49 protein-coding genes and 1 tRNA gene (2 of these 50 running past the window's edge) are annotated in these 56979 nt (G+C 65.5%); 30 read left to right on the top strand and 20 right to left on the bottom strand.

The window, feature by feature from the left end; translation table 11 throughout:
• Together ACI0FO_RS15500 and ACI0FO_RS15505 are read right to left on the bottom strand one after the other, a co-directional pair.
• Positions 1-509, bottom strand: the beginning of a protein-coding gene (locus ACI0FO_RS15500) for a CoA-acylating methylmalonate-semialdehyde dehydrogenase (protein WP_416027941.1). 985 nt of this gene lie to the left of the window's left edge; the window shows 509 of its 1494 coding nt (coding positions 1-509); it begins with the start codon at positions 507-509; its stop codon lies off the left edge, out of view.
• Between the two features lie 114 nt (positions 510-623).
• Entirely contained in the window at positions 624-1949 is a 1326-nt protein-coding gene (locus ACI0FO_RS15505; RefSeq protein WP_416027943.1) for an aspartate aminotransferase family protein, read from the bottom strand.
• Between the two features lie 161 nt (positions 1950-2110).
• On the opposite strand from ACI0FO_RS15505, the gene ACI0FO_RS15510 reads away from it, so the two are divergent.
• Positions 2111-3529, top strand: a complete 1419-nt coding sequence (locus tag ACI0FO_RS15510; RefSeq protein ID WP_416027945.1) for a PLP-dependent aminotransferase family protein — start codon at positions 2111-2113, stop codon at positions 3527-3529.
• An 11-nt stretch (positions 3530-3540) separates the two neighbouring features.
• Here the strand turns inward: ACI0FO_RS15510 and ACI0FO_RS15515 are convergent, their stop codons facing one another.
• The 4 genes from ACI0FO_RS15515 to ACI0FO_RS15530 all read right to left on the bottom strand — a co-directional run bounded on the left by ACI0FO_RS15515 (position 3541) and on the right by ACI0FO_RS15530 (position 8164).
• Positions 3541-4023, bottom strand: a complete 483-nt coding sequence (locus tag ACI0FO_RS15515) for a dihydrofolate reductase (protein ID WP_416027947.1) — start codon at positions 4021-4023, stop codon at positions 3541-3543.
• Between the two features lie 122 nt (positions 4024-4145).
• Complete coding sequence (locus ACI0FO_RS15520; protein ID WP_416027949.1) at positions 4146-6209, bottom strand: putative bifunctional diguanylate cyclase/phosphodiesterase; 2064 nt, start codon at positions 6207-6209, stop codon at positions 4146-4148.
• Between the two features lie 420 nt (positions 6210-6629).
• Positions 6630-7601, bottom strand: coding sequence for a thymidylate synthase (locus ACI0FO_RS15525; protein WP_416027951.1), 972 nt, complete (start codon positions 7599-7601; stop codon positions 6630-6632).
• A 119-nt stretch (positions 7602-7720) separates the two neighbouring features.
• Positions 7721-8164 carry an OsmC family protein gene (locus ACI0FO_RS15530; protein WP_416027953.1) on the bottom strand — a complete coding sequence of 148 codons (444 nt, stop codon included), beginning with the start codon at positions 8162-8164 and terminating at the stop codon, positions 7721-7723.
• 124 nt (positions 8165-8288) lie between these two features.
• On the opposite strand from ACI0FO_RS15530, the gene coq7 reads away from it, so the two are divergent.
• From coq7 to ACI0FO_RS15580, 10 genes are all read left to right on the top strand, one after another.
• The gene (coq7, locus tag ACI0FO_RS15535; RefSeq protein ID WP_416027955.1) at positions 8289-8966 is read left to right on the top strand and encodes a 2-polyprenyl-3-methyl-6-methoxy-1,4-benzoquinone monooxygenase; all 678 of its coding nucleotides are present in this window, start codon (positions 8289-8291) and stop codon (positions 8964-8966) included.
• Between the two features lie 778 nt (positions 8967-9744).
• Positions 9745-10851 (top strand): MraY family glycosyltransferase, encoded by a 1107-nt coding sequence (locus tag ACI0FO_RS15540; RefSeq protein WP_105556955.1) that lies wholly within the window; start codon positions 9745-9747, stop codon positions 10849-10851.
• A gap of 95 nt (positions 10852-10946) precedes the next feature.
• A complete protein-coding gene (tviB, locus tag ACI0FO_RS15545) occupies positions 10947-12224 on the top strand; it encodes a Vi polysaccharide biosynthesis UDP-N-acetylglucosamine C-6 dehydrogenase TviB (protein ID WP_416027957.1) in 1278 nt (425 codons plus the stop codon).
• Positions 12225-12234: 10 nt separating this feature from the next.
• Positions 12235-13260, top strand: a complete 1026-nt coding sequence (locus tag ACI0FO_RS15550) for an SDR family oxidoreductase (protein ID WP_416027959.1) — start codon at positions 12235-12237, stop codon at positions 13258-13260.
• Position 13261: 1 nt separating this feature from the next.
• Positions 13262-14611, top strand: coding sequence for a murein biosynthesis integral membrane protein MurJ (gene murJ, locus ACI0FO_RS15555; protein ID WP_416027961.1), 1350 nt, complete (start codon positions 13262-13264; stop codon positions 14609-14611).
• Positions 14612-15754: a glycosyltransferase family 4 protein gene (locus ACI0FO_RS15560; protein ID WP_416027963.1), complete on the top strand. Its 1143-nt coding sequence runs from the start codon at positions 14612-14614 to the stop codon at positions 15752-15754.
• A 45-nt stretch (positions 15755-15799) separates the two neighbouring features.
• Positions 15800-17731 carry an asparagine synthase (glutamine-hydrolyzing) gene (asnB, locus tag ACI0FO_RS15565; RefSeq protein ID WP_416027965.1) on the top strand — a complete coding sequence of 644 codons (1932 nt, stop codon included), beginning with the start codon at positions 15800-15802 and terminating at the stop codon, positions 17729-17731.
• Positions 17732-17734: 3 nt separating this feature from the next.
• On the top strand, positions 17735-18850 hold the full coding sequence (locus ACI0FO_RS15570; protein ID WP_416027967.1) for a glycosyltransferase family 4 protein: 1116 nt from the start codon (positions 17735-17737) through the stop codon (positions 18848-18850).
• On the top strand, positions 18847-20004 hold the full coding sequence (locus ACI0FO_RS15575; protein WP_416027969.1) for a glycosyltransferase family 4 protein: 1158 nt from the start codon (positions 18847-18849) through the stop codon (positions 20002-20004). Before ACI0FO_RS15570 ends, ACI0FO_RS15575 begins: the two co-directional genes overlap by 4 nt.
• Entirely contained in the window at positions 20001-21134 is a 1134-nt protein-coding gene (locus ACI0FO_RS15580; RefSeq protein WP_416027971.1) for a glycosyltransferase family 4 protein, read from the top strand. The genes ACI0FO_RS15575 and ACI0FO_RS15580 overlap by 4 nt, the downstream gene beginning before the upstream one ends.
• Before the next feature lie 21 nt (positions 21135-21155).
• Here ACI0FO_RS15580 and pgi read toward each other — a convergent pair whose 3' ends face one another.
• Positions 21156-22709 carry a glucose-6-phosphate isomerase gene (pgi, locus tag ACI0FO_RS15585; protein ID WP_416027973.1) on the bottom strand — a complete coding sequence of 518 codons (1554 nt, stop codon included), beginning with the start codon at positions 22707-22709 and terminating at the stop codon, positions 21156-21158.
• Between the two features lie 7 nt (positions 22710-22716).
• Positions 22717-24111 (bottom strand): phosphomannomutase/phosphoglucomutase, encoded by a 1395-nt coding sequence (locus tag ACI0FO_RS15590; RefSeq protein ID WP_416027975.1) that lies wholly within the window; start codon positions 24109-24111, stop codon positions 22717-22719.
• A gap of 325 nt (positions 24112-24436) precedes the next feature.
• Here ACI0FO_RS15590 and ACI0FO_RS15595 point away from each other — a divergent pair, with 325 nt between their 5' ends.
• The 5 genes from ACI0FO_RS15595 to ACI0FO_RS15615 all read left to right on the top strand — a co-directional run bounded on the left by ACI0FO_RS15595 (position 24437) and on the right by ACI0FO_RS15615 (position 29542).
• Positions 24437-25069: a BPTD_3102 family carboxylase-like protein gene (locus tag ACI0FO_RS15595; RefSeq protein ID WP_416027977.1), complete on the top strand. Its 633-nt coding sequence runs from the start codon at positions 24437-24439 to the stop codon at positions 25067-25069.
• A gap of 110 nt (positions 25070-25179) precedes the next feature.
• Positions 25180-26595 carry an FAD-binding oxidoreductase gene (locus tag ACI0FO_RS15600; protein ID WP_416027979.1) on the top strand — a complete coding sequence of 472 codons (1416 nt, stop codon included), beginning with the start codon at positions 25180-25182 and terminating at the stop codon, positions 26593-26595.
• Positions 26596-26643: 48 nt separating this feature from the next.
• Positions 26644-27357: a response regulator transcription factor gene (locus tag ACI0FO_RS15605; protein ID WP_416027981.1), complete on the top strand. Its 714-nt coding sequence runs from the start codon at positions 26644-26646 to the stop codon at positions 27355-27357.
• Positions 27354-28727, top strand: coding sequence for a sensor histidine kinase (locus tag ACI0FO_RS15610; protein ID WP_416027983.1), 1374 nt, complete (start codon positions 27354-27356; stop codon positions 28725-28727). The genes ACI0FO_RS15605 and ACI0FO_RS15610 overlap by 4 nt, the downstream gene beginning before the upstream one ends.
• Positions 28728-28792: 65 nt before the next feature.
• Positions 28793-29542, top strand: coding sequence for a phosphatase PAP2 family protein (locus ACI0FO_RS15615; RefSeq protein WP_416027984.1), 750 nt, complete (start codon positions 28793-28795; stop codon positions 29540-29542).
• Here ACI0FO_RS15615 and ACI0FO_RS15620 read toward each other — a convergent pair.
• From ACI0FO_RS15620 to ACI0FO_RS15640, 5 genes are all read right to left on the bottom strand, one after another.
• A complete protein-coding gene (locus ACI0FO_RS15620) occupies positions 29535-30818 on the bottom strand; it encodes a TRAP transporter large permease (RefSeq protein WP_105556940.1) in 1284 nt (427 codons plus the stop codon). The genes ACI0FO_RS15615 and ACI0FO_RS15620 overlap by 8 nt on opposite strands.
• Positions 30809-31372, bottom strand: a complete 564-nt coding sequence (locus tag ACI0FO_RS15625) for a TRAP transporter small permease (RefSeq protein WP_105556939.1) — start codon at positions 31370-31372, stop codon at positions 30809-30811. The genes ACI0FO_RS15620 and ACI0FO_RS15625 overlap by 10 nt, the downstream gene beginning before the upstream one ends.
• Positions 31373-31379: 7 nt before the next feature.
• Positions 31380-32357, bottom strand: a complete 978-nt coding sequence (locus tag ACI0FO_RS15630) for a TRAP transporter substrate-binding protein (RefSeq protein ID WP_313464643.1) — start codon at positions 32355-32357, stop codon at positions 31380-31382.
• 119 nt (positions 32358-32476) lie between these two features.
• Positions 32477-33355, bottom strand: a complete 879-nt coding sequence (locus ACI0FO_RS15635) for an SMP-30/gluconolactonase/LRE family protein (RefSeq protein ID WP_416027987.1) — start codon at positions 33353-33355, stop codon at positions 32477-32479.
• Positions 33356-33363: 8 nt separating this feature from the next.
• The gene (locus ACI0FO_RS15640) at positions 33364-34215 is read right to left on the bottom strand and encodes an NAD-dependent epimerase/dehydratase family protein (protein WP_416027989.1); all 852 of its coding nucleotides are present in this window, start codon (positions 34213-34215) and stop codon (positions 33364-33366) included.
• Between the two features lie 129 nt (positions 34216-34344).
• Between ACI0FO_RS15640 and ACI0FO_RS15645 the strand changes: the two genes are divergently transcribed.
• The 3 genes from ACI0FO_RS15645 (at position 34345) to ACI0FO_RS15655 (ending at position 38298) form a co-directional block, all read left to right on the top strand.
• A complete protein-coding gene (locus tag ACI0FO_RS15645) occupies positions 34345-35073 on the top strand; it encodes a FadR/GntR family transcriptional regulator (protein ID WP_416027991.1) in 729 nt (242 codons plus the stop codon).
• Positions 35074-35310: 237 nt separating this feature from the next.
• The gene (locus ACI0FO_RS15650; RefSeq protein ID WP_416027993.1) at positions 35311-37206 is read left to right on the top strand and encodes an LTA synthase family protein; all 1896 of its coding nucleotides are present in this window, start codon (positions 35311-35313) and stop codon (positions 37204-37206) included.
• A gap of 189 nt (positions 37207-37395) precedes the next feature.
• Entirely contained in the window at positions 37396-38298 is a 903-nt protein-coding gene (locus tag ACI0FO_RS15655; RefSeq protein WP_416028111.1) for an acyltransferase, read from the top strand.
• 55 nt (positions 38299-38353) lie between these two features.
• Here ACI0FO_RS15655 and fahA read toward each other — a convergent pair whose 3' ends face one another.
• The gene (fahA, locus tag ACI0FO_RS15660; RefSeq protein ID WP_416027995.1) at positions 38354-39673 is read right to left on the bottom strand and encodes a fumarylacetoacetase; all 1320 of its coding nucleotides are present in this window, start codon (positions 39671-39673) and stop codon (positions 38354-38356) included.
• A gap of 133 nt (positions 39674-39806) precedes the next feature.
• The gene (hmgA, locus tag ACI0FO_RS15665; protein ID WP_416027997.1) at positions 39807-41105 is read right to left on the bottom strand and encodes a homogentisate 1,2-dioxygenase; all 1299 of its coding nucleotides are present in this window, start codon (positions 41103-41105) and stop codon (positions 39807-39809) included.
• Positions 41106-41268: 163 nt separating this feature from the next.
• Between hmgA and ACI0FO_RS15670 the strand changes: the two genes are divergently transcribed.
• On the top strand, positions 41269-42177 hold the full coding sequence (locus ACI0FO_RS15670; protein WP_416027999.1) for a LysR family transcriptional regulator: 909 nt from the start codon (positions 41269-41271) through the stop codon (positions 42175-42177).
• 30 nt (positions 42178-42207) lie between these two features.
• On the opposite strand, the gene ACI0FO_RS15675 is transcribed toward ACI0FO_RS15670, so the two are convergent.
• From ACI0FO_RS15675 to mutM, 4 genes are all read right to left on the bottom strand, one after another.
• Positions 42208-42405: a DUF2783 domain-containing protein gene (locus ACI0FO_RS15675; protein WP_006227578.1), complete on the bottom strand. Its 198-nt coding sequence runs from the start codon at positions 42403-42405 to the stop codon at positions 42208-42210.
• A gap of 20 nt (positions 42406-42425) precedes the next feature.
• A complete protein-coding gene (locus ACI0FO_RS15680) occupies positions 42426-44105 on the bottom strand; it encodes an FAD-dependent oxidoreductase (protein ID WP_416028001.1) in 1680 nt (559 codons plus the stop codon).
• 132 nt (positions 44106-44237) lie between these two features.
• On the bottom strand, positions 44238-45191 hold the full coding sequence (locus ACI0FO_RS15685) for an MBL fold metallo-hydrolase (protein WP_105556928.1): 954 nt from the start codon (positions 45189-45191) through the stop codon (positions 44238-44240).
• Positions 45192-45328: 137 nt separating this feature from the next.
• A complete protein-coding gene (gene mutM / locus ACI0FO_RS15690; RefSeq protein ID WP_416028005.1) occupies positions 45329-46156 on the bottom strand; it encodes a bifunctional DNA-formamidopyrimidine glycosylase/DNA-(apurinic or apyrimidinic site) lyase in 828 nt (275 codons plus the stop codon).
• Here mutM and ACI0FO_RS15695 point away from each other — a divergent pair.
• The 10 genes from ACI0FO_RS15695 (at position 46155) to ychF (ending at position 56042) form a co-directional block, all read left to right on the top strand.
• On the top strand, positions 46155-48041 hold the full coding sequence (locus ACI0FO_RS15695) for a tetratricopeptide repeat protein (protein ID WP_416028007.1): 1887 nt from the start codon (positions 46155-46157) through the stop codon (positions 48039-48041). The two genes, mutM and ACI0FO_RS15695, sit on opposite strands and share 2 nt — an antisense overlap.
• Positions 48042-48100: 59 nt before the next feature.
• Complete coding sequence (gene lolB / locus ACI0FO_RS15700) at positions 48101-48640, top strand: lipoprotein insertase outer membrane protein LolB (protein WP_416028113.1); 540 nt, start codon at positions 48101-48103, stop codon at positions 48638-48640.
• A gap of 246 nt (positions 48641-48886) precedes the next feature.
• The gene (locus ACI0FO_RS15705; protein WP_416028009.1) at positions 48887-50485 is read left to right on the top strand and encodes a methyl-accepting chemotaxis protein; all 1599 of its coding nucleotides are present in this window, start codon (positions 48887-48889) and stop codon (positions 50483-50485) included.
• Between the two features lie 62 nt (positions 50486-50547).
• Positions 50548-51447, top strand: coding sequence for a 4-(cytidine 5'-diphospho)-2-C-methyl-D-erythritol kinase (gene ispE / locus ACI0FO_RS15710; RefSeq protein ID WP_416028011.1), 900 nt, complete (start codon positions 50548-50550; stop codon positions 51445-51447).
• Position 51448: 1 nt separating this feature from the next.
• Positions 51449-51525: transfer RNA gene (locus tag ACI0FO_RS15715), tRNA-Gln, on the top strand.
• 145 nt (positions 51526-51670) lie between these two features.
• Entirely contained in the window at positions 51671-52621 is a 951-nt protein-coding gene (locus tag ACI0FO_RS15720) for a ribose-phosphate pyrophosphokinase (protein ID WP_006227587.1), read from the top strand.
• Positions 52622-52767: 146 nt separating this feature from the next.
• Positions 52768-53379, top strand: coding sequence for a 50S ribosomal protein L25/general stress protein Ctc (locus ACI0FO_RS15725; protein ID WP_105556922.1), 612 nt, complete (start codon positions 52768-52770; stop codon positions 53377-53379).
• A 100-nt stretch (positions 53380-53479) separates the two neighbouring features.
• Positions 53480-54076: an aminoacyl-tRNA hydrolase gene (gene pth, locus ACI0FO_RS15730; protein WP_006227589.1), complete on the top strand. Its 597-nt coding sequence runs from the start codon at positions 53480-53482 to the stop codon at positions 54074-54076.
• Positions 54076-54855, top strand: coding sequence for a type II CAAX prenyl endopeptidase Rce1 family protein (locus ACI0FO_RS15735; protein ID WP_416028014.1), 780 nt, complete (start codon positions 54076-54078; stop codon positions 54853-54855). The genes pth and ACI0FO_RS15735 overlap by 1 nt, the downstream gene beginning before the upstream one ends.
• Positions 54856-54950: 95 nt before the next feature.
• Complete coding sequence (gene ychF, locus ACI0FO_RS15740; protein ID WP_105556919.1) at positions 54951-56042, top strand: redox-regulated ATPase YchF; 1092 nt, start codon at positions 54951-54953, stop codon at positions 56040-56042.
• Positions 56043-56114: 72 nt separating this feature from the next.
• Here ychF and ACI0FO_RS15745 read toward each other — a convergent pair whose 3' ends face one another.
• Positions 56115-56979, bottom strand: the 3' portion of a protein-coding gene (locus tag ACI0FO_RS15745; protein WP_233213992.1) for a Bug family tripartite tricarboxylate transporter substrate binding protein. It continues 59 nt past the right edge of the window; only the last 865 of its 924 coding nucleotides appear in the window; its start codon lies off the right edge, out of view — the gene reads right to left on this strand; it ends in the stop codon at positions 56115-56117.

Consider the following 56979-nt stretch of genomic DNA (forward strand, 5'->3'; position numbering starts at 1 on the left):
AAGGTGTTGCCGCAGGCGATGGCCACCGGGAACATCCAGCACGGCACCATCATCGGGAAGTTGAACGGCGTTACGCCGGCCACCACGCCCAAGGGCTGGCGCATGCTCCAGTTGTCGATGCCGCCGCCGATCTGGTCTGAATACTGGCCCTTGAGCAGTTGCGGAATGCCGCAAGCAAATTCGACGATTTCGATGCCGCGCATGACCTCGCCCTTGGCATCGGAGAAGACCTTGCCGTGTTCGCGGGTGATCAGTTCAGCCAGTTCGTCCTGGTGCTGGTCCAGCAGCGCCTTGAAGTTGAACAGGATGCGGGCGCGCTTGAGCGCGGGGGTTTCGGACCAGGCCGGGAAGGCGGCCTTGGCGGCCGCGACCGCCATCGCCACGTCTTCCGTGGAGGCTAGCGGCACCGAGGCGCAGATTTCGCCGGTAGCGGGATTGAAGCCATCGGCGTAGCGGCTGCTGCGGCCTTCGTAGTGCTGGCCATTGATGAAATGGGAGATCTTCTTCATGGTGTGGAAGCTCGAAAAGCGGGATTCTTCAAAAACGTCCGAGGGCGGCCATCGGCCGCCCGCGAAGCTGGGTCAATGCGCGGCGACGCCGCGGCAAGGGGCTTGCGATGCCGCTCAAGCGACCTCTTTCAGGACCTTGCCGATCTGTTCGAAGAGCTGGCCGATCTGGGCCTCTTCGATGATCAGCGGCGGCGAGACGGCGATGATGTCGCCGGTATAGCGCACCATCAGGCCGCTGTCGAAGCACTTCTGGAACACTTCGCTGGCGCGCGCGCCCGGTGCGCCTGCACGCGGCGACAGTTCAATGCCGGCCACCAGGCCCAGGTTGCGCACGTCGATCACGTGCGGCGCGCCCTTCAGGCCGTGCACGGCTTCCTGGAAGGCGCCGGAGAGCTTGCGGGCGCGGGCGAACAGGTCTTCGCGGCGGTAGATGTCCAGCGTTGCCAGGATGGCGGCGGCAGCCAGCGGGTGCGCCGAATAGGTGTAGCCGTGGAAGAACTCGATGCCGCCCGCCGGGCCGTTGACGATGGCGTCGTGGACCTCGCGCTTGACGGCGACCGCGCCCGCCGGCACCGCGGCGTTGCTGACGCCCTTGGCCATGGCGATGATGTCCGGCGTCACGCCGAAGAACTCGGAAGCGGTGGCGGCGCCCAGGCGGCCATAGGCGGTGATGACTTCGTCGAAAATCAGCAGGATGCCGTGCTTGGACGTGATCTCGCGCAGCTTTTCCAGATAGCCCTTGGGCGGGATCAGGACGCCCGTGGAGCCGGCCATGGGTTCCACGATGACGGCGGCGATGGTCGAGGCGTCGTGCAGCGCGACGATGCGCTCCAGTTCGTCGGCCAGGTGGGCGCCCCAGGCGGGCTGGCCCTTGGAGTAGGCGTTCTGCTCCAGGTTATGGGTGTGCGGCAGGTGGTCCACGGCGGGCAGCAGCGCGCCGGAGAAGGTCTTGCGGTTGGTCGAGATGCCGCCGACCGAGATGCCGCCGAAGCCCACGCCGTGATAGCCGCGTTCCCGGCCGATCAGGCGCGTGCGCTGGCCTTCGCCACGAGCGCGGTGATAGGCCAGGGCGATTTTCAGGGACGTATCGACGGATTCAGAGCCGGAGTTCGTGAAAAAGACGCGGTCCAGGCCTTGCGGCATGAAGCTGGCGACGGCCGTGGCGGCTTCGAATGCCAGCGGGTGGCCCAGTTGGAAGCCGGGCGCGTAATCCATGATGCCGGCCTGGCGGGAAATGGCATCGACGATTTCCTGGCGGCCGTGGCCGGCGTTGACGCACCACAGGCCGGCCGTGCCGTCCAGGATCTGGCGGCCATCAGCCGAGGTGTAGTGCATGCCTTTGGCCGTTGCCAACATGCGCGGGTGTGCCTTGAACTGCTTGTTGGCAGTGAAGGGCATCCAGAGATGGGACAAATCGGGCAAGTTGGCGGGGGCGTTCATGGCGGCTCCAGAGAATGGACAACCGGCGGGTCTGCATGGAAAGGGCGCAACCACCGGGATTCGAATGATTCTGGTACGTCCCGCAGGGAATGAAAATATACGATCTGCGCAAATGCCGCTAACTGTATAGTTGCAGGTGGTCTAACTGTACAGTTTTCTTCGTGATCGATTTCCAGCCCAACCGCGCCCGTGGACTCGCCCCGACCTTGGTCGAGCAGTTGGTCACGGCCATCTTGCACGCCATCGAAGCGCAGACGCTGCGTCCGGGTATGTCCCTACCCTCGGTCCGTGAATTCGCGCGCCAGTACGGTGTCAGCACATTCACCGTGGCCAGCGCCTATAGCCGCCTGGTGTCGCTAGGCTGGCTGGCGGCACGGCCGGGCGCCGGCTACCGGGTGGCGTCGCCGGACGCGCCCGCGCGGCAAGGCGAGCCCTTGTCCTGGGAGCCGCCGCGCCTGAACGCCGGCTGGCTGCTGTCGGACATCTTCGCGGATCATTCCATCCCCATCAAATCGGGGTGCGGCTGGCTGCCTGGGGAATGGCTGAATGAAGAGGGCATGCACCTGGCGTTGCGCCACATGGGGCGCGTGCCGGCGATGCGCATCGCCAATTACGGTCACCCCTATGGCTACGCGCCGTTGCGCGAGACGATCGCGGCCAGCCTGAGCGCGCAGGGCATGGAGGTGGAAGTTTCACAGGTGCTGCTGACCCAGGGCGTGTCGCATGGGCTGGACATGGTTAGCCGCACGCTGCTGCGCCCGGGCGACACCGTGGTGGTGGAGCAGCCCGCCTACGCGAACCTGCTGCAGCTGCTGCGCCTGCTGGGCTTGCGCGTGGTGGCCGTGCCGCGCACGGCGGACGGGCTGGACTGCGAGGCCCTGGAACGCGCCGTGGCCCAGCATCAGCCGCGGGCGCTGTACATCAATACGGCATTGCAAAACCCATCCGGCGCCAGCATCGGCATGGCCAATGCATTCCGCATCCTGCAAGTGGCCGAGCGGCATGGGCTGTGGGTGATCGAGGACGACATTTCCCGCGACCTGGCGCCGGGCGTGACGCCGATGTTGGCTGCGTTGGACGGGGCGCGGCGGGTGATTTACCTGGGCGGCTATTCCAAGGTCATCAGCCCGTCGGTACGCGTGGGCTACGTGGTGGCGCACCGCGACCTGACCCGCGATTTCGCGCGGACCAAGATGGCGGTAGGCCTGACGTCGCCCGAGATCATGGAGCGCATCGTGCACCAGGTCATCCGAGAGGGGCGCTACCGCGCGCACATCGCGCGGACCCGTGAGCGGCTGGCCGAGGCGCATGCCGTCGTCGCCGGGCGGATGCAGCAGCATGGTTTCGAAATTTACGGCCGGCCCCAAGGCGGGTTGTTCCTGTGGGCCAAGGTGGCCGGGCAGTGGCGTGAACGCGGCGCCAACGGCTTGGCCGAGTTGGCGTTAAAGGACGGAATCTGGCTGGCGCCGGGTTCGTACTTCGAGGTGGACGAGGCCGATACGCCCTGGGTGCGATTCAACGTGGCGTATTCCGAAGCGCCCGCGTTGTGGCGGTTCATGAGGAATGCGGGGGCTGCCTGACGGGTGGCGCTTCAGCGTTCGTAAGTGACGAAGTCGTAGTCGTAGCCGTTCTCGGCGGGCTGGGTTTCGCGCGCCGTTTCCTTCCATTCGAAGGCGGGCAGCAGCGGGAAAAAGGCGTCTCCGTCCACCTGGGCGTGGACTTCGGTGGCCAGCACGCGCCGCGCCCGTGGCAGGGCCTGCGCGTAGATCTGCGCGCCGCCGATCACGAAGGCCTGGTCCACGTCGCCGCAAGCGGCAATGGCGGCGTCCAGCGTGGGGACGACGGTCGCGCCGGGGGCGGCGAAATCCGGATTGCGGCTGATCACGATGTTGGTGCGGCCGGGCAGCGGGCGGCCCAGCGAATCCCAGGTCTTGCGGCCCATGACGATGGGATGGCCCAGCGTGCTGCGCTTGAAGTGCGCCAGGTCGCCCGGCAGTTTCCAGGGCAAGGCGTTGTCGCGTCCGATGACGCGGTTGTCGGAATAGGCAACGATCAGGGTAAGGCTGGCGGGCATGCGGGCGGGCAACGGTGGGGACGGCCGGGAGTCGGCCGATCAGACGGCGTAAGCGTAGCAAATTCCGCCGCAGCCAGCCGGCTGCCTGCGGCTGGTCCCGCGTAGCGGCCTCATGGCCGTCGCTATCCCGCCGCGTGCTCCAGGAATTCCGTCGCGGGCATCGGGCGGCCCAGCAGGAAGCCTTGCAAGGAATCGCAGCCCAGGCCGGTCAGGAATTTCTGCTGCGCCGCCGTCTCGACGCCTTCGGCGACGATTCGCAGGTTCAACTGCTGCGCCAGCGCAACGATGGCCGACACGATGGCGGCATCTTCGTTGTCATGTTCCAGCTGGTTCACAAAACCCCGGTCGATCTTCAATTCGGTCGCGGGCAGGCGCTTCAGGTAGAGCAGGCTGGAATACCCGGTGCCAAAGTCGTCAATGGAGATGGTCACGCCCAGGCCGGACAGGCGCTTAAGCACGGCCAGGCTGGCCTCGGCGTCGCGCATGGCCGTGGACTCGGTCACTTCCAGCGTCAGGCACGCGGGCGGCACGTCGTGTCGTGCCAGGGCGGCGCGCACCGTTTCAACCAGGCCGGCGTGGGCGAACTGCAGCGCCGAAATGTTGACGGCGATGGTCCAGTGGCCCTGGCCGGCGTTGATCCATTCCCGCATCTGCCGGCAAGCGTCGTTGATGACCCATTCGCCGATGGACAGGATCAGGCCCGTCTTTTCGGCGATGGGGATGAACTGGTCCGGGCCGACCAGGCCGCGGGTCGGGTGGTTCCAGCGCAGCAGCGCTTCGGCGCCCATGATGGGGCCGGCGGGCGCTTCGTACTTGGGCTGGTAGTGCAGCACGAACTGGTCGCGCTCCTGCGCCAGGCGCAGGTCGTGCAGCAGTTCGATCTGTTCATGCGCGTCCGCGTTCATGGACGGCTCGAAGAAGCTGTAGCCGGTGCCGCCCAGACGCTTGGCGTGATACATCGCGGCGTCCGCGTTGGTCAGCAGGCTGTGGGTGTCTTCGCCATCGTTGGGGTAGATCGCAATCCCCACGCTGGACGTCACCAGCACTTCGTGTCCGTAGACCATGACCGGGCGGGCGATGGCTTCGATCAGCCGGTCGGCCACGTTCGCGCCGTCGGTGGGTTCGATGACTTCGCTCAGCACGATGAACTCGTCGCCGCCCAGGCGCGCCACCGTATCCTGCGTGCGCAGGGTTTGCCGGATGCGCTGCGCCAGGTCGATCAGCAGGGCGTCGCCGGTGTGGTGGCCGTAAGCGTCATTAACCGCCTTGAAGCCGTCCAGGTCGAAGAACAGCACGGCGAAATAGCCCTTGCGGCGGCTGGCGCTTTCGATCGCCTGCTCCATCCGGTCTTCAAGCAGGATGCGGTTGGGCAATTTGGTCAGCGTGTCGTGCAGCGCTAGTTGCACCAGTTCTTCGTTGGCCTCGGCCAGCGAAGACGCCAATGCCGACGTGCGCGCCTCCAGCCGGTTGTCCAGCACGGCGACGACCAGGGCGATAGCCAGCACGCTGAGCGTCACGGCGGTGACCGCGATGGCCAGCCAGCCGGCCGAGATTCCGCCGTCGGCGGCCATGCAGATGCTGCCGGCCGGGAAGCCCGCGGCCTCCATCCCCGAATAGTGCATGCCGACGATGGCAATGCCCATGACGACCGACGCCAAGGGCCGGGACCAGGCCATGCGCGGCCCATCCTGGCGCAGCCGGTATGTGATCCACAGCGCGGCGCCGGAGGCGGCCACGGCGATCAGGATGGACAGCGAAAACCACGTGGTGTCGTAGACGATGCCCGGCGCCATGCGCATCGCGGCCATGCCCAGGTAGTGCATCGCGGCGATCCCGGCGCCCATCAGCAACGCGCCGGCGGCAAGCCTGCGCCAGGGCAGCTCATCCTTGCACACGATCCAGAGCGCGAAGGCCGAGCAGCCGATGGCGATCCCCAACGACAGGACGGTCAGGGGCAGGTCGTAACCCATGGGAATGGGCAGGCTGAAGGCCAGCATGCCGACGAAGTGCATGGACCAGATGCCGATGCCCATGGCGAGGGCGCCGCCCGCCAGCCAGTAGCGCGCGGCCGGCAACCCGTTCGATGCCCGCACGCGATTGGCCATGCCCAACGCCGTATATGACGCCAGGATGGCGACCCCTAGGGATACGAGGACGAGCGAAGGGTTATAAGTTCCAACGAGCATTTGTGGGTCCTGTCCTGAGCGCTTACTGCGATCGCGCCGGCCTCAAATCAAATCAATTAGTAGTCAACAGTTGCAATTCGGTCGCAAGACAAATCCTGCTGTCGACGCTGGCGATTTACATACTCTCTTGTCGGGAAGGGGGATGCGGCGGGCGATGCCTGCGGTCGGCGCTGCCGGATGGGCTGCGCGGTTTCGCGGCTAGCGATACGCGCGGCTCGGCATGGGCCGGTCGGGAGCCGCGGCGCGCAGCGCATTATGGATGCGCGTCCGAGGCTAAGGGATGGGTTATACCGAAATCGCGCTTCCAGATGCTCACCAATCTTCACTTATGCCCGTAGGCGCGGCATGTCCGCCTGCGCCAAAGGCCGCGCCAACGTCCGCGCGCCCGGAGCCGCCGGAGGTGGCGCGCCGGCCGCGATCTTACACGGCCATGGGCGCGGTGAGCGGGGCGTGATGCGTGTAGCCGGACAGCGAGAAATCGCCCGGCTCCACTTTTTCCAGCCATTCGGGTTCGTAGCGGCCCGTCACGGCGAAATCGGGAATGCGGTCGGACAGCACCAGCTTGGGCGATTCGTAGGGCTCGCGGGTGAGCTGTTCGCGCAGCATCGGCAAGTGGTTCTCGTAGATGTGGGCATCGCCGATGAAATACGTGAACCAGCGCGGGGTGTAGCCGGTCAGGCGGCCCACCAGATGCAGCAGCGCGGCGCCTTCGGTCAGGTTGAAGGGCGTGCCCAGGCCGACATCGTTGGAACGGATGTACAGGCAGAGCGAGATTTCGTGGGTGGTCGCGTTGGGCAGGAATTGGTAGAGCAAATGGCAGGGCGGCAGGGCCATTTCTTCGATCTGGGCCCAGTTCCAGCCGTGGAACAAGATGCGGCGGTCGCCCGGACGCTCGTGGATGGTGTCCAGGCATTGGCGCAACTGGTCCACCGCCTTGTACAGCAGCACCTTCGGGACGCCGCCTTCTTCCAGGTCGGCCACTTTGGCATAGCCGCGCGCCAGCGCGTCTTCGATTTGCGCCGGCCGGCTGGCGTCCAGCACCTTGTAGGCCGGCCACTGGCGCCATTGCACGCCATAGACCGGGCCCAAATCATCCGGCCCTTCGCGATACGGGTTGGCCAGCCATTGGCTGTTTTCGTTGGCGTTTTGGTCCCAGACCTTGCAGCCCAGCTCGCGGAATTCGGCGGCGCTGCGCGAGGCGCGCATGAAACCCACCATTTCGCCGATCGCGGATTTGAACGCCAATTTTTTGGTCGTGACGGCGGGGAAGCCCTTTTGCAGGTCGAACCGCAATGAGGCGCCCGGCATGCTAAGGGTGCGTATGCCCGTCCGGTTTTCTTGCCACGCGCCGGTGTCCAGAATGGATTGAACGAGGTCCAGGTATTGTTTCATGGCGGTCCTTGTGTTCGCCCACCCCGCGGGTGACGCAAATTGGCCGCCGCGTGCAACGCGGCGGCGCTTATCAAGATAGGAAAGAAGGGATAGGGCGAATTACACCACGCGGGCGCGCCTCAGGCGGCGGCCGGCGCTTCCTGCGTATCGACGATTTCGACCGAAAACGTCAGCGCCGCCGTTTTCTCCAGCATGGCCGAGGCCGAGCAGTACTTTTCGTGGGACAACTGCACGGCGCGCTCGACCGCGGCTTGCGGCAGGTTGCGGCCCGTGACCGTGAAGGCGAAGTGGATGCGAGTGAAGACCTTGGGGTCGGCATCCGCGCGATCGGCCTGGAGCTTGACGCTGCAGCCGGTGACCGCATGGCGGCCGCGCTTGAGGATCAGGACGACGTCATACGCTGTGCAGCCGCCGGTGCCGGCCAGCAGCATCTCCATCGGGCGCGGCGCCAGATTGTGTCCGCCGCCGTCCACGGCGCCGTCCATCACGGCCACGTGGCCGCTGCCCGTGCTGGCGGTAAAGAGCATGCCGTTCGGGCCGCCCCAGTCGATCGTGCATTCCATGTTGTGTGTCCTTGAGCGTTGAGCGCAATCAATGGTTGATGATACCTGTTGCGTACAATTCCAGGCATGAGAGCCCCGCCCCGCATCAGGGGTGTGTGCCGCCTGTTTTGCCAAGGAGTCGTCCATGTCCACCGCCCTGTCACAATCCGGCCCCGTTTCTTTCTTGCGCCGCGCCAGTCCCCTGGACGCCTTGCTGGCCGAAGCGGACCGCGCGCTACGAGTCCTGTCCAACAGCGCGACCGCCGGTCGGCCGTACCCCGCCAAAGCCGAAGAGCCGCTCACGGCCCTGTCCGCGCAGGAAAAGCGCCACGCGGCCGGCCTGATGCGCGTGAACCATGTGGGCGAGATCTGCGCGCAGGCGCTATACCGCGGGCAGGCGTCGGTCTGCCGCGAGGCCGCGCCGCGCGCGCTCTTGCTGAACGCGGCCTCCGAGGAAGTCGATCACCTGGTGTGGTGCAACCAGCGCCTGACCGAACTCGGTAGCCGGCCCAGCCTGCTTAATCCCGTCTGGTACGCCGGTTCGTTTGCGCTGGGCGTGCTGGCCAGTTACGCGGGGGTTCCCCGCAACCTTGGTTTCATGGCCGAGACCGAGCGCCAGGTCGAGGCGCATCTGGAAGAACACCTACGCACCTTGCCGGTGCAGGACGAGCGGTCGCGCGAGGTCGTCCGCAAGATGAAGGACGACGAAGGCGAGCACCGCGCCAGCGCCGAGCGGGCAGGGGGCGTGCCCCTGCCAGGCCCGGTAAAGGCCGCGATGCGGGCGATGTCCAAGGTGATGACCACCACGGCCTACTGGATCTGACAAGGCCGTGGCCGAAATGTTGCAGTGCGCAAATTCGGTCGCATGCTGGTGCAGAGCGCACCATTACGGTGCAAATAACAGGGTGGGATTACCCGATAGCGTCTAGGGTTAGTCCGCAATGGGTTTACCCGTTCGGCAAAAACCCTTTTTTTGGCAAGGTCGTTGATGGCTGCGGGTCTCCAGGGTGCGACGCTGGAATTTGCGGCAAAAATGCAACGCGAAAACGCGTCTTCCAAAGAGATTAAAAAAATTCTTGCATCGCACAAAAAACCTCGGTACTATTCACTCATCGGATGTTGAAACGCAGTCGGCGCGGTGCCAAACCCCGAACGCGTAGTGAGCAGAAGCCCAGCTCCCAGCATGCCACGGTTGTCTCCTCCACCCTCCTCCTTTGGTGGATTTAGCCCGAGATCTCACGATCTCGGGCTTTTTTTTGTCCCGAATTAACCCGTCCCTATTTTGTTGCAAGATATGCCGGAAGCCGTCGGCTTACCGCATTTCCTCCCTATGGCGGTCTCCGCGTTTTCCCTGGGATATTTCGGGTGTTGCCTGGCGGAAAGCTCTACAATCAACGCATGAAATCCGACCTTCCGCGCACCCGCGGTTTCGATGCTCCAGCCCCCTTCAACCAGCGGTTTGACTGCGGACGAACGGCCCGGCGGCGGGCGTTACGTTTCGTGCCCGTGAATTGCACTTCCTTATCCCTCCCATATATGGGCGTTACACCTGCCTCCGATAATGGCGGGCCTGTCTCGATAGACCAACCAGAGGTGATTCTGTGACCTGGCTGTATATCTGCGTGGTCGCGTTCATGGTGGGCGGACTCATCGTGTGGTCGGAGCGCTGGCACGGCCGGTTTACCGGCGACAGCGATCTGAACAAGCCGCAAGCGAACCATTCCCGCGCCACGCCGCGCGTCGGCGGCCTGGCCGTGCTTGCCGGCACTTTGCTGGGCCTGCTGGTGCTGGGCCCCGCCAACATGACATTGACGTGGCTGTGGCCCGCGCTGTTCGTAGCCGCGCTGCCGGTGTTCGTGGCCGGCTTGTTGGAAGACATCACTAAAGATATCGGCGCCAGCAAGCGTTTGCTGGCGGCATTCCTGTCGGCGGCGATCGCTTGGTGGTTGCTGGGCGGCGTCAGTCGCGTCGGCATGGCGCCGGTGGACTACGTACTGTCGTTCTGGCCGGTATCGCTGCTGTTCACCATGTTCGCGGTGGGTGGCTGTACGCATGCACTGAACATCGTGGATGGCATGAACGGCCTGGCCGGCATGGTCGCCACCTTGATGGCGGTGTCGATCAGCCTGGTGGCGATGCAAGTGGGCGACGTGCCGATCTTCCTGATCTCCGCCGCATTGGCGTCGGCGACACTGGGCTTCCTGGTCTGGAACTTCCCGTTCGGACGCGTGTTCCTGGGTGACGGCGGCGCGTACTTCCTGGGTTTCATGCTGGCCGAACTGGCCGTGTTGCTGGTGGTCCGCAATCCGTCGGTGTCGCCGTTCTACGCACTGGCCGTGCTGTTCTATCCCGTATTCGAAACCGGCTTTTCGATCTGGCGCCGGCGCTTCAAGCGCGGCGTCCCGGTCGACCAGCCGGATGCCTTGCACCTGCATCAGTTGGTGTTCCGCCGGCTGGTCCGCGTGACGTTCAGTCGTGGTCGCCGCCATGCGGTGCCCGCGCTGTGCAATGCGATGGCGTCGCCCTACATGTGGGTGCTGGCGCTGATCGGCCTGGTGCCGGCCACGATCTGGTGGGACAACGCGTGGGCGCTCGGCGCCAGCCTCGTGGTGTTCGCCAGCGTCTATATCTGGCTGTATGCGCGGCTGGTCTCCTGGCGCCGGCCGGGATGGCTGCTGCTGCCGTCCGTTTTGAAAACCACGGATTAGGTTTGAGTGCCCCGGCGAATGCCGCCGGGGGCTCGGTTATCTATCACCCGACCATATTTAAAATGCCGTAATCGTTCTACGGTGAAGGGAGAGTTATGTTGCGAATTCAGGATGTGAAACTTGCTGTCGTGGGCTTGGGCTACGTCGGTCTGCCGCTTGCGGTGGAGTTCGGCAAGAAGCGCTCGGTCATCGGTTTCGATATCAACACGCGCCGCATCGACGCCTTGAAGGCCGGGCACGACCACACGCTGGAAGTCAGCGACGCAGAGCTGGCCGAAGCCGCGCAGTTGCGCTATACCGCCGACCGCGCCGAGCTGGGCCAGGCCAACGTGTTCATCGTGACCGTGCCGACCCCCATCGACGAGTACAAGCAGCCTGATCTGACCCCGCTGGTCAAAGCCAGCGAGACCATCGGCGCCGTGCTCAAGCGCGGTGACATCGTCATCTATGAATCGACCGTTTACCCGGGCGCCACGGAAGAAGACTGCGTGCCCGTGCTGGAACGCGTGTCTGGCCTGAAGTTCAACGTGGACTTCTACGCCGGCTACAGCCCCGAGCGCATCAACCCGGGCGACAAGGATCACCGCGTCAGCACGATCAAGAAGGTTACCTCGGGCTCGACGCCCGAAGTCGCCGAGCTGGTCGACCAACTGTACAAAGAGATCATCACCGCCGGCACGCACAAGGCGTCCAGCATCCGTGTGGCCGAAGCCGCCAAGGTGATCGAGAACACGCAGCGCGACGTCAACATCGCGCTGATCAACGAATTGGCCCTGATCTTCAACAAGATGGGCATCGACACCGAAGCCGTGCTGCAAGCCGCCGGCACCAAGTGGAACTTCCTGCCCTTCCGTCCGGGTCTGGTCGGCGGCCACTGCATTGGCGTGGACCCGTACTACCTGACGCATAAAGCGCAATCGATCGGCTATCACCCCGAGATCATCCTGGCGGGCCGCCGCCTGAACGACTCCATGGGCGGTTATGTGGTCTCGCAACTGGTCAAGGCGATGACCAAGCAGCGCATCCATGTGCAAGGCGCGCGCGTGCTGGTCATGGGCCTGGCCTTCAAGGAAAACTGCCCCGACCTGCGCAACACGCGCATCGTGGACATCGTGGGTGAACTGCGCGACTACAACGTCGAGGTCGACGTCTACGACCCGTGGGTCGACCCGGAAGAGGCGGTGCACGAGTACGGCCTGACCCCGGTGGCCAAGCTGGAAGAGGGCAAGTACGACGCCGTGATCCTGGCGGTGGCGCACAACCAGTTCAAGGCCCTGGGCGCCGAGGGCATCCGTAAGTTGGGCAAGGCCCAACATATTCTTTATGACCTGAAATACGTGCTGTCGGCTGATGAATCCGACTTGCGCCTGTAAGGATTCAGATATGACGACGCGTTTTGACACCATCAAGCAGGAACTGACCGCCGCGCCGCGCAAGTGGCTCGTGACCGGATGTGCCGGCTTCATCGGCTCGAACCTGCTGGAGACCCTGCTGAAGCTGAACCAGACCGTCACCGGCCTGGACAACTTTGCCACCGGCCACCAGCGCAACCTTGACGAAGTGCGTGGGTCGGTCTCGGCCGAGCAATGGGCGCGCTTCACCTTCGTGGAAGGCGATATCCGCGACCTGGACGCCTGCCACCGTGCTGTTCAGGGCGTGGACTTCGTGCTGCACCAGGCCGCGCTGGGTTCCGTGCCGCGTTCGTTGAAGGATCCGATCACCACCAACGAGGTGAACATCGGCGGCTTCCTGAACATGCTGGTTGCCGCGCGCGACGCGGAAGTGAAGTCGTTCGTCTATGCGGCGTCCAGCTCCACCTACGGTGACCATCCGGCATTGCCCAAGGTCGAAGAAAACATCGGCAAGCCGTTGTCGCCCTACGCCGTGACCAAGTACGTGAACGAACTGTACGCCGACGTGTTCGCGCGTTCGTATGGGTTCGAAACCGTGGGCCTGCGCTACTTCAATGTGTTTGGCAAGCGTCAGGATCCGGACGGCGCTTACGCCGCCGTGATCCCGAAGTGGACCGCCGCGATGATCAAGGGCGACGACGTCACCATCAACGGCGACGGCGAGACCAGCCGCGACTTCTGCTTCGTGGACAACGCGGTGCAAGCCAACCTGCTGGCCGCGATGGCCCCGGCGGAAGGCCGCAACCAGGTCTACAACGTTGCCGTCAGCGGCCGCAGCACGCTGAACGACCTGTTCGGCTTCCTGGTCAAGGCCTTGGGCAACGAGAACGTGAACTACGGCAAGAAGCCGGTCTACGCCGACTTCCGCCCGGGCGACGTGCGCCATTCGCAGGCCGACGTCAGCAAGGCGGGCCGTCTGCTGGGCTATGCGCCGTCGCATACGGTGCTGCAAGGCCTGGAAGTGGCCATGCCCTGGTACACGCAATTCCTGCGTTGATTTGAAAGCACTCGTCCGCAAACTCGGCAACATCCACCCGGACCACCAGCGCATCTTCAAAGGCGCTTTCCGGGTGGCCGTGTTCCTGCTGCTGGGCAAGGCCGCCGGCGCCATCAAAGAGATGGCGGTGGCGTACCGGTACGGCGTCAGCGACGCCGTGGACGCCTACCAGTTCACGATGACCATGGCCACCTGGCTGCCGGTCACGATCGTGGGCGTGCTGTCGGTGGTCTTGATCCCGGTGCTTGTGCGGCTGCGCCGCGCGGAAGACGCCGAACGCGACCAATTCATCAAAGAACTCCAGGGCTGGGTGGCTGCGGCCGGCATCGCGCTGGCCATCGCCACCTGGTTCGCCTGGCCGTATGTGGTGGACCTGCTGGGCGAAGGCCTGCCCGATCGCGTGCGCGGCATGACGGGCGATCTGCTCGTCGCCTTCGCCCCTGTGTCGGCGCTGCTGCTGATCGCCGGCATCAGCGCGGCGCGCTTGCGTGCCCATGAACGCCACGTCAATACGCTGCTGGACAGCGTGCCCGCCGTGGCGACGCTGGCCTGGGTGATGCTGGCCGTCAGCGCCGATGGCGTCGGGCCCCTGCTATGGGGCACGCTGGTGGGCTATGCCGTCCAGACCGTCTGGCTGGCCTGGTTGGCGGCCCGGGCGGACAACGGTTTCTGGGGCGCGCCGCGCCTGACGCTGCGTTCCCCGCATTGGCCCGAACTGATGGGCGCCGCCGGTGTGATGCTGATCGGCCAGGTGGCGATGAGCTTCGTCGGCCCGCTGGACCAGTATGCCGCGGCCAACCTGGGCGCCAACGCGAACGCGACGCTGGGTTACGCCAGCCGGCTGCTTTCCCTGCTGCTGGGCATCGGCGCCGTGTCGGTGGGCCGCGCCGCGCTGCCGGTGCTGGCCGACGTGCAAGCGCGGGGCGACACTGGCCGCGCGCGCGGCATGGCGCTGAAGTGGTCGGTGCTGATGGTGGGGGCGGGCGCCGTCGCCGTCGCGGTCGGCTGGGTGCTGGCCCCGTGGGGGGTGTCGGTGCTGTTCCAGCGCGGCGCCTTCACGGCCGAAAACACCGAGGCCGTCGCGCATGTGCTGCGCTGGGGCCTGCTGCAATTGCCTTTCTATTTTGGCGTGCTGATCCTGGTGCAGTTGCTGGCCAGCCAGAACCGCTATCGCATCATGGCCGCCATTGCCGTCGCCAATTTTGCGCTGAAGGCGGTATTGAACACCGTGCTGGCGCCCAAGATGGGCGCGGCCGGCATCATGCTGGCGACCAGCCTCATGTATGTGCTGTCCTTCGCTTGCTACCTGGTGGTGGCAATGCGCAAGGCCGAACCCAAGAAGGCCGATTGAATGTCCCAAAGCGATTCCGGCCGTGCCTTGCGCGTCCTGCTTTTCATCCATTCGCTGCATGGCGGCGGCGCTGAGCGCGTTGCCGCCGACCTGAGCGCCCATTGGGCCGAGATGGGGCGCGAAGTGATGGTGGTGACGCAGGCCGGCGCCGAAGGCGACGTCTATGCGCTGCACCCCAAGGTCCGACGCGAAGTCCTGCATACGGCAAGCGAGGGCGGGGGGCTGCGTGGCATCTGGAGCAACGTGCAGCGCGTGCGCGCGCTGCGCCGGGTGATCAAGGCGTTCCGGCCTGACATCGTGCTGGGCATGATGACCACGGCGTCCGTGCTGTCCGTGCTGGCCAGCACCGGCCTGGGCTGCCGCGTGATCGCCACGGAACACACGCATCCGCCGTCACAGACCTTGTCGGGCCTGTGGCAGCGCTTGCGTCGGCTGACCTATCCGCGCGCCGCTCGCGTCGTCGCGCTGACGCGCGGTACGGCCGACTGGATCGAGCAGCACGTGCCCGGTTCCCGGCTGGCGGTCATCCCCAATCCGGTGCATTGGCCTTTGCCGCGCGCCGAACCCCTGCTGATTCCGGTGTCGGGCGACGGACGCAAGCGGCTGCTGGCGGTTGGCCGGCTGCATGCGGACAAGGGCTTCGACCTGCTGGTCCAGGCGTTCGCCGCGCTGGCGCCGTCGCATCCGGACTGGGATCTGGTTATCCTTGGCGAAGGCGGGGAACGCGCCGCCCTGGAAGCGCAGGTGGACAAGGCCGGGCTGGCGTCGCGCGTGTCAATGCCCGGGCGCGCCGGCAACGTGGGCGATTGGTACAAAAGCGCTGACCTTTACGTGCTGACTTCCCGCTTTGAGGGGCTGTCCAACACCTTGCTTGAATCGATGGCCAGCGGCTTGGCGGCCGTGTCTTTCGATTGCGATACCGGCCCGCGCGAAATCGTGCGGGAAGGAATCGACGGCGTGCTGGTCCGGCCCAACGGCGATGTGCCTGCGCTGTGCAAGGCGCTGGCGCACGTCATGAGCGATGACGCCGCGCGCCAACGCATGGGGCAGGCGGCGACCGACGTGCGCGACCGTTTTTCGGCCACGCGCGTGCTGCAACAATGGCAAGAACTTTTTGACGGCGTGCGCGCATCGGGCCGGTAGGCCCGCGCGGCGCGTCGTTGCTACGGTGACCACGAGAACTACATCATGTGTGGAATAGTCGGAATTTGGGGCCCCCTGGGAAACAAGGAACGCGTGCTGGCGGAAAGCTGCCGCCGCATCCGCCACCGCGGGCCGGACAGCAACGGTTTCTGGGAAGACGCCGGTGCCGAACTGGCCCTGGCGCACGTCCGCCTGGCGATCCTGGACCTGACCGAAGCGGGCCACCAGCCCATGGCGTCCGCGTGTGGCCGCTATGTGATGGTCTTCAACGGCGAGATCTACAACCATCTGGACATTCGCAAGCAGCTGGAGCAATCCGCGCTGGCGCCGTCCTGGCGCGGGCATTCCGATACCGAAACCCTGTTGGCGGGCTTCACCGCGCTGGGTATCGAGGCGACCTTGCAGGCCGCCGTCGGCATGTTCGCGATCGCGCTGTGGGACCGCGCGTCGCGCAAGCTGGTGCTGGCGCGCGACCGCATGGGCGAAAAGCCGCTGTACTACGGCTATTCGGGCGCCGAGCTGGTGTTCGCATCCGAATTGAAGGGGTTGATGCCCATTCCCGGATTCGGCCGCGACCTGAACCGCAACGCGTTGGCGTCGTTCATGCGGCACAACTACATTCCGGCGCCCCAATCCATCTATGAAGGCATCGCCAAGCTGCCGCCGGGCACCTGGGTCGAATTCACGGCCGACGACACGCGCAGCCGCCGCATGCCGGAACCGCGCGTGTACTGGTCGGCGCGCGACGCGGCCGACACCGCCGCCAAATCGTTATTGAAATTCGATTCGGACGCGCAAGCCACCGAAGCGCTGGAAGGCGTGCTGTCCAAGGCGGTTGGCGGCCAGATGCTGGCCGACGTCAGCCTGGGCGCTTTCCTGTCGGGCGGTATCGATTCGTCCACCATCGTGGCCCTGATGCAGGCGCAAAGCGCCAAGCCCGTGCGCACCTTCGCCATCGGTTTCCACGAAAAGGGCTACGACGAGGCACAGCACGCGAAGGCCGTGGCCACGCACCTGGGCACCGACCATACCGAACTCTATGTGACCGCGGCGGACGCGTTGGCCGTGGTGCCTTCCTTGGCGGACATGTACGACGAGCCGTTCGCCGATTCGTCGCAAATCCCGACGTCGCTCGTCACGAAAATGGCGCGCCAGCACGTCACCGTGGCGCTGTCGGGTGACGGCGGCGATGAACTCTTCGGCGGCTATTCGCGCTATTTCCGCGTGAACAACTGGTGGCAGCAGTGCGAGCGCGTGCCTGCGCTGTTGCGCAAGCCTGCGGGCGCGCTGCTCTCCGCATCCACGCATCTGCCGGGGCGCGGCGCCTGGCGCGGCAAGGTCGGCAAGCTGGGCGAACTGCTGCGCACGGACTCGCGCGGCGATTTCTATCGCCACTTCGTGTCGTACTGGGCGGATCCGTCCCAGGTGGTCAAGGGCGGCGTGGAACCGGTCTCGGAATTCGCGCGGGCCATGCAGGGGTCCACGTTCGAGTCCATGATGAAGCTGGACACGGTGACCTATCTGCCTGACGACATCCTGGTCAAGGTGGACCGCGCCGCCATGGCGGTCAGCCTGGAAACGCGCGTGCCGCTGATCGACCACCGCGTCTATGAATTCGCGTGGGGTTTGCCGCACCAGTACAAGGTGCGCGGCAACACGGGCAAGTGGTTGCTGCGCCAGGTGTTGCATCGCCACGTGCCGCAAGCGTTGGTGGACCGCCCCAAGCGCGGCTTCGCCGTGCCGCTGGCGGCTTGGCTGCGCGGGCCCTTGCGGGAATGGGCGGATGCACTGCTGGACCCCACGCGACTGCGCCAGGAAGGCTGGTTCGAACCCGAACCCATCCTGCGCAAGTGGCGTGAACACACGTCGGGCCATCGCAACTGGGATAGCCATTTGTGGGGCGTCCTGATGATGCAGGCCTGGTTGGACCGTTATCGGACAGGATCGGATCAAGGGGGATCTATTGGGAGTCTCTGACGAATGAGAATACTGATGCTGGTCAGTTCCATGCATGCGGGCGGCGCCGAAAGGGTTGCGGCCACGCTGGTCAATGCATGGGCCGAACGCGGCGATTCCGTCACGTTGACGCCCACTTACTCGTCCAAGGGCACCTGCTTTTATCCATTGTCGGACAAGGTCGAATTGGCCTGGCTGGCGGACCTTGCGGGCACACGCGTCTCGGGTCCGATGGCCGCGTTCAAGCGACTGCTGGCGCTGCGCAAACACATCCGCGACGCCAAGCCCGATGTGGTGGTGTCGTTCCTGACCAACGTCAATGTGGCCGCCATTCTTGCGACGCGCGGCCTGGGCGTGCCGCTTATCGTCTGCGAGCGCACCAACCCGGTCGCCGAGACCACGACGGGAACGGTGTGGCGCAGGCTGCGCCGCCTGCTGTATCCGCGCGCCGACATGGTGACGGTGCAGGCGGAAGACACTGCTGGCCCGTTTTCGCGCCAAGTGCCCGGCATCAAGCGTCTGGCGGTCATTCCCAATCCTTTGCCCGCCCCATTGCTGAACGCCCCGCGCGTGATGCAGCGCGACGGCGACGGCCCGCGCGACCTGCTGGCGATGGGCCGCCTCGTGACGGACAAGCAATTCGACCTGCTGATCGATGTGTTCGCGCAATTGGCGCCGTTGAATCCCGACTGGAACCTGCGCATCTGGGGCGAAGGCCCCGAGCGCGCCGCGCTTGAAGCGCAGATTGCGCGACTGGGCCTGCAATCTCGCGTCAGTCTTCCCGGCCGCACGGAGGCGCCCTGGGACGAACTGGCCCGGGGCCAGGCCTTCGTGCTGAGTTCGCTGGTCGAGGGCTTTCCCAATGTGCTTCTTGAGGCCATGTCGCTGGGCCTGCCGTGCGTGGCGTTCGACTGCCCCAGCGGCCCGCGCGAGATGACGCGCGATGGGCAAGACGCCTTGCTGGTGCCGGCGGGCGACCGCGGCGCCTTGCGCGACGCCTTGCAGCGCATGATGGGCGACCTGAATTTACGCCGGCAACTGGGCGAACGCGGCGCAACGGCGGTGCGCCACCGTTATGCGCTGGCCAGCGTGCTGTCCGAATGGGACGAACTATTCGAAGCGGTGCAGGAGGGGCGATGAGCACCCGGGCGATGCGCGTCCTGCACGTCATTACCGGGCTGGGGCAGGGCGGCGCGGAATCCGTGCTGCTGCGCCTGGCGACATACCCCGAATCCGGCGTCGAGCACATCGTCGTGTCGTTGACCGACGAAGGCATCTACGGAGCCCGCCTGCGCGCAGCTGGCGTGGCCGTGCATGCGCTGGGCATGAAGCGCGGCCGCGTGAGCCTTGGCGGCTTTCTTGCCTTGCGCCGTTTGATCGCTAACAGCCGCCCCGATGCCGTTCAGACGTGGATGTACCACGCCGATTTGATTGGCGGCCTGGCTGCCCGCCTGGCCGGCGTGCGTGCCGTCGCCTGGGGCATCCGTAATTCGGGCGCGCACCTGGAACGCAGCAGCCGCTCGGCACGCCTGGTGCTGCGCGCGTGCGCGCTGCTGTCGGGCAGCGTGCCCCGCGCGATTATCTGCGCCGCCCAGAACGCCGCCGAGCGCCACGCCGAAAAGGGCTATCGGCGCGACCGCATGGTGGTGATCTCGAACGGCTATGACTTGTCGCGCTATGCGCCCGACGCCCAGGCCCGCGCTCACGTGCGGGCGCAATGGGGGCTATCCGAAGATGCGCCGGTGATCGGCTGCGTGGCCCGTTGGGACCCCCTCAAGGACCACGCCAATCTGCTGCGCGCAGTGGCGGCGCTGGTGCGCGACGGCCGCGACGGGGGCTTGCGCTGCGTGCTGGTCGGGCGAGGGATGACGGCGGACAACACCGAACTGGCGGCGCTGATCGACAAGCTGGCGCTGCGCGAACGGCTGATCCTGGCTGGCCCCAGCGACGACGTGCCCGCCGTGATGAACGGTCTGGACCTGCATGTGTTGTCCAGCTGCGCGGAAGGCTTTCCCAATGTGGTCGCCGAGGCGATGGCCTGCGGCGTCTACTGCGTGGTGACCGACGTGGGCGACGCCGCCTTTATCGTCGGCGACACCGGCGTCGTGGTGCCGCCCGAACAGGCCGAGGCGCTGGCGCGCGGCATCGAGACCGCGCTGTGCGACGTGGCCGCGCGGGGCAGCGGACGGGCTGGCGAGGCAGGACGCGCTCGCGTGCTTGAAAATTTCGACCTTGCCCGGATGGTGCAACGTTACCTCGCCGTATGGCGCCGTATTTCTGGAGTCCAGGCATGACCGCAGGCCGCCGCCTGATGTTCGTCGTCAATAACCCGGCATTCTTCATGTCGCATCGCGTGCCGGTGGCGCAAGCCGCGCAGCGCGCGGGCTACGACGTGCATGTGGCCACGATGGATGGGCCCGCCGTGGCCGACATCGAGGCGCTGGGCATGACGCACCACGCCATCCCGATGACGCGTAGCGGCAAGCACCCCTTGCAGGAGTTGGGCACGCTGCTGGCCTTGCTCCGCTTGTTCCGGCGCGTGCGTCCGGCCGTGGTGCACCTGGTCACCATCAAGCCCGTGCTCTACGGCGGCATTGCCGCGCGGCTGGCCCGCGTGCCGGGCATGGTGGCCGCGATTTCCGGACTGGGCTTCGTGTTCTTGTCAGATTCGCTGAAGATGCGGCTGGTGCGCTCGGTCGTGGCCAGGCTGTACCGAATCGCGCTGGGCCATCCCAACAGCCGCGTGATCTTCCAGAACGTCAATGACCGGGATTTGCTCAAGTCACTGGGCGCGGTGCGAGACGGGCAGGTGGTCATGATCCGCGGCGCTGGCGTCGACCTGGACGCCTATCGCGCATTGCCCGAGCCGGCTGCGCCGCCGGTCGTGGTCACGATGGTGGCCCGCTTGTTGCGTGACAAGGGCGTGCAGGAGTTCGTGCAGGCCGCAGGCATTCTGCGCCAGCGGGGCGTGCCGGTGACGATGCAATTGGTCGGCGGCGTGGACGCGGGCAACCCGGCATCGGCGACGCAGGATGAGGTCGATGCCTGGCAACGCGACGGCGCGGTTCAGGCGCTGGGTGAGCGCTCGGATGTGCCCGAACTGTATGCGGCCTCCCATATCGCCGTGCTGCCGTCGTATCGCGAGGGCCTGCCCAAGTCGTTGATCGAAGCCGCCGCGTGCGCGCGCGCCGTCGTCACGACCGACGTGCCCGGCTGCCGGGATGCGATCGAACCCGGTGAAACGGGTTTGCTGGTGCCGGTGCGGGACGCGCAGGCCTTGGCCGACGCCATCGCCCGCCTGGCCGAAGACGCCGCGTTGCGGCAAGCGATGGGCAAGGCTGGCCGGGCGCTGGCCGAACGCGAATTCAATATCGAGCAGGTTGCCCGTATTCATGTGGCGCTTTACGACGCGCTAAGCGCCTGACGGCTTGCGGCCGCCGGCCGGCTAGTGGCGGCGCGAGATCGCGTCGATCCAGAAGCGGGTGGATGGGTCTTGCTGGCTGGTCTGCGGCGAGTCCAGCTCGCGCATGATGTTCTTGGCCAGCACCTTGCCGAACTCCACGCCCCACTGGTCGAACGGGTTGATGCCCCAGATCACGCCCTGCACGAACACCTTGTGTTCGTACAGCGCCAGCAGCGCGCCCAGCGTATAGGCTTCCAGCCTGGGCAGCACGATCAGCGACGAGGGCCGTCCGCCCGGGTGGACACGATGTTGCGCCAGCAGGCGCGCGCGGGCCGGATCCGGTTCGGTCGCGGAGGCTTCCGCCAGCGCCTCGTCGAAAGATTTGCCACGCAGCAACGCGGAGCGCTGCGCCAGGCAATTGGCGATCAGCAGTTCATGGTGGCGTGCATAGTCGTGGTTGGGTTGTTCGCACAAGATGAAATCCACCGGCGCGCCCATGGTGTCCTGGTGCAGCCATTGGAAGAACGTGTGCTGACAGTCGGTGCCCGACATGCCCCAGATCGCAGCCCCGGTCGGCACGCCTGCGGGGCTGCCGTCGGCGGTGGCCACTTTGCCCAGAGACTCCATTTCCAGCTGCTGCGCCCACGGCACGATGTGGTACAGCCGCGAGTCGTAGGGCGCGATCACCAGTGAGTCATAGCCGAACACGCTGCGGTTGACCACGCCGGCCAGCGCTAACTGCACCGGGGCGTTTTCCGCGATTGGGGCGGTGCGGAAGTGCTCGTCCATGGCCGCGGCGCCGGCCAGCAGCTGGTCGAACGCGTCGTTGCCCAATGCCAGCGCGATCGGCAGGCCGATCGCCGACCACAGCGAATAGCGGCCGCCAACCCAGTCCCAGATCTGGAAAATGTGGTCGGGCAAAATCCCCAGGTTCAACGCGGCTTCCACATTGGATGTGATTGCCACGACCTGTTTGATGGGATCGGCCACGCCGGCTTCTCGCAGCCAGTTCATCGCCACTTCGGCGTTGGCCAGCGGTTCGGTGGTCGTGAAGGATTTTGACGCGACGATGACCAGCGTGTCGTGCGGGTCCAGCCGGCTCATGGCGTCGGCGACCGAGTGCGAGTCCACGTTGGAAGCAAAGCGTACTTCCCGTTTGGCGCCGCCATGGCGCAGGGCGCGCGTGACCAGGCGCGGTCCCCAGTCGCTGCCGCCGATGCCCAGATGCAGCACGTAGCCATAGCGGTCCGCCGCGTCGGCCTCGCGCACGAATTCGCGCAGGCGTTCGCGTTCAGCCAGCACGACGCCGGCCACCGCGGCGGGCGGTTGCGGCGCACGCAAGGCGGTGTGCCAGGCGGCGCGGCCTTCGGTCCAGTTGGCGTTGCCGCCGTCGAACAGCGTGGCGCGGGCGGCGTCAAAGTCTTGTTGCGCCAGTAACGCCGCCGAGGCTTCCTGCAGGGCGGGGGAATGGGCTTGCGCGCTCAGGTCCAGGCGCAGCCCCGGAGCGTTGATCAACCGCAGTTGCTCGCCGCGTCGCGAGGCGGCTTTGGCCGCCGCGGTGAATTGTTGCCAGGCTGGGCTGTTGGGAAGGGACATGGGCGATTCAGAAAGGCAGTTTGGCTTCCGGCGCAAGCTTGCCCAGTTCGCGGCGGAAGTCGGCTTGGATGCGTTGCAGCGCCTCGGCGGTTTCGGCTTCGAAACGCAGCACGACGACAGGCGTGGTGTTGGACGGCCGCGCCAAACCGAAGCCGTCCGCGTATTCCGCGCGGACGCCGTCGATGGTGATCACGCGGCGGGCGTCGGGGAATTGGCCTCGGTCCTGCAAGGCCTGGACCAGGGCGAAGGGCTGGCCTTCTTCCATTTCCAGCTTCAGTTCGGGCGTGGATACGTCTTGCGGCAAGGCTTCCAGCGGCGCGCACGCATCGGCGAAGCGCGACACGATTTCCAGCAGGCGGGCGCCGGTGTACAGGCCGTCGTCGAAGCCATACCAGCGTTCCTTGAAGAAAATGTGGCCGCTCATTTCGCCCGCCAATGGCGCGCCGGTTTCGGCCAGCTTTGCCTTGACCAGTGAATGGCCGGTCTTCCACATCAGCGGCGCGCCGCCCGCGGCGTCGACCGACAGGCCCACATGGCGGCTGCACTTCACGTCATAGATGATGGTGGCGCCGGGGTTGCGTTCCAGCACGTCGCGCGCAAAAAGCACCAATTGGCGGTCGGGCCAGATGATCTGGCCCGATTTCGTGACCACGCCCAGGCGGTCGCCGTCACCGTCGAAGGCCAGGCCCAGTTCGCAGTCGGTTTCGGCCACGCACTTGATCAGGTCTTGCAGGTTCTTGGGTTCGGCGGGGTCGGGATGGTGGTTGGGGAACGTGCCGTCGACTTCGCAGAACAGCTCGGTGACCTCGCAGCCCAGCGCGCGGAACAACTGGGGCGCGACCGCGCCCGCGACACCGTTGCCGCAGTCGATCGCGATCTTCATGGGGCGCGCCAGCTTGACGCCGGACGCCACGCGCGCGATGTAGGCCGCGACCAGGTCCAGTTGGCGGCGGATGCCGACCTGGGCGGCGGGGGCGGCAGCGCCGCCGTTCATCGCCGCGCTCAGGGCCTGCACGTCGTCGCCATACAATGCGCGTCCGCCCATCATCATCTTGAAACCGTTGTACTTGGGCGGGTTGTGGCTGCCCGTGATGGCCACGCCCGAGCCGCACTGCATGATGTGCGTGGCGAAATAGACCAGGGGGGTGGGCACCATTCCGATGTCGACCGTGTCCACGCCGCCTTCCAGCATGCCCTCTTGCAGCGCCGTCGACAGCATTTCGCTGCTGAGGCGGCCATCGCGGCCCACCACCAGCGTTTGCACGCCTTCAGCGCGTGCGCGGGCGGCCAGCGCCCCGCCCAACGCGCGGGCGAAGGTGGCGTCGATCAGGTCCGGGACGGTGCCGCGGATGTCATAGGCCTTGAAGACCGAGGCAGGAAATTGCGACTTGTTATTACCCACGACGATTCCTTGATAACGGTGTTACAGCGGGGAATCCGACGGGGCGATATGGTGAAAACCCGCGCATCGAAACCCGGCTGGCAAGAGGGTCAAGGTGGAATTATCCCCCATTGGCGGGTAGCGCCTCATCCCGCGGGCGGAGTAGGGCATCTTAAGGGTTGGCGCACGCCCTGGTTTGGTGCATGCGGGGGCGGATCGCATTGATCCGGTGCGGACCTCGAAGCGGCCGAAAGGGCGTTTGCCAGAGGGCGGCGCATGGCATGGAAATTGCTCGTCATCCGAAGGTGATACGCTTGCTATGCAAGCAGAAAGACCGGGAGGGGCCATGGGTGCCAAAGTTTCTACTGTCATGTCGTCAAGGGGAGCCACCAGCAGGCGCGGCCCCCCCACGGACTATGCCGGGCCGGCCGCAGGTCGCGAACGCCGGCTTGATATCCATGTATTTGTATCGGAAAGCGGCGAACTGGCTACCGGCCGCGCCTGGGAGCGCTGCGTCTGGCGCGAGGCCCGGGTGCTGATCGCCGAATGCCCGGCGCCGCACCTGCCGGCTTCCGTCGAGGCCGCGTTGCGGGTCATCGCCGCCGATGTCGCCCGCGACCGTGGATGGCAGGGGATGGGCACGGTGGCCTTTTCGCTGGATGACCGCAGCGGGGTCTTCCGGGTATCGGGCGCCCAGGCGCAACCGAACGCCGCGGGCTCGCCCGTTGCCGGCCATGACCCGGATGCCGCCCATGCGCTGGAAATGCGTATCGACGGCTGCGTCGACCGCCGCCTGCCATGCACGCGCCTGCTGGTATGCGGCGCCACGCGCGGCGAGGCCTTGCGCCGCGCCTATCGCGCGCTGTCGGAAATGCCCGGACCCGCAGGCGTCGACCGGGCTTTCCTCATGAACCGCATCGCGTCCCGGGCCTACTGCTCCGGGCTGACCGGCACGCGGCTGGACCAGGCCGTCGGTTAGACGCCGGGCTTTCGACCCGCCCTGCGGGGAGGGCGATTCCGCCCCTACAATAGTCCGCATATCCCTTGACCTGCGCCTGGGCGACCCCAGGCCTTTCTTGTGCGGCGCCTATGACTTTGCTGAGCGATCTACAGTCCCTGCTTGGGGTCCCCCATGTGTTGACCGGCGCGGACGCCGAACCCTACGTGCAGGATTGGCGCAGGCGCTACCGTGGCACCGCCTTGGCGGTTATTCGCCCGGGTTCGACGCAAGAGGTCGCCAGCGCCGTGAAGCTGTGCCTGCACCATGGCGTGCCAGTGGTGCCGCAAGGCGGTAATACCGGTTTGTGCGGCGGCGCCACGCCGGACGAATCCGGCCGCGCGGTGGTCCTGTCCACGGCCCGCCTGACGGCCGTGCGCAACCTGGATACCGCGAACGACACCATCACGGTAGAGGCGGGCTGCATCCTGCAAGCCGTTCAAGACGCCGCGGCGGCGGCCGACCGCCTGTTCCCGCTCAGCCTTGCCGCCGAGGGCAGTTGCACGATCGGCGGCAACCTGGCCACCAACGCCGGCGGCACGCAGGTGCTGCGCTACGGCAATACGCGCGACCTGACGCTGGGCCTGGAAGTGGTGACCGCGGAAGGCGAAGTCTGGGACGGCCTGCGCGGCTTGCGCAAGGACAATACCGGCTATGACCTGCGCGATCTGTACATCGGCAGCGAAGGCACGCTGGGTATCATCACCGCCGCCACGCTGAAGCTGTTTCCCCGGCCCGTGGCGTCTTGCACGGCGCTATTGACGGTAGACACGATCGACCATGCGGTGGACCTGCTGTCGCGCGCGCGTTCGGGCTTTGGGGCGGCGCTGACGGGTTTTGAACTCATGAGCGGCGCCTGCCTCCAGGCCGTGGTGCGCCTGTTTCCGCAGCAGCGCCTGCCCTTCGAAGGGGATTCGGCCGAATCGCCCTGGTTCGCGCTGCTGGAACTGTCCGACAGCGAAAGCGAGGCGCATGCGCGCGAACGCTTCGAGGCCGTGCTGGGCGACGCCATCGATGCAGGCCTGATCGGCGATGCCGCCATTGCCGCCAATGTGGCGCAGAGCAAGGCGTTGTGGCACTTGCGCGAGAGCATTCCGCTGGCCGAGGCCGAACTGGGCAAATCGGTCAAGCACGACGTTTCCATCCCCATTTCGTCCATCGCCGGGTTCGTGCACAAGACCAATGCGCTGCTGCAAGCGCGTTTTCCGGGCGTGCGGCACGTGATCTTCGGTCATCTGGGCGACGGCAACCTGCACTACAACGTGGCTAACGCGCCCGGCCAGACCGAAAGCGAACTGCTGGTGCTGCAAAGCGAAATCTATGGCGTGGTGCATGACAGCGTGCACGCGCACAGCGGTTCCATCAGCGCCGAGCACGGCGTGGGGCAGCTCAAGCGCGATGAACTGCCGCGCTACAAGAACCCGGTCGAACTTGCGCTGATGCGGCGGATCAAGCGCGCGCTGGACCCGCAGGGGCTGATGAACCCGGGCAAGGTACTGCAAGCCTGAGCCGCCGGAACGCACACCGATCCTGATTTCCAACAAGGAATTTCAACTATGGCTGCCAGCCCCGCGGCAGGTGCGAACAACCGGATCCTGATCGTCGAAGACGACCCCATCATCGCCGGCAATCTTTACACCTTCCTGGAAGCGCGCGGCTTTCTGCCAGACGTGGCCTATACCGGACATGCCGCGCTGGAGCGCGCGAAAGCGCAGCGTTTCGACGCCGTCATCCTGGACATTGGCCTGCCCGGCATGGACGGCAACGCGGTGCTGCATATCCTGCGCAACGATATGCGGATGTCGGCGCCGGTGCTGATGCTGACCGCGCGCGACAGCCTTGAGGACAAGCTGGCCGGGTTTTCGCACGGCGCCGACGATTACCTTACCAAACCCTTTGCCCTGCTGGAAGTCGAGGCCCGTTTGCTGGCCCTGATCCAGCGCGCGAAAGGGGACACGGTGGATTCGGTGCGCCAATTCGGGCCGTTGCAGTACGACACGCGCAGCCGCGGCGTATCGGTTAATGGCACGCCCGTGCACCTGACGCGAAAGGCCGGTTTGATCATGGAGGCGTTGATGCGCGATCCGGGCCGGGTGGTGGCGCGCGAAGAACTGGAATCCGTGCTGTGGGGCAACGAGCCTCCGTCTTCCGATGCGCTGCGCAGCCAGGTCCACCTGCTGCGGCGCGCGTTGGCCGATGCCGGCTTCGACGGCATCGAGACCATGCACGGCACCGGCTGGAGGCTGGTGTTGCCCGGGGGCGCGCCATGACACGCGCGGCCGGCGGCACATTGACCCAGCGGGTGGTGTGGGCGCTGACGGGCACGGTCGCGCTGTTCGTGACGGCACTGGCCTTGCTGGCCTATCTGACCTTCGACCAGATGGAAGACGATCTGGTCAACGACATCCTGAATACGGAAATGGACCGATTGGTCCAGCACGCGCGCGCCAGCGACGAGTTCATGCCGCGCCAGGGTGCGCGCGAGCTGGGCGGTTCCATGCGGGCATGGATGAGCGTCGACGGCCAACGCCCGGCCGGCATTCCCGATGAAGTCCTGGGGCTTGAGAGTGGGCTACATCTGATCGAACCCGGCGCCTATACCTGGCACGTCATGGTGGCCGAGATCGGCCGGGGCAAGGTTTACCTGTTGTACGACGCCACCGACAACGAAGAACGGGTGCATGACTTCGGCTTGATCGTGCTGGGCGTCGGCGCCATCTGCGTGATCGGCGCCTATGCGTTGTCGCGTCGGGTGGCGGCGGTGGCGGTGGGGCCGTTGCTGGATTTGACCGACCGCCTGTCGACCTGGGCGCCGGGATCGCCCGACATGGCGGTGACACGCGACGACGAGGCGGGCCGGCTGATCGAGGCCTTCAACCGCGTGCAAAACCAGGTCGACCGATCCATCGCCCGCGAACGCGAGTTTGCGGGCAACCTGAGCCACGAGGTGCGCACGCCGCTGGCAGCTATTCGTTCAGACAGCGAACTGATGCTGCTGACCCAGGCGCTGACGCCAGACCAGCGCCAACGCCTGACGCGGGTAGTGGATAACGTGGATGATGTGATCGTATGCCTAGAGAGCGCGCGGGCGATGGCGCGTGACCAGTTGCTGCCGCCGGCGCCGGTGGACGTCGCCGAGTGCATGGAAGACGCCTGGCGCGGCTACGAGGCGCAGGCCGGACAGGCCGAATTGCGCTGGGATAACCAGATCGCGCCCGGCCATGTCCTGACGCTGGACCGTTATGCGCTGCTGACCGTGCTGCGCAACTTGGTGCGCAATGCGGTAGAGCACGCCGCTCCGGCCACGCTGACGACCCGTTTCAGCGCGCCGAACACGCTGGAACTGAGCGACGACGGCAAGGGCATCGCCGCCGACGATTTGCCGTTCCTGTTCCGCCGCTACTACAGCGGACGGATGCGGGACTCTCACGCCGGCGACCGCGACGAGACGGCCCGCGGGCTGGGGCTGGCGATCGCCAAGCGCGTCTGCGACATGCAAGGGTGGTCGCTGACCGTTGAATCATCGCGCGAACCGGGGGCGCGGGGAACGCGCTTTTCCCTGCGGTTCGACGCCGGCGTCGCGGACGCATCCGGTGCGGCGGCTGGCGGTGTTGCGCCAGCGAAACAGGGCCGGATTTGACGAAATTTCGACTCTCGGCGAACTAAGCTCTTCGCTTGTCCGATGCGTCCCTGGTCTATCGACCCATGTCGTCCCCTTTGCTGCCTGCGGCGCGCGCGCCGTCGCCTGTCTGGTACCTTTGCAGTCAGCTCATCGGCGTGACGCTGGCACTGGCCTGCCTGGCCTGGTGGGCCAATGCCTCGGGCCTGGATCTGCGCATCGCCCGGGCGCTGTTCGATCCCGTCCTGGACGACTTTCCGCTGCATGTGAACCGTTGGCTGGATCTGCTGGGGCATCGCATGGTGCTGGCGTTGCCGATCGGCGTGGCGCTGGGCGCCGTGGGTGTGGCGGCGGCCAGTTTTCGCATCCCCGCCTGGCGCGCGTGGCGCGGCCCGGCCCTGGCCCTGGCGGCGACGTGCCTCATGGGCCAATTGGTCGTCAATCAGCTTAAGCATCACACGACGCTTCCGCGGCCCTACGACCTGCAGACGTTGGGCGGCTACACACCGTATCCGCTGCATTGGTGGACCTGGGCTCGTGCGCGCGCCGGGGGCGCTTTGCCCAGCGGCCACGCGGGCGCGGGCTATTCGATGCTGACCCTGTACTTCCTGGGCTGGGCCCTCGGTCGCCCGGCCTGGCGCTGGTGGGGCCTGGCCGTGGGCGTGGCCGCGGGCGCCGGCTTTTCGGGGGTGCGCATTTTGCAGGGCGCCCATTTCCTGAGCCAGACGCTTTGGTCCGCCGCGCTGTTGTGGTTCCTGGCTGCGCTGTTCTTCTATCCGGTGATCGCGGGACGGGCCGCGCGCGCCGCCCGTTCCGCGATCCCGCCGGTCAGTTGAGCAGCACGCCGGGCAGCCACAGCGAAAAGGCCGGCACGTAGGTCACCAGCGCCAGCGCCGCCAGCAGGGCGCCGTAGAACGGCCAGATCGTGCGCATCACCGTGCCGACCGATACGCCGCCGATGGCGCAGCCAACAAACTGCGTCGTCCCCACTGGTGGTGTATTCAGCCCCAACGCGCAGTTCAGCAGTATCACGATCCCGAATTGCACCGGCCCCATGCCGTACTGCATGCAGATCGGCAGGAAGATCGGCGTGCAGATCAGGATGGTGGCGGCCATGTCCAGAAAGGTGCCAAGCACGAACAGGATGATGTTGACCATCAGGAAGATGGCCCACGGGCTGGTCGACACCGATGCCATCAGCTCGCCCGTTTTTTCGGCCACGCCGTAGAAGCTGATCAGGTAGCCGAAGGTGGCTGAAATGCCGATCAGCAGCAATACCACGCCAGTCGTCTTGACGGCTTTGCTGGCCGCCCGCACGAACTGATCCCACGTCAGCGACCGATACACGAAGATAGTCAGCGCCAGCGCATACAGCACCGCGACCGCCGCGGATTCCGTCGCGGTGAACACGCCGCTGAGGATTCCCGTGATGATCAGCACCACCACGAACAGGCCCGGCGCCGCCGCGACCAGCGAACGCAGCACGATGCCCCAGCCGGGGAAGGTGCCCGCCGGATAGCCCCGGCTGCGCGCCACGAAATACGCGGCCGCCAGATTGCACAGGGTCAGGATCACCGCCGGCACGACGCCCGCCGCGATCAGCGCCGCGATCGACACCTTGCCGCCCGCCGCCAGCGTGTAAATGATGATGTTGTGGCTGGTGGGCATCAGCGCGCCGACCAGCGCGGCATGCGTCGTGACGTTCACCGCATAGTCCGCGTGGTAGCCCTCGCGCTTCATCATCGGGATCATCACGGACCCCATCGCCGATACATCCGCCACGGGCGACCCCGACACGCCGCCGAACAGCGTGCAGGCCACCACGTTGGACATGCCCAGCCCCCCGCGCACATGCCCGACCAGCGACTTGGCGAACGCCACGATGCGATCGGCGATGCCGCCGTACAGCATGAGCTCGCCGGTGAAGATGAAGAAGGGGATGGCCAGGAACGAGAACGCGTTCATGCCGGACGTCATCTGCTGAAAGGCCACCGCCAGCGGCAGGTCCTCGACCATGATGGCCGTGATGGATGACAGGCCGATGGCGAACGCGACCGGCACGCCGATCACCAAAAACCCCATGAACGTAAACGAAAGCAGTGTCAGCGCCATGCCGGTACCACCTTATGGTTGCGCAGGATGGCGATGATGTGCTCGATGGAGAAGAGCGCGATCAAGGTGCCCGACAAGGTTGCGGGGATGTACTTCCAGGCGTTCGAGATGCCCAGGTTGGGGATCTTGTAGGCCGCGACGGATTCAGCCAGCACGCCGCAATTCCAGGCCATCAGCACGCCGAACAGCAGCACCAGCAGATGGATGAAGATCCGCAGCCGGCGCTGGCCGGCCTTGGGCAGCGCATCCAGCAGCGATTCGAAGCCGATGTGGCCCGCGTCGCGCACGCCAACGGCCGCGCCCAGCATGGTCACGTACAGCACCAGCAGCAGCGCCAGGCTTTCTGCCCAGGTCGGGGTACTGTTAAGCACGTGACGGCCGACGATCTGCAAGGTCACGGCGATGATCAGGCAGACCAGCCCGAACACGCTGGTCCACATGCAGAACCGCGCTAGCGCCGCGCAGCCTCGGGTATAGGCATCCAGCGGGGCAGCCAGGGCTTGCGCCCGGCCCCCCGCGACGACATCGGTTTCATTCGTGGGTGTGGCCAACATGGTGCCCTCACTGGACGGCCTGGATCTTCGCGACCAGGTCTTTCATTTCGGGCGTGGTGACGAAACGCTCGTACACAGGCTTCATCGCGTTCTGGAACGAGGTCTTGTCCACCTCCACGATTTGCGAACCGGCGCGCTCGACCACGGACCGCGACTTCTGTTCGCGCTCGTCCCACAACTTGCGCATGTAGGGCACGGATTCGCGCGCCGCTTCGCGCAGGATCTTCTGGTCGTCGGGCGGCAGCTTGTCCCATTGGCGCTTGGAGAAAATCAGAATCTCCGGCGTCATCGTGTGTTCGGTCATCGCGTAGAACTTCGCGACTTCGTAGTGGTGCGCGCTTTCGTAGCTGGGGAAATTGTTTTCGGCGGCGTCCACCAGCCCGGTTTTCAGCGACGTGTAGACCTCGCCCATGGGCATCGGCGTGGCGTTGCCGCCCATCGCCTCGACCATGGCAACCGATAGGTCGGATTGCTGGACGCGGATCTTCAGGCCTTTCGCGTCGGCCAGCGTCTTGATCGGTTTGTTGCGCGTGTACATCGAGCGCGCGCCGCTGTCGTACCAGGCCAGGCCGACAAAGCCCGCGCCTTCGCACGAGCGCAGGATCTGGTCGCCGATATCGCTGTCCAGCACTTTGTGCAGATGCTGCTTGGAGCGGAACAGGAAGGGCAGCGACGGCACCCGGGTCGTCTGGCAGATGTTGTGCATGGCGGCGCTGGATACGCGGGCCATGGCCAGGGCGCCCAGCTTGACCTGTTCGATCGAGTCGTCTTCGTTACCCAGCGCGCCGCCCGCGTACACCTTGACGGTGATGCGCCCATTGGTGCGTTGCTTGATCAGTTCGCCGAAGTGGCGCACGGCCAGCACGGTGGGATAGTCGTCGGGATGGATGTCAGCCGAGCGCAGTTCGGCGGCATGAGTGGCGGGAATCAGCGTCAGCAAGGCAGCCGCCGCCAAAATGGCGCGGGTCAGGGTGGGGCGCAGCATGTCTACCTCCGGTTGGAGTACGGCGTTTCGTCAGTGGCCAGGACGGCCTCGAAGCTCTTTGATATGGACGGGCCTACTTACTTCGCTTGGGGCCGCGCGACGGCCGCCCCGGTCGGGTGCTAACCGGCGCTTGCGGTTTCCTCCAGGCCTTGCGCGCCGGGGCGCAGGGCAAACACGGCGCCTTCAAGGCTGCCGGGCGCCGCGGATGGCGGGCGGATGGACGTGATGAACAGGGTGTCCATGCCGGCGCCGCCGAACGCGCACATCGCGACGCGGGCGGCCGGGACGTCCAGGGTCCGGTCCAGTCGCCCGTCGGGCGTATAGCGATAGACGCGGCCGGCCTCGTTGCCGCAGATCCAGTAACCGCCGTCGGTGTCCACCGCCGCGCCGTCGGGGCGGCCGGCGGGCAAGGCGGCGATGAACGGGCGGCGGTTATGCGGCGTGCCGGTGTCGATGTCGTAGTCGAACGCCCAGACCATGGCGCGCGAAGGGTGGGAGTCCGAGAGATACATCGTCCTGCCGTCGGGGCTGAAGGCCATGCCGTTGGGCACGATCAGATCGTCCAGCAGCACGGACAGGCCTTGGGCGTCATAGCGGTACACCCGGCCGGCAGGTTGCGCCAGCCCCATGTCCATGACCATCGTGCCCGCCAGGAAGCGGCCTTGCCGGTCGCAACGGCCATCGTTGAAGCGCATGCCGGGCGCCGCGTGCGTGACGGAAACCAGCGGCCGCGGTTCGCAGGGTTGCCCGGCCCGCAACGGGTCGCAGGCATAGAGGCCGTCCTCCATCGCCAACAGCCAGCCCGCCCCTCGCATGGCGATGCAGCCTGCCATCTGCGGCAGTGCCCAGCGCGCGATGTCGTCGCTTGCCGGCGACCAGCGCCACAGGGTCTTGCCCGGAATGTCGGTCCAGGTGAAGGCCTGATCGGCGGCGCGCCAGACCGGGCTTTCTCCTACGCCGCACAGCATGTTCCCGATACGTTCGACGGTTGCGGGCATGGTGGCGGTTACTCGGCCGATGAGGGCGTGGGGAAGGGAAAGGGGCCGGCCTTGACGAAAGCGCCGCCCTGATAGCGGGCGGCGGGATCGTCGGCGGGTAACGGGGGCTGCGCTTCGACCTGAGCGCGGAAGCGTTCGGACGAGTCCTTGGGGACAAAGCCCAATATCCTGGCGGCGTCGTCGTTCCACCAGCGGTCGCGGTTGGCCGACGCGCCGTACACGATCAGGTGGCCGACATCCGGCGTGAACAGCGAGCGCGTGACCAGGTCGGTCAGATCGTCGTAGCTAAGCCACGTGACCATCATGCGGCGGTCCTTGGGCTCGGGAAACGAAGAGCCGATGCGCAAGCACACGGTTTCGATGCCGTAGCGGTCGAAGTAGAAGCGCGACAGGTGTTCGCCGTAGGCCTTGCTCAAGCCGTAATAGCCGTCCGGGCGCAGCGGCACGTCCGCGTCCAGCTGTTCGCCCTGTTCATAAAACCCGATGACATGGTTCGAACTGGCGAACACCACGCGCCGCACACCGTGGATGCGGGCCGCTTCGTACAAGTTGTAGATGCCCTGGATGTTGGCCGGCAGGATCTCGTCGAATGGCCGCTCTACCGAGACGCCACCCAGGTGGACGATGGCGTCGACGTCTTGCACCAGCCGGGACACCGCCGCGGCGTCGGCCAGATCGCAGGCAATCGCTTCTTCCCCCGGGCCGGCGGGTGCGGGCAGGGCAAGGTCGGAAACACGCAGCGCCTCCGCATGGGCCTTCAACCGGGGACGTAGCACTTGGCCCAGGTTGCCGGCGGCGCCGGTCAATAACAATCGACGGCAGCGGAACGAGGCAAGCGGGGTGTTGACGGTTCGGCTCATGGCGCAATGCTCGGTGAGAGGCGCGTGGGAGTAGACTTATCTGGTACGTTATCGTACAACCTGAGCAAAGTATAATGAGCGCCAAATTTCAGCGTCAAGCTTTGCGCAACCGCCTTCGGATAATCCCTGATGAACGCTCCTGTCGATACCCCCGTCTTGCCGCAGCGTCGTCCCCGGAACCTGGCCCAAGGCCTGGTCGAGAACATTTCCGAACGTATCCGAGGCGGCGATATCCGTCCCGGCGACAAGCTGCCCACTGAATCCGAGATCATGCGTCAGTTCGGCGTCAGCCGCACCGTCGTGCGCGAGGCGCTGTCGCGGCTGCAAGCGTCGGGGCTGGTCGAAACGCATCACGGCGTCGGCACCTATGCGCTGGAACCCAGCGGTGGCGGCGATTTCCGTGTCGACCCCGCCGACATCGCTACCGTGCGCGACGTGCTGGTCCTGCTGGAACTGCGCATCTGCCTGGAAAGCGAGGCCGCCGGGCTGGCCGCCATCCGGCGCAGCGACGTGCAGCTGCAAGAGATGCGCCGCGCGCTGGACGTGTTCCGCAGTGCGCTGGAAAGCGGCGGCGATACGATCACCCCTGATTTCCACTTCCATCTGCTGGTGGCGCAATCCACCGACAACCGTTACTTCGCGGATCTGATGTCGCATCTGGGTTCGGCCATCATCCCGCGCACCCGCATCAATTCCGCCAAGTTCGCGCACGAAGACCGTGCGGCGTATCTGGCGCGCGTGAACCTGGAACACGAAGACATCTACAACGCGATCATGCGGCAAGACGCCGAAAGCGCCCGCGCGGCCATGCGCACGCATTTAAGCAATAGCCGCGAACGGCTGCGCCGCGCACAATAGCTGGCGGCGCGCGCACGGCGGCTATTGCGCCTTCCTGCGCGCACGCCACAGACATTTGAAATACGATGTCGTACAACGTTTAACGCAGTATCTCTCTCCGCCCACACGCCCGAAACCGCGTTAACCTTGGCCCGGTTTCATTTTCGGACAACGAGGCGGCATGGCTTTGCTCGGCACATCAGGCACGACCCATTCATTTGAAAAGGCGGATTCGCGCCGCCCTGGGGGGGCCGCCGCATGCGCCGCCTGACACTCCGGTTCATTGTCGCCGTCCTGGTGATGCTGACGCTGTCGCGTCTGGGCCTGTCATTCTGGATGTGGGACCGCGTTCAGGCCGCGGGCGGGCTGTGGCCCGTGCTTTTCGGCGGACTGCGCATCGACGTTTGCCTGCTGTCGATGGTGATCGCGCTGCCCGCCGCGTTGTCGCCCTGGTTCGGCCACCGGCCGCTGGCGGCGCGTATCACTGCATGGTGGTTCCGCGTCTGGTGGATGCTGTATGTGCTGCTGGAAGTTTCCACGCCGCAATTCATCGCCGAATACGACACGCGGCCGAACCGCCTGTATTTCATCTATCTGTTGAATCCGAAAGAAGTGGGTTCGATGCTCTGGCAGGGCTACAAGGGCGTGCTGCTTGCCGCCTTCGTGGCGCTGGTGCTGGCCGCCTGGCTGGCGGTCAAGCTGTTCCCCACGCAATCGCGTGATTCCTTCATGGCATGGTGGAAGCGGCCGATTGCGTTCTTCGTGATCCTGGCGCTGGTCGTGCTGGGCGCGCGCGGCACGCTGGAACATCGCCCGATCAATCCGGCCAAGGTGGCTTTCAGTTCGGATGCCATGGTCAACGCGCTGGCGCTGAATTCGCTGTACAGCGTGTTCGACGCTGCCTACCGGATGCGCGACGAGCGTTCGTCCGCGGCGATGTATCCCAAGATGCCCGTGGACCAGATGAACGCCATCGTTCGCGAGAAGGCCGGCTTGACGGGTGCGCCGCTGGATCCGCGCTATCCCAGCCTGCATGAGCAGAAAGCCACGGTGCGCCGCGACAAGCCGCTGAACGTCGTGATCATCCTGCAGGAAAGCCTGGGCGCGCAATACGTGGGCAGCCTGGGCGGCCGCGACCTGACCCCCAACATCGATCGCCTGTCCCGGGAAGGCTGGATGTTCCACCGCGCCTACGCCACCGGCACGCGATCGGTGCGCGGCATCGAAGCGGTGACGGCGGGCTTCCTGCCCAGCGTGGCCGACGCCGTGGTCAAGCTGCCTCGCTCGCAGACCGGCTTTTTCACGCTGGCCCAGGTGCTGGGCAAGCACGGCTATCACTCGCGCTTCGTCTACGGCGGCGAATCGCACTTCGACAACATGCGCGCGTTCTTCCTGGGCAACGGCTTCGACGAAGTCGTGGACCGCCCCAAGTTCGTGAACCCCGTGTTCGAAGGGTCATGGGGTGCATCGGACGAAGACATGTTCAATCAGGTAGACCGCCTGCTGCGCGCCGACGGCGACAAGCCGGTCTTCACGCTGGCGTTCTCGGTCACGAACCATTCGCCGTGGGAGTACCCGGAAGGCCGCATCCAGCCCGTCGGCGACCCGGCCACGGTGGACAACACGGTCCGCTACGCGGACTGGGCGCTGGGCCAGTTTTTTGAAAAGGCCAAGAAGGCCCCGTACTGGGACAACACGGTCTTCCTGGTCATCGCAGACCACGATTCACGCGTGTACGGGTCGATTCCCGTGCCGGTTCGCCACTTCCAGATCCCTGCGTTGTTTCTAGGCGCAGGCATCGCGCCGCGTCAGGACGAACGGCTGGTCAGCCAGATCGATATGGCGCCGACGTTGTTGTCGCTGATCGGCCTGGACAACGTGAACCCGATGCTGGGCGCGGATCTGACGCAACGCGATCCGAACCGGGCAATCATGCAGTACGCGGATAACTTCGGGTATCTGCAAGGCGACAAGTTGCTGGTGCTGGAGCCGGCCAAGGCGCCGCGCGAATTCCGGTACCAGGCGGCCCCGGTCGGCCGCGACGAAGTCTATGCCCCGGTGGAGCCCGCAGATCCCGGATTGACGGAAGAAGCGCTGGCCCATGCCTTGTGGGCATCGTGGGTGTACCGTGAAGAGAAATACCGGCTGCCATGATGACGTTTCTTTGGTGGAATTCGCGAATGCGGGGGTTGATCTTGCGCAAGCGGATTTCCGCCCGCGGCCAGCAAACTGGCGACCATGACTGTTCCAGACCTTCCCACCGGCGCAAGCCGGGCCGTCTCCGAGGCTCAAATGAGCAAGCATGAATCTGATCGGCCCGTGCCGCGCCAGCGCGCATTTCCCGTGCCGCGCGGCCGCCTTGGGTGGCTGACCGGGGTATTCAGCGTGATCCTGTTGGCCGTTAGCACGGTGTTTTGGTGCTTGTTGCTGCTTCCGATTGCGCTGCTGAAGCTTGTGCTGCCCTTCGCAGCGGTCAGACGGCGCGTCGATCCCGTCCTCAACAGTATTGCGACGGCGTGGGTTTCCGGTAACGCCGGCTGGTTCGCGCGGATCCAGGCGGTGCCATGGGATGTGCAGGGCCATACGGGCTTGCGTTACGCGGACTGGTATCTGGTCAATTGCAATCACCAGTCCTGGGTAGACATCTTTGTGCTGCAACGCGCCCTGAACCGGAGGATTCCACTGCTGAAATTCTTCCTCAAGCAGCAGTTGATTTACGTGCCGGTGATCGGTCTGGCGTGGTGGGCGCTGGACTTTCCATTCATGAAGCGTCACGGCAAAGCGGCGTTGCGCCGTAATCCGGCTTTGGGCCGTCAGGACCAGGAAGCCGCGCGCCGCGCCTGCGAGAAATTCTCGCTGGTGCCGACAAGCGTGATGGTGTTTGCCGAAGGCACGCGCTTTACCCAGGCCAAGCGTGCTGCGCAGGGTTCGCCGTACCGCCATCTTCTCAAGCCCAGAGCGGGCGGGCTGGCGGTCGCGCTGAACGCGATGGGGGCGCGCTTTCGATCAATGGTCGATGTCACCATCGCCTATCCGGAAGGCGCGCCCAGCTTCTGGGAAATGGCTTGCGGCCGCATGGGCCCGGTGCTGGTGCGCATGCGGCAGTTGCCGGTGCCGCCAGCTTTTTGCGTTGCGGACTACACCCGGGACAAGGCCTTCCGCGCCACGTTCCACCATTGGCTGGGAGAGCAGTGGCAGGCCAAGGACGACGAGATCGAGGCGTTGACCGCGCGCCGCGCGGACTAATCGCCAGCATGCCGCGCGCGCCCCAGGTTGCGGGGCGCGCATCATTCTCAAGCCATCAAACGCGGGCTGGCAGCACGGTGCCCGAGCTTTCTCCAAAGCCGATCCGCGGGTACCCTTCCTTCACGCACGCGGCGCGCATGATCACCTGATCTCCATCCTGCAGGAACGTCCGCTTCTCGCCCCACGGCAGGTCAATCGCCGTCTTGCCGCCATTGCTCAATTCCAGCAACGAACCGGCTTCCGACGCCTGGGGGCCCGACAACGTGCCCGTGCCCAGCATGTCGCCCGGTTGCAGATTACAGCCGTTGACGGTGTGGTGCGCGATCAACTGGGCCACGTTCCAGTAGGCATCGCGGAAATTGCTGCGCGACAGCGTCACGGCGGGTTGCTTGGATTCACGCGATTGCTGCGTGGTCATCAGCACTTCCAGCTGCACGTCATACGCACCCTTCGCGCGATTCGCGTCAGAGGCCAGGTAAGGCATGGGCTGCGGTTCCGACGGGCCGCGGTTCCACTGCGTGCGGAAAGGTTCCAGCGCTTCCATCGTGATGATCCACGGCGAAATCGTCGATGCGAAATTCTTCGACAGGAAAGGGCCCAGCGGCTGGTATTCCCAAGCCTGGATATCGCGCGCCGACCAGTCGTTCAGAATGCACAGGCCGAACACGTGGGCGTCAGCCTCGGCCAAGCCGATGCGCTCGCCTTGCGGGTTGCCGGTGCCTACGAAAATGCCCAGCTCCAATTCATAGTCCAAGCGCGCGCAAGGGCCGAATTGCGGCGTTTCGCCTTCGTTGGCCGGGCGCGTCTGGCCGATGGGCCGCGGGAATTTCTGGTCCACGCCGATGCTGGACGCGCGGCCGTGATAGCCGATCGGCACCCACTTGTAGTTCGGCAGCAGAGGATTGTCGGGACGGAATTGCTTGCCCACCGCGGTCGCGTGATGCACCGAGATATAGAAGTCCGTGTAGTCCCCGATGCGGGCGGGCGTGGTGTATTCGGCGTCGGCCTGCGCCACCAGCAACGGCTCGACGGTAGCGCGCAAGGCGGCGCCTTCGCGCAGCGCGCGCGACAGCGCAAGGCGTAGGGCGCCCCAGTGCGGCTGGCCCAGCGCCATCAGCGCGTTCAGGCTGTCGCCGGCGCACGCGGCCAGCGCTTCAGCGGCCCGGCCTTCAAACGGCTGCTTGCCGGCCAATGCGGCCAAGTCCAGGATCTGGTCGCCGATCGCCACGCCGGGGCGGAACGACTCTTGCGAGCCCTTGCGGCGGAATGCGCCATACGGCAGGTTCTGCACGGGGAAATCCGACGTGCCGGTGTTGGCGCTGGCGATCCAGCTCTTCAAGGACGGATCGTGGGTTTCGTTGATCGTGGTGCTCATGGCTGCGTGTCTCTTTAATGGGGGAATGGGTGGCCAGCAGGTCTGACGGGTCAGCGGCGCCGGAAAACTCAAAAGCCAAACGGCGATGTGCTTGCGCGCATCGCCGTGGGCGTGGATCAGCGGGAAGCTGCCGTCACGCCTTCTTGGGATCGAAGTGCTTCACGATGCCCTGCCAGCACCGGTAATAGTCGCCCTGCAATTCTACCGACGCCAGGGCCTGCGCGGTCGGGCGGATGACGCGGCGCGTTTCGAACATGAACGCCATCGTGTCGCGGATGTAATGCGCGGTGTGGGTGTCGGCGCGCGAGGCCTTTTCGAAGGTCTCGGCGTCGGGGCCGTGGCCGCTCATGCAATTGTGCAGGCTGGCGCCGCCCGGGGCGAAGCCATCGGCCTTGGCGTCGTACACGCCCTGGATCAAGCCCATGAATTCGCTGGCGATGTTGCGGTGGAACCAGGGCGGGCGGAACGTGTCTTCCATCGCCAGGATGCGCGGCGGGAAAATCGCGAAATCCATGTTGGCCGTGCCCGGGGTGTCGGACGGCGCCGTCAGCACGGTGAAGATGGATGGGTCGGGATGGTCGAAGCTGATCGAGCCGATGGTGTTGAAGTGGCGCAGGTCGTATTTGTACGGCGCATGCGTGCCATGCCAGGCCACGACGTCCAGCGGTGAATGGTCGATGGACGCGCGCCAGAATCCGCCCGTGAACTTGGCGATCAATTCAAAGTCGCCTTCCACGTCTTCATACCAGGCCACTGGTGTCTGGAAGTCGCGGGCATTGGCCAGGCAGTTCGAGCCGATCGGACCCAGTTCGGGCAGGCGCAGGGCCGCGCCGAAGTTCTCCAGCATGTAGCCGCGCGCGGTGTCATCCAGCAGTTCGACGCGAAAACGCACGCCGCGCGGAATCACCGCGATTTCCAACGGCTCCAGGTCGATCAGGCCCAGCTCGGTGGCCAGGCGCAGCCGGCCTTGCTGCGGCACCAGCAGCAGTTCGCCATCGGCGTTGTAGAAATAGCGGCCCTGCATCGACCGGTTGGCCGCATACATGTGGATGGCCACGCCGCCCTGTTCATCGGGCCCGCCGTTGCCGCCCCAGGTCTTCACGCCTTCCAGGAAGTCGGTCGGGGCCTCCGGCATCGGCATCGGGCTCCAGCGCAGCTGGTTCGGGGTGACCGGGCCATGGCCGAAGGTGCTTTCCCAGCCCGCCGTGCCAGCGAAAGGCTCGAACGGCTTGTGCTGCGCGCCCGGGCGGATGCGGTAGAGCCACGAGCGGCGGTTTTCGCTGCGCGGGGCGGTGAAGGCGGTGCCGGACAACTGCTCGGCGTACAGGCCATAAGGGCATTGCTGCGGCGAATTGCGGCCCACCGGCAGCGCGCCGGGCAAAGCCTCGGTCGCGCAGTCGTTGCCGAAGCCGGTCTGATATTGCAGTTCCATTGAATCCTCCTGGGTGGCGGCGCGGTGCTTGGCCGCGCGGTCGGTATTCGGGGGCGGTCTGGAATAACCCAGGGCCGATGCGATATTGTCGGGAAAAATGCCCATCACGGCTACGGGAATGCAAAAATAGAGACTATAAATTTTGTGAATAGTAGGGGGCCGCATGGCCGAATTGCGCGACGTTGACTTGAACTTGTTGATCCTGTTCCAGCACCTGCTGGAAGACCGCAATCTGTCGGCCGTGGCTCGGCGGATGGACCTGACGCAGCCCGCGGTCAGCAATGCCCTGCGCCGCTTGCGCGAAGCCTTTGGCGATGAGCTGTTCGTGCGTACCGCGCAAGGCATGCTGCCCACGCCGCGCGCGCAGCGGCTGGCCGGCCCCGTCAGCGAAGCGCTGACGATGCTGGGCCAGGCATTGAAGGATCAAGACGTGTTCGACGCGGCCACCAGCAACCGCCGCTTCCGGGTCGCCATGACGGACGTGGGCGAAATCCACTTTATGCCCCGGTTGATGGAGGTCTGCGTGCAAGTGGCCCCGCATGTGCGCATTGATTCGGTGCGTGTGCAGGGGCCGGATCTGCCGCGCGAAATGGAGTCGGGCAGGGTGGACCTGGCCATCGGCGCGTTTGACGAAATGGGGGCGGGCACGCTCCAGCGCATGTTGTTTCGGCAGGGCTACGCGACTTTGTTCCGTCAGGCGCATCCCACGGCGCATGCGGGCATGGGCATCAAGGCGTTTCGCGCCGAGCGGCATTTGATCGTGTCGCGCGCCGCGCCTTACGGGCAAGTCAATCAGTCGATGGAGCGCGCGGGCGTGGCGCTGGCCGAGCATTTCAGCGTGCCGCACTTTTCGGCCGTGCCCTACATCGTCAGCGCGACGGATCTGCTGGCGACCGTGCCGGAAAAGCTGGCCGCCAGCGCCGCGCCGCCGTTCGGCTTGCGATTCATCACCCCGCCGGTGAAAGTGCCCGCGCTGCAAACCAATATGTACTGGCAGCGCAGGGTGGACCGCGACGGCGGCAACCAATGGTTGCGCGCCCTGATCGTGAACACCTTCGCGGTGGGCGTGTGATGTGGCCGTCCCCTTTGCGCTCCACCCATCCTACGCCTGCACCACCGACGCGCGTGCTTGCTGCAAGGCTTCGCGCAGCAGCGCCACGTCGCCCAGGTGATTGGCCAGCAGCAGGATCAGCGCCGCGTTCAGTTCCTGGCTTTGCTCGTTCGTCAGGTCGCGGTGCGTTTCGATCAGCGCTTCGTAGAAGTCGTCCGGCGAGCTCAGGTTGGTTTCAGTAATCAGCATGATGGGTTTGACCTCTGGATTCAGGCGTGGCCCGTGGCCCGGTTGATGGCGCGGGCGACGGCATCGGCGTTGAATGCGCGCCAGCGGGCGGCGATGTGCTGGTCCGGCCGGATGAGGTAGGCCGTGCCGGGCTGCGCGTCGTAGCGTTTGGTCAGGCAGCCTTCGGTGTCGGCCACCACCGGCACGCCGGCGGGCAGAACTGAACCGTCGCAACCGGCGCTGGCGACCAGGACGGCCTTGACGGGCACGGGCGCCATGCGCAGGGCCTGCAAGGCCTGGAGCGTGTCGGCGCCCGGCAGGGCGTCGCCACAGAACACCGCCAACACGAAACCGCCGTCCAGCTGCGCCAGCCACCAGTCTGGTTCGCCGCGGCTCGTCACGGGCGCGTCCAGCGCGACCGCCCCGGGCACCATGCGGCCCGTGAACGCGTCGGCGTCCGGCGTATTCAACGGCGAGCCGCCGTATGTGGCCGGCAGCGACAGGCGCCCGCTGTTGACGAGCGAACGCGCGAACGGATGCGTCTTGGCCAGGTTCAACACGGCGTTGCGGAAGCTGCGGCTGATGTCGCTCTTGGGCGTGATGAAGTCGGTGGCGCGCGACGAATTCAGGATGTTCTCGTCCGCGGCGTACTCGCGCTCGGCGCTGTAACTGTCGATCAGCGTGTCGGGCGCCAGGCCCGCCAGCACCAATTTCAGTTTCCACGCCAGGTTTTCGGCATCCTGCACGCCACTGTTCGCGCCGCGAGCGCCGAACGGCGACACGCGGTGCGCGGAATCGCCAGCGAACACGACGCGGCCATGGCGGAACTTGTCCATGCGTTCGCACGCGAAGGTATAGACGCTGACCCATTCCAGGTCGAACTGCGCGTCGGGGCCAAGCAGGGCGCGGATGCGCGGCAGCACGTTCTCGGGCTTGACGGCTTCCACGGGGTCGGCGTTCCAGCCCAGCTGGAAGTCGATGCGCCAGACATTGTCGGGCTGGCGATGCAGCAGCACGGACTGGTTGGGATGAAAGGGCGGATCGAACCAGAACCAGCGTTCGGTCGGAAAGTCGGCCTTCATCTTCACGTCGGCGATCAGGAAGCGGTCGCGAAAGATGCGTCCATGGCTTTCCTGGCCGATAAGCTTGCGCACCGGCGACCGCGCGCCGTCGCAGGCAACCAGCCAATCGGCGTGCAACGTGTACGGCCCTTCAGGCGTTTCGATCGTCAGGTCGACGCCGTCTTCGGCTTGCGCCACGCCGGCGACCTTGTTTTTCCAGCGCAGATCGATGTTGGGTTCCTGGCGCGCCTGCTCATACAGGTAGCCTTCGGCGTAGTACTGCTGAAGGTTGATGAAGGCGGGGCGGCGGTGGCCGGGTTCGGGCAACAGGTCGAAGCGCCAGACTTCCTGTTCGCGGAAGAACACGCGGCCGACGTTCCACGACACGCCCTTGTCGATCATGCGTTGGCCCACGCCCAGGCGGTCCCAGATTTCCAGCGTGCGCTTGGAAAAGCAGATGGCCCGCGAACCCATGGACAGGCGGTAGTCGTCGTCCAGCACCACGACGCGCACGCCCTGGCGGGCGAGGTCCAGCGCCGTGGTCAGGCCGACCGGGCCGGCGCCCACGACCACGACCGAGTGCCGCGGCGGTGCGCCGGCGCTTTGGTCGCTGTGCTTTTCATAGGCGAACTCCATCGCCTGAAAGTCGATGTCTCCCACGGTTGTCTCCTGTGTGGGTCATTTTGTTTTTATGTCGCGAAGCCGCGCGCCGTCCGGAGGCGCGCAGTTCCGATACTGGCAATATCCGGCCTGGGCCGCATCCGGTCTGCGCCGGACTCGGCCCCTGGGCCTTTAGCCTTCCAGCTGCGCCCACATTTCCAGATCGCGCTTGTCGGTCCAGATGCGGGGATGGGTGTGGCCGCTGGCCTCGTCATAGGCGCGCGACACGTCGAACGGCATGCAGTGGTCGAAGATGACCCAGTCGCTGTAGCGCGGCTTCATGAAGTCGTAGACCTCGCGGTAGATCGTCTTCAGGTCCTTGCCTTCGGCCACGCCGCGGTTCACGGCGCCGTACAGGTCGGTCAGGAAGGCGCGGGTGCCGGCCAGGCCCTGGCGGACTTCCGTGGCGTTCTTCAAGGCCGGGCCGCGGCCAGGAACCATCTTTTCGGCTTCGAAGCCCGACAGCGCGTCCAGCGTGCTGGGCCAGTCGCGGAAGTAGGCGTCGCCGCAGTACGGGGTGGACTGGTATTCGACCAGGTCGCCGGCAAACAGGATCTTCTGTTCGGGCAGCCAGGCGATGGTGTCGCCCTTGGTGTGGCCGCGGCCCACTTGCAGCAGCTTGACTTCCAGGTTGCCCAGGTCGACGGTCATTTCGCCCTTGAACGTCATTGTTGGCCACACCAGGCCCGGCGGAATCGATTCGGCGTTGCGGAACAGGCGGGGGAAGCGGCCGATCTCGCTGGCCTTGTCCTGTTCGCCGCGTTCGGCGATCAGGTCGTAGGTATCGCGGCTGGCCAGGATCTCTTGGGCGTTGTAGGCAGAGGCGCCGAACACGCGCACGGCATGATAGTGCGACAGCAGGATGTACTTGATCGGCTTGTCCGTGACTTCGCGGATGCGGCGGATCACGTCCTGGGCCATGACCGGCGTGGCCTGGGTGTCGATCACCATGACGGCCTCGTCGCCGATGATCACGCCCGTGTTGGGGTCGCCCTCGGCCGTGTACGCATAGGCGTTGTCGGACAGTTTTTCGAACGAGACGACCTTGTCGTCCAGGTCGGCGTGCGAGGCGAATTGCTTGCTCATGGAGGCTCCTTCCACTGTTCTAGGAATAGGTGTGTGAAAGGAATATAGCGTGGCGTTAGTGTTTGTGCAATACGTTTGCTATAAACAAATGTCCTTGTTTTTGCAGGGATTTCCCGGGGGTTTTCAGGGGCCCGGGGCTAGTTCCGTTGGCATTTTGGGCAGTAATAAGTCGCGCGCTGACCCTGGACGAAGCGCCGGATCGGCGTGGCGCAGACTCGGCATGGCAGGCCCTCGCGTTCATAGACCGCGGCATGGATCTCGAAGTAGGCCCCGGGTTCGCCGGTGGCGCCCACGTAGTCCCGCAGGGTGCTGCCTCCGGATGTCAGGGCGTCGGCCAGCGTGGCGCGGACCATGTCCGCCAGCCGGTCGCAACGGGCGGGTGACAGCTTGTTGGCCGGGGTCTTGGGGTTGATCCGCGCCCGGAACAGGCATTCCGATGCGTAGATATTGCCCACCCCGACGACCGCCAAGCCGGCCAGCAACACCTGTTTGATGGCGGCGCCATGGTTCTTGAAGTGCCGGTGCAGCCAGGCGCCGTCAAAGCGGGGGTCGAAGGGCTCGATGCCCAGCTTGGCCAGCAGGGGATGGGTCTCGATGGGGCCGTCAGTGCCAGGGTGCCATAACACCGCGCCGAAGCGCCGCGGGTCATGCAAGCGCAACACGGCTTCGTCGAAAATCCATTCAACGTGGTCGTGCTTGCGCAGGAATTCACCGGGGGCGACGCTGCGCAGCGACCCGGACATGCCCAAATGCACGATCTGGGTGCCATGTTCAAAGCGCAGCAATAGATATTTGCCGCGCCGGGCGCATTCCAGGACGGCGCGGCCGCCGATCAGCGATGGCAGATCGGGCGGAATGGGCCAGCGCATGCGGGCTTCGTGGACGACCAGGCGCTGGAGCGTCCGGCCAGTGATGACGGCGTCAATTCCCCGACGCGTGGTTTCGACTTCAGGCAGTTCCGGCATGAGCCAGTGTAAGATCATCAATTGCGTGTACGAAGATTGTGCCATCAACCGGACGGGCCGCGTGAAGTCGTCTTTCAAACAAATGAATATCGGGATCGCCACGCTTGCGCTTGCGCTGGCAACAGGTTTTGCGCTGCCGGCCCAGGCGGCCGACAGCCGGACGCGTGATGCGACCGGGCCCCGCATGGCGCCGCAGAACCATCAGCCCGAAACCGAGGTGATCCGCCTGCGTCCGGGCCAATTGCCCTACGTATCGCTCACCGCCGACATCTTCTATCGCGTCCTCGCGTCAGAGATCGCCGCCCAGCGCGGCATGTACGGCACGGCTGCAACCACCATGATCGGCCTTGCCCGGGACACGGGCGACCCCCGCTTGGCCCGGCGCGGCCTGGAGTTCCAGCTGGCCGGGGGCAATTTGCCCGGCGCGCTGGAGGCGGCCCGTGTCTGGGCGCGCCTGTCGCCCAACGATATCGAAGCCAGCTCCACCGAACTGGCGTTGGCTGCCGCCAATGGCCAGACCAAGGGCCTGGCCCAGGCGCTGCGCAACCGCATCGACGCCTCGCGCGACAAGCCGGCCGCCATCGGCCAGGCGCTGGCCGTGCTCAGCCGCCTGAACGACCGCCGCCTGGCGCTGCGCATCCTGGACGAATCGCTGAGCGACAGCGTGCGCAAGCTGCCGGCCGCCCATCTGGCGCTGGCCGACGTGGCCTCGGCCTCGGGCGACTACGAGCGCGCCGCCCAGGAGTCTCGCGCCGCGCTGGCCGCCGATCCCAAATCCGAAGCCGCCGCCCAGCGCGTGCTGGAATACGGCTCGAAGGTCGATCCGCAACGCGCCATGACCGAGGCCCGTGCCTATATCAACCGTAATCCCGGCGCCCGCAAGGTTCGCCTGATGCTGGCCGGGCAACTGGCCGACAGCGGCGACTACAACGGCGCGCTATCTGAACTGCAAGCCATGTCGCGCCGATCACCGGAAGACTTTGACTTGTTGTTCATGCAGGCCCAACTGGCCTACAAGGCGGGCCAGTTGCCGCAAGCCAAGACGCTGCTTCAGCAGTACCTGGACGTGCAGCAGCAGCGCCAGCGGGCTACCGTGCCCGGCGCCACGGATGCCGGCGCCGCCGCGGCGGACGCACACGTCCTGCTGTCGCGCATTGCCGAAGACCAGGGCCAATACGACGAAGCCATCAAGGAACTTGGCCGTATCGATGACCCCACGCTGCGCTATTCGGTCGCCATGCGCCAAGCCGCGTTGCGCGCCAAGAGCGGCCGGGTGGACGATGCGCTGGCCATGATCGACGCCGCCGGCCCACAGGACGACGAAGAACGCACGCTGGGCGTGCTGACCAAGGCGCAGATCCTGCGCGATGCCGACCGCCTCCAGCAAGCCGTGACCACGCTGGAAGCCGCCGACCAGGCGCTGCCGGACACGGTCGAGGTCAAGTACGAACTGGCCATGCTGTATGAACGCCAGAACCGCCTGGCCGACCTGGAACGCATGCTGCGCCAGGTCATCGCGCTGGACCCGGACCACGCCCACGCCTACAACGCGCTGGGTTATACGCTGGCGGACCATAACCAACGCCTGCCCGAAGCGCTGGACCTGATCACGCAAGCGCTGGAACTGTCGCCGAACGACCCGTTCATTCTGGATAGCATGGGCTGGGTCAAGTTCCGCATGGGCGAATCCGAGTCCGCCGCGGAATACCTGCGCCGCGCCTATAGCGTGCGCCCGGAAGCCGACATCGCCGCCCACCTGGCCGAAGTGTTGTGGTCCCAGGGCAAGCGTGACCAGGCGACTGATCTGCTGCGCGCCGCACTGATGAAGGACCCGAAGAACAAGACCGTCCAGGACGTCGTCAAGCGTCTGGGAGTGGGTCTGTGACGGCAGCGGTGCAACGCTTGGCTGATGTTTCGGGCTGGCTGCGCTGGGCGCTGCTGGCGATGCTGGCATTCACGCTGGCCGCCTGCACCACCACGCCAAAGCCAATCGAAGGCGCCAGCCCCGATGCCTTTTCCCGCATTGGCCGTTTCGCCATCACCGTGAACGAAGAAAGCGGTAAGCAGAACGCCGTGCAGGGCGGCTTCTCGTGGTCTGACGATGGCCGGCGCTATGTGCTGGATCTGACCAATCCGCTGGGCTCGACCGAAGCGCGCGTGGAAGGCCAGCCCGGCGCCGCCAGCCTGACCAAGGCCGACGGCACGCGCCTGGTCGCCGATAATCCCGACGCCCTGGCCGAAGACGCGCTGGGCAGCAGCGTGCCCGTGTCCGGCTTGCGCGACTGGCTGCGCGGCAGGCTGCCGGCGCAACCCGAAGCCTCCGACGTCGCCCGCGATGAGCTGGGCCGGCCCGCCTCGTTCGAGCAAGGCGGCTGGCGGGCAAAGCTGTCGCGCTACGACACGCTGGGGCCGCAATTGCTGGTCCTGGAGCGCCAAGAGCCCGGACGCCGCGTCACGGTGCGCCTGGTCGTCAACCAGCCTTGACCCCGGCGGAGCCGTTTGCGCTCCGTCGCCTTCCCCCTTGAATGCCACGGCTTTCTGCCGGCCGGCCTAACACGTCCGGCATTTCGCAATCCGGCAAATAAACGCCGCAAAGGCGCTCGTGTTACGGCTTGAAATAGTCAGGCCGGACTGAATAATTCTCCTCATGCCCGCGCGGGGCCACCCTTCGCGCGGACCGCAAGTGCGGCGGCGGCCAATCCTGTCACCGCCTTTTTTGGAGAATGCCCTATGTTCAGGAACACGCGCATCGCGACGATGCTGTTGGGAATCATCGCGATATTTTTCACGTTTCAGCTGCTGGTGGGCGGCATGGGCTTTGTCGCGTTGCGCCAGACCAACCAGGACGTCGGCCAGCTCTATCGCCTTTCCTCGCAACAGGTCAACGCCGTGAACACCGCCGCCCTGTCGCTGGTGGCGGCCCGCACCGATTTAAGCCGCTACGCCACCCGCGTCGCGCAAGGCAACCTCAGTGATACGACGGCGCTGCGTCTGGCGCGCCAGCGCATCGCGGCAGGCGACCGCGCTTTCCAGGGCTTTTCCAGCGGCCTGTCGGCCGACGAAAAGACCGCTTCCGCGGACCTGATCCAGGCCTACGCCAACCTCAGCGCCAATCTGCAAAGCGTCGGCCGCGTGCTGGAGGCGGGCGACATGGAAAGCTATTTCAAGCAAGGCACGCAGCAAGCGCAGGAGCTGCTGGTCAGCGAACGCGACGCCTTCATGGTCCGGGCCGAAGAGGCGGGGCAGGGCGCCATGAACGAGATATCTCTTTTCCACACGCTCTTCACGTCGTTGTTGGGCGGCATCCTGGCGCTGGGCCTGTTGGTGGCCGTGGGCGCGCACGTACTGATTCGCCGCATGATCGTGCGTCCGTTGCTGGAAGCCGGCGAGATCTTCCGCCGCATCGCTGAAGGCGATCTGACCCGCCGCGTGGCCGATCGTGGCAAGAACGAGATCGGCGCATTGCTGGCCGCCTTGAAGGGCATGCAGGACAGCCTGGTGCGCACCGTGTCCGCCGTGCGCAGCGGCGTGGACGAAATCAATGTGGGCGCGCGCGAAATCTCGTCGGGCAACACCGACCTGTCCAGCCGCACGGAAGAACAGGCCGCGTCCCTGGAAGAAACGGCCGCCAGCATGGAAGAGCTGGCGTCCACGGTGAAGCAGAACGCCGACACCGCGCGCGAAGCCAATCGCATGGTGGCAACGTCCGCCGCCGTGGCGCAGCGCGGCGGAGAGGCCGTTTCCAGCGTGGTCGAGACCATGCGCGCCATCTCCGGTAGTTCTTCGCGCATCGCCGACATCGTTGGCGTCATCGATGGCATTGCATTCCAGACCAACATCCTGGCGCTGAATGCGGCGGTGGAAGCCGCGCGCGCGGGCGAGCAGGGCAAAGGCTTCGCCGTCGTGGCCAGCGAAGTGCGCACGCTCGCGCAGCGTAGCGCGGCCGCGGCCAAGGAGATCAAGCAATTGATCGAAGACTCCGCGCAGACCGTCGGCAAGGGATCCGAACAAGTCGAGCGCGCCGGCGCCACCATGCGCGAGATCGTGGACTCGGTGCAGCGCGTGACCCATTTGATGGGCGAGATATCCGCGGCGTCCGAAGAGCAGGCCAGCGGCATCGACCAGGTCAACCGCGCGGTGTCGCAGATGGACAGCGTGACGCAGCAGAATGCGGCCCTGGTGGAAGAGGCGGCCGCGGCCGCCGGGGCGCTGGAAGAGCAGGCCCGCCAGTTGGCGGGCGCCGTGTCCGTCTTCAAGCTGCCGGCCGGGCAGGTGATCGACGCGCCGGCAGGGCGGCTGGCTGGCGCGGGCACGCCGCAATTGGCCTGACGCCGGGCGCGGCAGCCGGTGCGTGGCTAGAATGTGGGCATGTCCCGCACCGGTGGTCTTCTGTGACTTTGTACGACGTTCCCGCTCCCGCCAAACTGAATCTGTTCCTGCATGTGGTGGGCCGCCGCGCCGACGGCTATCACTTGCTACAGACGGTCTTCCGTTTCATCGACCTGTGCGACACGCTGCATTTCGAGGTACGCGCCGACGGCGTCATCAGCCGGGCGTCGGCATTGCCCGGCGTTACCGAAGCCGATGACCTGACGTTGCGCGCGGCCCATGCGCTGCAACGCGCCACGGGCACCCGCCAGGGCGCTCAGATTGCGTTGGAAAAACGCATTCCCCAAGGCGGCGGCCTGGGCGGCGGTTCCAGTGACGCCGCGACCGTGCTGATCGCCTTGAACAAACTGTGGGGGACGGGGCTGACGCGCCGCGAACTCATGGCGCTTGCCTTGCCGTTGGGCGCGGACGTGCCGGTGTTTGTGTTCGGCCAATCGGCATTCGCCGAGGGCGTGGGCGAAGATCTGACCGCCGTGGCGCTGCCAGAACGTGCTTATCTGGTGGCACAACCCGACACCAGCGTGCCGACTGCTGGAATATTCTCCGCACCCGATTTGACAAGGGATTCTTCTTACATCACAATAGCGGACTTTCTTGCTTCGCCAACTTTTTCCTTCGGGAAAAATGATCTGGAGCCGGTAGTTCACCGTCTTTATCCTGAGGTTCTCAGGGCAACGCGGTGGCTTGCTGAACAGGGCATACCTGTTCGCATGTCGGGATCAGGCGCGTGTTTATTCGCCGAGTTTTCCGAACTGTCCGAAGCCGTTTTGGCAAAAGCAGAAATATCCGCTATAATGCGCGGCGCTGTTAAAACAAACAGCACAACGCATCCAGGGTTTCGGTTAGTGCAGGCATGTACTGGTTTAACTGAACATCCATTGCGGAATTGGATTGCAAGATAGTTGGGGAGTCGCCAAGCTGGTTAAGGCACCGGATTTTGATTCCGGCATGCGAAGGTTCGAATCCTTCCTCCCCAGCCAACCGAATACATAAAAAAGCTGTTGAACACGCCTGTAAGACACTGGCCCGGGTTCAGCAGCTTTTTTATTTTCCGGGTCCGCTGGTGTCTCGTAGCACCCCGCATCACCTCGTTAGTGTCTTACAACGACCATCGCATCATCCATCATGGCAAACGATAGCTTCATGATCTTCACGGGCACGGCCAACACTCGGCTGGCCGTGGACGTAGTCAACCACCTCGATATGTCCCTGGGCAAGATGACCGTCGGTCGCTTCTCGGACGGCGAGGTGATGGTCGAAATCAACGAGAACGTGCGTGGCAAGGACGTCTTCGTCCTGCAGCCCACCTGTGCTCCTACCAACGACAACCTGATGGAAATCATGGTTATGGTCGATGCCTTGCGCCGCGCTTCCGCTGGCCGCATCACCGCCGCGATTCCCTACTTTGGCTATGCCCGCCAAGACCGCCGCCCGCGTTCGGCGCGCGTTGCGATCTCGGCCAAGGTCGTAGCCAACATGTTGCAAGTGGCTGGCGTCGACCGCGTCCTGACGATGGACCTGCACGCCGACCAGATCCAGGGTTTCTTCGACATCCCCGTGGACAACATCTACGCCGGTCCGATCTTGCTGGGCGACATCTGGCGCCGCAATTTCTCGAACCTGGTCGTGGTGTCCCCGGACATCGGCGGCGTGGTCCGCGCACGCGCCCTGGCCAAGCAGCTGGAAGCCGACCTGGCCATCATCGACAAGCGTCGTCCGCGCGCCAACGTGTCGGAAGTGATGAACATCATCGGTGAAGTCGACGGCCGCACCTGCATCATCATGGACGACATGGTCGACACCGCCGGCACGCTGTGCAAGGCGGCCCAGGCCCTGAAAGACCGCGGCGCCGGCGCCGTTTACGCCTATTGCACGCACCCCGTGCTGTCGGGCGGCGCCATCGACCGCATTGAAGCGTCGGAACTGGACGAACTGGTCGTCACCGACACCATCCCGCTCTCCGAGCAAGGCCAGGCCAGCGGCAAGATCCGCCAGCTGTCGTGCGCCGCGCTGCTGGGCGAGACCATCCTGCGTATCTCGAACGCGGAATCGGTCAGCTCGCTGTTCGTCGACTGACGCCCAGGCGTCGGTCAGGCAACCGCCCACTTTAGTTTTTGCACCTTGCTGGTCGCGGCAAGGCGCAATCAACACGGCGCGCATGTTGCGCGCCGTGCCGTTAACTGGTGAAGCCTCTTCACCTTATTTTGTTTTTGGAGTTTTCCATGAAATTTATCGCCACTGCGCGTAGCGTCCAGGGTTCGAGTGCGAGCCGCCGCCTGCGCCGCGCGGGCCGCGTTCCCGCCATTGTCTATGGTGGTACGGCTGCCCCCCTGAATATCGAACTCGACCACAACGAGATCTACCACGCCCTGCGTAAGGAAGAATTCCACGCATCGATCCTGCAAATGCAGCTCGAAGGCGCCAAGGAAGAGCAAGTTCTGCTGCGTTCGGTTCAATGGCACGCCTACAAGCCGCAAGTCCTGCACGTGGACTTCCAGCGCGTCGACGCCAACCAAGCCCTGCGTACCAAGGTGCCGCTGCACTTCGTGAACGCTGAAATCTCGCCGGCCGTGAAGCTGTCGGGCGCCATCATCAGCCACGTGACGACCGAACTGGAAATCACCTGCCTGCCGAAGGCTCTGCCCCAGTTCATCGAAGTCGACCTGACCAACATCCTGGCTGGCGCTTCGATCCACCTGGCCGACATCAAGCTGCCCATGGGCGTGACCTACGTCCCCCACGGTGGTGAAGACAACCCGCTGCTGGCTGCCGCCATCGTCAAGGGCGGCGCTGCTGCCGCCGACGAAGCCGAAGCCGCCGCTCCGGCCGCCTAAGTTCTGCGGGAAGGCCTTCGGGCTTTCCTTGCGGCTTATGCCCGAAACCCTGCGTGTGCATTTGCATGCGCAGGGTTTTTTGGTTTAAACACCCTCCATCATGTCTATTCCCATACGCCTCATCGTGGGATTGGGTAATCCCGGTCCTGACTACGAAACCACCCGGCACAACGCCGGCTTCTGGCTGGCCGACCACCTGGCGGACGACCTGCGCACTTCTTTTGCGCTGGAGAAATCTTTTTTCGGCATGGTGGCCAAGTCGCGCCTGGGTGCAGACAACGTGCTGCTGCTCAAGCCCATCACCTATATGAACAAATCCGGCCAGGCGGTCGGCGCGCTGGCCCGCTTCTACAAGCTGGAGCCGGAACAGGTGCTGGTGCTGCATGACGAACTCGACCTGCTGCCGGGCCAGGTGAAGCTCAAACAGGGCGGTGGCCATGCGGGCCACAACGGCCTGAAGGACATCCAGGCCGTGTTGGGCAGCCCCAATTTCTGGCGCCTGCGCATCGGCATCGGCCATCCGCGCACGTTGAACCTGGCCCAGCAAGTGGCGGACTTCGTGCTGCATCCGCCGCGCCGCGAGGAACAGAAAGAGATCGAAGCCGTCATCGACCGTTGCCGCGCCGTCGTGCCGGCGATGCTGGCTGGCGATTTCGCGCTGGCCACGCGCCAGCTGCATAGCGGCAACGTCGCCTGATGTCCGTCAACCCGCAGTCCTCCTCCGGCGGCAAGCTGCGCTTTCGTGGCGAGGTCGCGGATTTCTGGCGTTTCATCCGTCATCCGCGTCCCGTGGCGCGCTTGTCCGGGCGCTTCGCCGGCGGCAGTCTTGCCGCCGACTGGTGGCCGCGCATCGGTCCCGGGCGTTTGCTGGCGTGGGCCGGGCTGCTGTGGGCGCTGAACCTGTTCGCGCTGGGGCCGGTAGCCGTGATGGCGGCCGGCATGGGCGGCGCGACGCACCGTATCGACCCGGCCAACCTGCCATGGCTGACCGCCGTGCTGTGGGCGCCGCTGGTCGAGGAAATGCTCTTTCGCTACGGCTTGCGCCGTCCGCGGCAGGTGTTGTGGCTGGTGCCCGCCCTGATGCCCGTCGTGTTGTATGGCCCCAAGCTGTGGACAGGCCTGCTGCTGGCCGCATTCGTGCTGCTGGCATGCTGGGGGACACGCCAGCGCGCCGAGCCCCTGACGGGCTGGGATACGACTTGGCGACGCTATTACCTGAAGCACTTCGGCCTGGTCTTCCATCTGGTGGCGCTGACGTTTGCCGCCGTGCACCTGACCAACTTCGTCTACAGCAAGACGCCGTACTGGCTGATGCCGCTGCTGGTGCTGCCGCAGTGGCTGACCGGCCTGGTGCTGGGCTGGATGCGCGTGCGGCGCGGCATCGGCGCGGCCATCCTGCTGCACGCCACCTTCAACGCCGGCCCCATTTTGATGATCTGGGCCGTCATGCGCTGGGCGCCCACCGCCGCCAGTTAGCGGGGCCGCATCCCCGGCGCGGCGGCAGGTCGCCTGCCGCTTGCCGGGGTAAACTAGAACGTTAACGATCAATACCGTACTTACACAGGATTCCCATGGCTCTGCAATGCGGCATCGTCGGCCTGCCCAACGTTGGCAAATCGACACTTTTCAATGCTCTGACCCGCGCCGGCATCGCCGCCGAGAACTACCCGTTCTGCACCATCGAACCCAACGTCGGTGTGGTCGAGGTGCCGGATCCGCGTTTGCAGAAGCTGGCTGAAATCGTCAAGCCCGAACGCATCCTGTCCGCCACCGTCGAATTCGTCGACATCGCGGGCCTGGTCGCCGGTGCGAGCAAGGGCGAAGGCCTGGGCAACCAGTTCCTGTCGCACATCCGCGAAACCGACGCCATCGTCAACGTCGTGCGCTGCTTCGAAGACCCCAACGTGATCCACGTTGCCGGCAAGGTCGACCCCATCGCCGACATCGAAGTCATCGAGACCGAGCTGGCGCTGGCTGACCTGCAGACCGCCGAAAAGGCCCTGCTGCGCCACCAGAAGACCGCGCGTTCCGGCGATAAGGAATCGCAGCGCATCGTGGCCGTGCTGGAAAAGTGCATTGCCCAGCTGAACGAAGCCAAGCCGATCCGCGCGCTGGACCTGACGACGGAAGAACACGCCGACATCGCCCAGCTGTGCTTCATCACCGCCAAGCGCGCGATGTACGTGGGCAACGTGGCCGATGACGGCTTCACGAACAACCCGCTGCTGGACCGCCTGACCGAATTCGCCGCCGCGCGCAACGCGCCGGTCGTGGCCATCTGCGCCGCCATCGAATCCGAAATCGTGGACCTGGACGACGCCGATCGCCAAGCCTTCCTGTCCGACATGGGCATGGAAGAGCCGGGCCTGAACCGCCTGATCCGCGCCGCCTTCAAGCTGCTGGGCCTGCAGACCTACTTCACCGCCGGCGTGAAGGAAGTGCGCGCCTGGACGGTCGCCATCGGCGCCACCGCGCCGCAAGCCGCCGGCGTCATCCACACCGACTTCGAGCGCGGCTTTATTCGTGCTCAGACGATCGCGTATGAGGACTTCATCACCTACAAGGGTGAGCAGGGCGCCAAGGAAGCGGGCAAGATGCGCGCGGAAGGCAAGGAATACATCGTGCAGGACGGCGATGTGATGAACTTCTTGTTCAACGTCTAACTCCACCCACAGGAGCTTGCCCGCCTTGACGGCGCTGGCAAGTTCCTTTGCTTGGCAGTTCCCGGCGCGGCCCTATTGCGGCACGATGCCGGCGGCGGTGACGATTTCTCGCCATTTCTGGCCTTCAGCCAGATTGAAGCGCGCGAAGTCCGCCGGGCTCGACCCCACCGGCTTGGCGCCCATGCTCGCGTATTGGCTGATCACATTCGGCTGCTTGAGCGCCAGCGCTGCATGCTCGGCCAGTTTGGCCGTGATGGCGGGCGGCGTGCCTTTGGGCGCCCACAATCCATACCACGTGCTGATATCGAAACCAGGAAAACCGGATTCCGCCATGGTCGGAACATCCGGCAGTTCCGGCACGCGCTGCGAGACGGTGACGGCCAGCGCTCGCAGCTTGCCCGACTTGATGAACGGGGTGGCCGAAGGCATGGAGTCGAACATGAGCTGGATCTGCCCGCCCACCAGATCGGTCAGGGCGGGCGCGCTCCCTTTGTAGGGCACGTGCTGCATCGGCTGGCCCGTGCGGGTCTTGAAGGATTCCCCTGCCAATTGCTGCGCCGACGCGCTGCCCGCCGAGCCAAAATTGAGCGGCTGGGTCTTGCCCATCGCCACCAGGTCCTGCACGGTCTTTGCGGGGCTGGACTGCGGCACCACCAGCACCAGGGGCACGTCCGCCAACTGCGTGATCGGCGTGAAATCCTTGAACGCATCGTGACGCATGGACCGGTAGATGTACGGGTTGATGACGTGCAGCGAAGCATTGGCCAAGAATGTGTAGCCGTCTGGTGCGGCGCGCGCCACCAGGTCCGCGCCGATCATGCCGCTGGCGCCGGGCCGGTTGTCCACGATGATGTTCTGGCCGATCGTCTTGGACATTTCGGCCGCCACGAGCCGCGACACGATATCGGTGGGGCCGCCAGGCGGATACGGCACCACC

Source organism: Achromobacter marplatensis (genome assembly GCF_049060505.1).
In the GTDB taxonomy this organism is placed as follows: Bacteria; Pseudomonadota; Gammaproteobacteria; order Burkholderiales; family Burkholderiaceae_B; genus Achromobacter; species Achromobacter marplatensis_A.

Excerpts from the sequence above, each read along its gene's own strand:
- ACI0FO_RS15505 (WP_416027943.1), bottom strand. The coding sequence starts at position 1,949 with ATGAACGCCCCCGCCAACTTGCCCGATTTGTCCCATCTCTGGATGCCC.
- ACI0FO_RS15515 (WP_416027947.1), bottom strand. The coding sequence starts at position 4,023 with ATGCCCGCCAGCCTTACCCTGATCGTTGCCTATTCCGACAACCGCGTC.
- ACI0FO_RS15520 (WP_416027949.1), bottom strand. The coding sequence starts at position 6,209 with ATGCTCGTTGGAACTTATAACCCTTCGCTCGTCCTCGTATCCCTAGGG.
- ACI0FO_RS15525 (WP_416027951.1), bottom strand. The coding sequence starts at position 7,601 with ATGAAACAATACCTGGACCTCGTTCAATCCATTCTGGACACCGGCGCG.
- ACI0FO_RS15530 (WP_416027953.1), bottom strand. The coding sequence starts at position 8,164 with ATGGAATGCACGATCGACTGGGGCGGCCCGAACGGCATGCTCTTTACC.
- coq7 (WP_416027955.1), top strand. The coding sequence starts at position 8,289 with ATGTCCACCGCCCTGTCACAATCCGGCCCCGTTTCTTTCTTGCGCCGC.
- tviB (WP_416027957.1), top strand. The coding sequence starts at position 10,947 with ATGTTGCGAATTCAGGATGTGAAACTTGCTGTCGTGGGCTTGGGCTAC.
- ACI0FO_RS15550 (WP_416027959.1), top strand. The coding sequence starts at position 12,235 with ATGACGACGCGTTTTGACACCATCAAGCAGGAACTGACCGCCGCGCCG.
- ACI0FO_RS15560 (WP_416027963.1), top strand. The coding sequence starts at position 14,612 with ATGTCCCAAAGCGATTCCGGCCGTGCCTTGCGCGTCCTGCTTTTCATC.
- asnB (WP_416027965.1), top strand. The coding sequence starts at position 15,800 with ATGTGTGGAATAGTCGGAATTTGGGGCCCCCTGGGAAACAAGGAACGC.
- ACI0FO_RS15570 (WP_416027967.1), top strand. The coding sequence starts at position 17,735 with ATGAGAATACTGATGCTGGTCAGTTCCATGCATGCGGGCGGCGCCGAA.
- ACI0FO_RS15575 (WP_416027969.1), top strand. The coding sequence starts at position 18,847 with ATGAGCACCCGGGCGATGCGCGTCCTGCACGTCATTACCGGGCTGGGG.
- ACI0FO_RS15580 (WP_416027971.1), top strand. The coding sequence starts at position 20,001 with ATGACCGCAGGCCGCCGCCTGATGTTCGTCGTCAATAACCCGGCATTC.
- pgi (WP_416027973.1), bottom strand. The coding sequence starts at position 22,709 with ATGTCCCTTCCCAACAGCCCAGCCTGGCAACAATTCACCGCGGCGGCC.
- ACI0FO_RS15595 (WP_416027977.1), top strand. The coding sequence starts at position 24,437 with ATGGGTGCCAAAGTTTCTACTGTCATGTCGTCAAGGGGAGCCACCAGC.
- ACI0FO_RS15600 (WP_416027979.1), top strand. The coding sequence starts at position 25,180 with ATGACTTTGCTGAGCGATCTACAGTCCCTGCTTGGGGTCCCCCATGTG.
- ACI0FO_RS15605 (WP_416027981.1), top strand. The coding sequence starts at position 26,644 with ATGGCTGCCAGCCCCGCGGCAGGTGCGAACAACCGGATCCTGATCGTC.
- ACI0FO_RS15610 (WP_416027983.1), top strand. The coding sequence starts at position 27,354 with ATGACACGCGCGGCCGGCGGCACATTGACCCAGCGGGTGGTGTGGGCG.
- ACI0FO_RS15615 (WP_416027984.1), top strand. The coding sequence starts at position 28,793 with ATGTCGTCCCCTTTGCTGCCTGCGGCGCGCGCGCCGTCGCCTGTCTGG.
- ACI0FO_RS15620 (WP_105556940.1), bottom strand. The coding sequence starts at position 30,818 with ATGGCGCTGACACTGCTTTCGTTTACGTTCATGGGGTTTTTGGTGATC.
- ACI0FO_RS15625 (WP_105556939.1), bottom strand. The coding sequence starts at position 31,372 with ATGTTGGCCACACCCACGAATGAAACCGATGTCGTCGCGGGGGGCCGG.
- ACI0FO_RS15630 (WP_313464643.1), bottom strand. The coding sequence starts at position 32,357 with ATGCTGCGCCCCACCCTGACCCGCGCCATTTTGGCGGCGGCTGCCTTG.
- ACI0FO_RS15635 (WP_416027987.1), bottom strand. The coding sequence starts at position 33,355 with ATGCCCGCAACCGTCGAACGTATCGGGAACATGCTGTGCGGCGTAGGA.
- ACI0FO_RS15640 (WP_416027989.1), bottom strand. The coding sequence starts at position 34,215 with ATGAGCCGAACCGTCAACACCCCGCTTGCCTCGTTCCGCTGCCGTCGA.
- ACI0FO_RS15645 (WP_416027991.1), top strand. The coding sequence starts at position 34,345 with ATGAACGCTCCTGTCGATACCCCCGTCTTGCCGCAGCGTCGTCCCCGG.
- ACI0FO_RS15650 (WP_416027993.1), top strand. The coding sequence starts at position 35,311 with ATGCGCCGCCTGACACTCCGGTTCATTGTCGCCGTCCTGGTGATGCTG.
- fahA (WP_416027995.1), bottom strand. The coding sequence starts at position 39,673 with ATGAGCACCACGATCAACGAAACCCACGATCCGTCCTTGAAGAGCTGG.
- hmgA (WP_416027997.1), bottom strand. The coding sequence starts at position 41,105 with ATGGAACTGCAATATCAGACCGGCTTCGGCAACGACTGCGCGACCGAG.
- ACI0FO_RS15670 (WP_416027999.1), top strand. The coding sequence starts at position 41,269 with ATGGCCGAATTGCGCGACGTTGACTTGAACTTGTTGATCCTGTTCCAG.
- ACI0FO_RS15675 (WP_006227578.1), bottom strand. The coding sequence starts at position 42,405 with ATGCTGATTACTGAAACCAACCTGAGCTCGCCGGACGACTTCTACGAA.
- ACI0FO_RS15685 (WP_105556928.1), bottom strand. The coding sequence starts at position 45,191 with ATGAGCAAGCAATTCGCCTCGCACGCCGACCTGGACGACAAGGTCGTC.
- ACI0FO_RS15695 (WP_416028007.1), top strand. The coding sequence starts at position 46,155 with ATGAGCCAGTGTAAGATCATCAATTGCGTGTACGAAGATTGTGCCATC.
- mutM (WP_416028005.1), bottom strand. The coding sequence starts at position 46,156 with ATGCCGGAACTGCCTGAAGTCGAAACCACGCGTCGGGGAATTGACGCC.
- lolB (WP_416028113.1), top strand. The coding sequence starts at position 48,101 with ATGCTGGCATTCACGCTGGCCGCCTGCACCACCACGCCAAAGCCAATC.
- ACI0FO_RS15705 (WP_416028009.1), top strand. The coding sequence starts at position 48,887 with ATGTTCAGGAACACGCGCATCGCGACGATGCTGTTGGGAATCATCGCG.
- ACI0FO_RS15720 (WP_006227587.1), top strand. The coding sequence starts at position 51,671 with ATGGCAAACGATAGCTTCATGATCTTCACGGGCACGGCCAACACTCGG.
- ACI0FO_RS15725 (WP_105556922.1), top strand. The coding sequence starts at position 52,768 with ATGAAATTTATCGCCACTGCGCGTAGCGTCCAGGGTTCGAGTGCGAGC.
- pth (WP_006227589.1), top strand. The coding sequence starts at position 53,480 with ATGTCTATTCCCATACGCCTCATCGTGGGATTGGGTAATCCCGGTCCT.
- ACI0FO_RS15735 (WP_416028014.1), top strand. The coding sequence starts at position 54,076 with ATGTCCGTCAACCCGCAGTCCTCCTCCGGCGGCAAGCTGCGCTTTCGT.
- ychF (WP_105556919.1), top strand. The coding sequence starts at position 54,951 with ATGGCTCTGCAATGCGGCATCGTCGGCCTGCCCAACGTTGGCAAATCG.